General features: G+C 61.5%; 47 protein-coding genes (1 of these 47 running past the window's edge). 17 read left to right on the forward strand and 30 right to left on the reverse strand.

What is annotated here, in order from left to right:
* Nucleotides 1–149, reverse strand: partial view of a hypothetical protein gene (locus AB6802_RS04785; protein WP_371008879.1) — the 5' portion only. Its footprint begins 91 nt before the window's first position; 149 of the gene's 240 nt are visible here — the first part of the coding sequence; its start codon is at nucleotides 147–149; the stop codon falls past the left edge of the window.
* Here AB6802_RS04785 and AB6802_RS04790 point away from each other — a divergent pair.
* Together AB6802_RS04790 and ehuB are read left to right on the forward strand one after the other, a co-directional pair.
* Nucleotides 148–1,683, forward strand: coding sequence for a Fic family protein (locus tag AB6802_RS04790; protein WP_371008880.1), 1,536 nt, complete (start codon nucleotides 148–150; stop codon nucleotides 1,681–1,683). The genes AB6802_RS04785 and AB6802_RS04790 overlap by 2 nt on opposite strands.
* 605 nt (nucleotides 1,684–2,288) lie before the next feature.
* Nucleotides 2,289–3,161: an ectoine/hydroxyectoine ABC transporter substrate-binding protein EhuB gene (ehuB, locus tag AB6802_RS04795; protein ID WP_371008881.1), complete on the forward strand. Its 873-nt coding sequence runs from the start codon at nucleotides 2,289–2,291 to the stop codon at nucleotides 3,159–3,161.
* 88 nt (nucleotides 3,162–3,249) lie between these two features.
* Here the strand turns inward: ehuB and AB6802_RS04800 are convergent, their stop codons facing one another.
* The 3 genes from AB6802_RS04800 to AB6802_RS04810 form a co-directional block, all read right to left on the reverse strand.
* Entirely contained in the window at nucleotides 3,250–3,690 is a 441-nt protein-coding gene (locus tag AB6802_RS04800) for a CopG family transcriptional regulator (protein ID WP_371009313.1), read from the reverse strand.
* 5 nt (nucleotides 3,691–3,695) lie between these two features.
* Nucleotides 3,696–5,675, reverse strand: a complete 1,980-nt coding sequence (locus tag AB6802_RS04805; RefSeq protein WP_371008882.1) for a conjugal transfer protein TraG — start codon at nucleotides 5,673–5,675, stop codon at nucleotides 3,696–3,698.
* A 142-nt stretch (nucleotides 5,676–5,817) separates the two neighbouring features.
* The gene (locus AB6802_RS04810) at nucleotides 5,818–7,557 is read right to left on the reverse strand and encodes a relaxase/mobilization nuclease domain-containing protein (RefSeq protein ID WP_371008883.1); all 1,740 of its coding nucleotides are present in this window, start codon (nucleotides 7,555–7,557) and stop codon (nucleotides 5,818–5,820) included.
* A 256-nt stretch (nucleotides 7,558–7,813) separates the two neighbouring features.
* Here AB6802_RS04810 and AB6802_RS04815 point away from each other — a divergent pair, with 256 nt between their 5' ends.
* The 3 genes from AB6802_RS04815 to AB6802_RS04825 all read left to right on the forward strand — a co-directional run bounded on the left by AB6802_RS04815 (nucleotide 7,814) and on the right by AB6802_RS04825 (nucleotide 10,671).
* Nucleotides 7,814–8,719, forward strand: a complete 906-nt coding sequence (locus tag AB6802_RS04815; RefSeq protein ID WP_371008884.1) for a transposase — start codon at nucleotides 7,814–7,816, stop codon at nucleotides 8,717–8,719.
* Nucleotides 8,716–9,069, forward strand: coding sequence for an IS66 family insertion sequence element accessory protein TnpB (gene tnpB / locus AB6802_RS04820; RefSeq protein ID WP_023767057.1), 354 nt, complete (start codon nucleotides 8,716–8,718; stop codon nucleotides 9,067–9,069). Before AB6802_RS04815 ends, tnpB begins: the two co-directional genes overlap by 4 nt.
* A 72-nt stretch (nucleotides 9,070–9,141) precedes the next feature.
* A complete protein-coding gene (locus AB6802_RS04825) occupies nucleotides 9,142–10,671 on the forward strand; it encodes an IS66 family transposase (protein WP_371008885.1) in 1,530 nt (509 codons plus the stop codon).
* A gap of 103 nt (nucleotides 10,672–10,774) precedes the next feature.
* Here AB6802_RS04825 and AB6802_RS04830 read toward each other — a convergent pair whose 3' ends face one another.
* From AB6802_RS04830 to AB6802_RS04860, 7 genes are all read right to left on the reverse strand, one after another.
* Nucleotides 10,775–11,551 (reverse strand): lytic transglycosylase domain-containing protein, encoded by a 777-nt coding sequence (locus AB6802_RS04830; RefSeq protein WP_371008886.1) that lies wholly within the window; start codon nucleotides 11,549–11,551, stop codon nucleotides 10,775–10,777.
* The gene (locus tag AB6802_RS04835; protein WP_371008887.1) at nucleotides 11,548–11,877 is read right to left on the reverse strand and encodes a DUF736 domain-containing protein; all 330 of its coding nucleotides are present in this window, start codon (nucleotides 11,875–11,877) and stop codon (nucleotides 11,548–11,550) included. Before AB6802_RS04835 ends, AB6802_RS04830 begins: the two co-directional genes overlap by 4 nt.
* Before the next feature lie 35 nt (nucleotides 11,878–11,912).
* On the reverse strand, nucleotides 11,913–12,458 hold the full coding sequence (locus AB6802_RS04840; protein ID WP_371008888.1) for a S26 family signal peptidase: 546 nt from the start codon (nucleotides 12,456–12,458) through the stop codon (nucleotides 11,913–11,915).
* A complete protein-coding gene (locus tag AB6802_RS04845) occupies nucleotides 12,455–12,946 on the reverse strand; it encodes a DUF2840 domain-containing protein (RefSeq protein WP_371008889.1) in 492 nt (163 codons plus the stop codon). Before AB6802_RS04845 ends, AB6802_RS04840 begins: the two co-directional genes overlap by 4 nt.
* Nucleotides 12,943–13,995 (reverse strand): replication initiator protein A, encoded by a 1,053-nt coding sequence (locus AB6802_RS04850; protein ID WP_371008890.1) that lies wholly within the window; start codon nucleotides 13,993–13,995, stop codon nucleotides 12,943–12,945. Before AB6802_RS04850 ends, AB6802_RS04845 begins: the two co-directional genes overlap by 4 nt.
* 17 nt (nucleotides 13,996–14,012) lie before the next feature.
* Nucleotides 14,013–14,294 carry an AlpA family transcriptional regulator gene (locus AB6802_RS04855; protein WP_027042654.1) on the reverse strand — a complete coding sequence of 94 codons (282 nt, stop codon included), beginning with the start codon at nucleotides 14,292–14,294 and terminating at the stop codon, nucleotides 14,013–14,015.
* Between the two features lie 302 nt (nucleotides 14,295–14,596).
* Nucleotides 14,597–14,923, reverse strand: coding sequence for a DUF736 domain-containing protein (locus AB6802_RS04860; RefSeq protein WP_371008891.1), 327 nt, complete (start codon nucleotides 14,921–14,923; stop codon nucleotides 14,597–14,599).
* A gap of 924 nt (nucleotides 14,924–15,847) precedes the next feature.
* Between AB6802_RS04860 and AB6802_RS04865 the strand changes: the two genes are divergently transcribed.
* Entirely contained in the window at nucleotides 15,848–17,176 is a 1,329-nt protein-coding gene (locus AB6802_RS04865; protein ID WP_371008892.1) for a hypothetical protein, read from the forward strand.
* Between the two features lie 117 nt (nucleotides 17,177–17,293).
* Here the strand turns inward: AB6802_RS04865 and AB6802_RS04870 are convergent, their stop codons facing one another.
* The 4 genes from AB6802_RS04870 to AB6802_RS04885 all read right to left on the reverse strand — a co-directional run bounded on the left by AB6802_RS04870 (nucleotide 17,294) and on the right by AB6802_RS04885 (nucleotide 19,555).
* Nucleotides 17,294–17,875 (reverse strand): hypothetical protein, encoded by a 582-nt coding sequence (locus AB6802_RS04870; protein WP_371008893.1) that lies wholly within the window; start codon nucleotides 17,873–17,875, stop codon nucleotides 17,294–17,296.
* A gap of 191 nt (nucleotides 17,876–18,066) precedes the next feature.
* Nucleotides 18,067–18,567, reverse strand: a complete 501-nt coding sequence (locus AB6802_RS04875; protein WP_371008894.1) for a DUF2285 domain-containing protein — start codon at nucleotides 18,565–18,567, stop codon at nucleotides 18,067–18,069.
* Nucleotides 18,568–18,622: 55 nt separating this feature from the next.
* Nucleotides 18,623–18,817: a transcriptional regulator domain-containing protein gene (locus tag AB6802_RS04880; RefSeq protein ID WP_371008895.1), complete on the reverse strand. Its 195-nt coding sequence runs from the start codon at nucleotides 18,815–18,817 to the stop codon at nucleotides 18,623–18,625.
* Nucleotides 18,818–18,937: 120 nt separating this feature from the next.
* Nucleotides 18,938–19,555 (reverse strand): hypothetical protein, encoded by a 618-nt coding sequence (locus AB6802_RS04885; RefSeq protein ID WP_371008896.1) that lies wholly within the window; start codon nucleotides 19,553–19,555, stop codon nucleotides 18,938–18,940.
* A gap of 172 nt (nucleotides 19,556–19,727) precedes the next feature.
* Between AB6802_RS04885 and AB6802_RS04890 the strand changes: the two genes are divergently transcribed.
* Nucleotides 19,728–20,003, forward strand: coding sequence for a helix-turn-helix transcriptional regulator (locus AB6802_RS04890; RefSeq protein WP_280739588.1), 276 nt, complete (start codon nucleotides 19,728–19,730; stop codon nucleotides 20,001–20,003).
* Nucleotides 20,004–20,046: 43 nt separating this feature from the next.
* Here the strand turns inward: AB6802_RS04890 and AB6802_RS04895 are convergent, their stop codons facing one another.
* The 8 genes from AB6802_RS04895 to AB6802_RS04930 all read right to left on the reverse strand — a co-directional run bounded on the left by AB6802_RS04895 (nucleotide 20,047) and on the right by AB6802_RS04930 (nucleotide 34,272).
* Entirely contained in the window at nucleotides 20,047–20,373 is a 327-nt protein-coding gene (locus AB6802_RS04895) for a DUF736 domain-containing protein (protein ID WP_027042653.1), read from the reverse strand.
* Nucleotides 20,374–20,904: 531 nt separating this feature from the next.
* The gene (locus AB6802_RS04900) at nucleotides 20,905–23,328 is read right to left on the reverse strand and encodes a hypothetical protein (protein WP_371008897.1); all 2,424 of its coding nucleotides are present in this window, start codon (nucleotides 23,326–23,328) and stop codon (nucleotides 20,905–20,907) included.
* Between the two features lie 99 nt (nucleotides 23,329–23,427).
* The gene (locus tag AB6802_RS04905; RefSeq protein WP_371008898.1) at nucleotides 23,428–25,335 is read right to left on the reverse strand and encodes a hypothetical protein; all 1,908 of its coding nucleotides are present in this window, start codon (nucleotides 25,333–25,335) and stop codon (nucleotides 23,428–23,430) included.
* Nucleotides 25,332–27,698, reverse strand: a complete 2,367-nt coding sequence (locus AB6802_RS04910; protein WP_371008899.1) for an ATP-binding protein — start codon at nucleotides 27,696–27,698, stop codon at nucleotides 25,332–25,334. The genes AB6802_RS04905 and AB6802_RS04910 overlap by 4 nt, the downstream gene beginning before the upstream one ends.
* Nucleotides 27,699–27,878: 180 nt before the next feature.
* Nucleotides 27,879–28,730 (reverse strand): phosphoadenosine phosphosulfate reductase family protein, encoded by an 852-nt coding sequence (locus tag AB6802_RS04915; RefSeq protein WP_371008900.1) that lies wholly within the window; start codon nucleotides 28,728–28,730, stop codon nucleotides 27,879–27,881.
* Nucleotides 28,727–32,170 (reverse strand): hypothetical protein, encoded by a 3,444-nt coding sequence (locus AB6802_RS04920; RefSeq protein ID WP_371008901.1) that lies wholly within the window; start codon nucleotides 32,168–32,170, stop codon nucleotides 28,727–28,729. Before AB6802_RS04920 ends, AB6802_RS04915 begins: the two co-directional genes overlap by 4 nt.
* Before the next feature lie 4 nt (nucleotides 32,171–32,174).
* Nucleotides 32,175–33,101: a DUF4007 family protein gene (locus AB6802_RS04925; RefSeq protein ID WP_371008902.1), complete on the reverse strand. Its 927-nt coding sequence runs from the start codon at nucleotides 33,099–33,101 to the stop codon at nucleotides 32,175–32,177.
* Complete coding sequence (locus AB6802_RS04930; protein WP_371008903.1) at nucleotides 33,094–34,272, reverse strand: cysteine desulfurase family protein; 1,179 nt, start codon at nucleotides 34,270–34,272, stop codon at nucleotides 33,094–33,096. The genes AB6802_RS04925 and AB6802_RS04930 overlap by 8 nt, the downstream gene beginning before the upstream one ends.
* Before the next feature lie 298 nt (nucleotides 34,273–34,570).
* On the opposite strand from AB6802_RS04930, the gene AB6802_RS04935 reads away from it, so the two are divergent.
* The 6 genes from AB6802_RS04935 to xth all read left to right on the forward strand — a co-directional run bounded on the left by AB6802_RS04935 (nucleotide 34,571) and on the right by xth (nucleotide 43,100).
* On the forward strand, nucleotides 34,571–35,323 hold the full coding sequence (locus AB6802_RS04935; RefSeq protein ID WP_371008904.1) for an ImuA family protein: 753 nt from the start codon (nucleotides 34,571–34,573) through the stop codon (nucleotides 35,321–35,323).
* Entirely contained in the window at nucleotides 35,238–36,758 is a 1,521-nt protein-coding gene (locus AB6802_RS04940; protein WP_371008905.1) for a DUF6504 family protein, read from the forward strand. The genes AB6802_RS04935 and AB6802_RS04940 overlap by 86 nt, the downstream gene beginning before the upstream one ends.
* Nucleotides 36,755–40,027, forward strand: coding sequence for an error-prone DNA polymerase (locus AB6802_RS04945; RefSeq protein WP_371008906.1), 3,273 nt, complete (start codon nucleotides 36,755–36,757; stop codon nucleotides 40,025–40,027). Before AB6802_RS04940 ends, AB6802_RS04945 begins: the two co-directional genes overlap by 4 nt.
* Nucleotides 40,028–40,124: 97 nt before the next feature.
* Nucleotides 40,125–40,310: a DUF3606 domain-containing protein gene (locus AB6802_RS04950; protein ID WP_371008907.1), complete on the forward strand. Its 186-nt coding sequence runs from the start codon at nucleotides 40,125–40,127 to the stop codon at nucleotides 40,308–40,310.
* Between the two features lie 53 nt (nucleotides 40,311–40,363).
* Nucleotides 40,364–42,265, forward strand: coding sequence for a DNA ligase D (gene ligD / locus AB6802_RS04955; RefSeq protein ID WP_371008908.1), 1,902 nt, complete (start codon nucleotides 40,364–40,366; stop codon nucleotides 42,263–42,265).
* A gap of 4 nt (nucleotides 42,266–42,269) precedes the next feature.
* Nucleotides 42,270–43,100, forward strand: a complete 831-nt coding sequence (gene xth, locus AB6802_RS04960) for an exodeoxyribonuclease III (RefSeq protein ID WP_371008909.1) — start codon at nucleotides 42,270–42,272, stop codon at nucleotides 43,098–43,100.
* Between the two features lie 76 nt (nucleotides 43,101–43,176).
* On the opposite strand, the gene AB6802_RS04965 is transcribed toward xth, so the two are convergent.
* Nucleotides 43,177–43,767 carry an SOS response-associated peptidase gene (locus AB6802_RS04965; protein ID WP_371008910.1) on the reverse strand — a complete coding sequence of 197 codons (591 nt, stop codon included), beginning with the start codon at nucleotides 43,765–43,767 and terminating at the stop codon, nucleotides 43,177–43,179.
* A 59-nt stretch (nucleotides 43,768–43,826) separates the two neighbouring features.
* Between AB6802_RS04965 and AB6802_RS04970 the strand changes: the two genes are divergently transcribed.
* Together AB6802_RS04970 and dinB are read left to right on the forward strand one after the other, a co-directional pair.
* Nucleotides 43,827–44,333, forward strand: coding sequence for an SOS response-associated peptidase family protein (locus AB6802_RS04970; protein ID WP_371008911.1), 507 nt, complete (start codon nucleotides 43,827–43,829; stop codon nucleotides 44,331–44,333).
* Between the two features lie 59 nt (nucleotides 44,334–44,392).
* A complete protein-coding gene (gene dinB, locus AB6802_RS04975; RefSeq protein ID WP_371008912.1) occupies nucleotides 44,393–45,478 on the forward strand; it encodes a DNA polymerase IV in 1,086 nt (361 codons plus the stop codon).
* 52 nt (nucleotides 45,479–45,530) lie between these two features.
* Here the strand turns inward: dinB and AB6802_RS04980 are convergent, their stop codons facing one another.
* The 6 genes from AB6802_RS04980 to AB6802_RS05005 all read right to left on the reverse strand — a co-directional run bounded on the left by AB6802_RS04980 (nucleotide 45,531) and on the right by AB6802_RS05005 (nucleotide 56,273).
* A complete protein-coding gene (locus AB6802_RS04980) occupies nucleotides 45,531–45,698 on the reverse strand; it encodes a hypothetical protein (RefSeq protein WP_371008913.1) in 168 nt (55 codons plus the stop codon).
* A gap of 357 nt (nucleotides 45,699–46,055) precedes the next feature.
* Nucleotides 46,056–46,985: a DUF2493 domain-containing protein gene (locus AB6802_RS04985; RefSeq protein WP_371008914.1), complete on the reverse strand. Its 930-nt coding sequence runs from the start codon at nucleotides 46,983–46,985 to the stop codon at nucleotides 46,056–46,058.
* A gap of 356 nt (nucleotides 46,986–47,341) precedes the next feature.
* Nucleotides 47,342–48,400, reverse strand: a complete 1,059-nt coding sequence (locus AB6802_RS04990) for a toprim domain-containing protein (RefSeq protein ID WP_371008915.1) — start codon at nucleotides 48,398–48,400, stop codon at nucleotides 47,342–47,344.
* Nucleotides 48,400–52,716, reverse strand: a complete 4,317-nt coding sequence (locus AB6802_RS04995) for a strawberry notch-like NTP hydrolase domain-containing protein (protein ID WP_371008916.1) — start codon at nucleotides 52,714–52,716, stop codon at nucleotides 48,400–48,402. The genes AB6802_RS04990 and AB6802_RS04995 overlap by 1 nt, the downstream gene beginning before the upstream one ends.
* Before the next feature lie 161 nt (nucleotides 52,717–52,877).
* The gene (locus AB6802_RS05000; protein ID WP_371008917.1) at nucleotides 52,878–54,971 is read right to left on the reverse strand and encodes a ParB N-terminal domain-containing protein; all 2,094 of its coding nucleotides are present in this window, start codon (nucleotides 54,969–54,971) and stop codon (nucleotides 52,878–52,880) included.
* 339 nt (nucleotides 54,972–55,310) lie between these two features.
* Nucleotides 55,311–56,273 carry an ArdC family protein gene (locus AB6802_RS05005; protein ID WP_371008918.1) on the reverse strand — a complete coding sequence of 321 codons (963 nt, stop codon included), beginning with the start codon at nucleotides 56,271–56,273 and terminating at the stop codon, nucleotides 55,311–55,313.
* Nucleotides 56,274–56,697: 424 nt separating this feature from the next.
* On the opposite strand from AB6802_RS05005, the gene AB6802_RS05010 reads away from it, so the two are divergent.
* Both AB6802_RS05010 and AB6802_RS05015 read left to right on the forward strand, forming a co-directional pair.
* Entirely contained in the window at nucleotides 56,698–57,288 is a 591-nt protein-coding gene (locus tag AB6802_RS05010; RefSeq protein WP_371008919.1) for a hypothetical protein, read from the forward strand.
* A gap of 13 nt (nucleotides 57,289–57,301) precedes the next feature.
* A complete protein-coding gene (locus tag AB6802_RS05015) occupies nucleotides 57,302–57,565 on the forward strand; it encodes a hypothetical protein (RefSeq protein ID WP_371008920.1) in 264 nt (87 codons plus the stop codon).
* The last annotated feature ends 106 nt before the right edge of the window (nucleotides 57,566–57,671 follow it).

Raw genomic sequence — 57,671 nt, forward strand, 5'->3', positions numbered from 1 at the left:
ATTCCTGTTGCCATCGGATATTTTGCGTCAAAAACTTGCAATGGTACATCATCAAAAACTTGCCTCCTAGCAGCGTAATTGACTTGCAATCGCTCAGCTCTATATACTTGTGTTTGAACGGCAGAAAAAACTTGCAAGGGCACAGCCATGGCTAAGCCTCACGAAAAACTCGCGCAATCCCTCGCCATCCTTCAGGACCTGCAGGCAGGAGGGCGCCGCATTTTCAAATCTCAAGAGATCACCCGGGTCCATCGTGAACGCCTACTCCAAAACGGATTCCTCCGTGAGGTGATCAAAGGGTGGTTGATGTCCACCGGACCGCAAGCGCAGGAGCAAGACACGACGCCTTGGTATGCCAGCTTCTGGGAGTTTTGCGCCATGTATTGCAACGAGCGTTTCGGGAAGGCGTGGTACCTTTCTCCCGAGCAATCATTGCTCCTGCACGCAGAGGCTACTGCGATCCCACCGCAGGTGGTGATCAGCAGCCCTTACGGAGGCAACAATAAAATCGGCCTGCTGTTTGGCACATCGCTATACGACCTCAAAATCAAGGATATGCCTGAAAACCTAACGGAGAAGAACGGCTTGCGCCTGTTTCCCGTCAATGCCGCCCTCGTCCGTGTACCCGAGGCATTTTTCCAGCGTTACCCAATCGAAGCCCAGGTTGCCATGGCTTCATTACGCAGTGTCTCAGGCGTGCTAGGGCTTTTGCTCGATGGCGGCCATTCGGCTATCGCCGGGCGGCTTGCCGGCGCGTTTCGACGCATAGGGCACGATGCCTTCTCTGACGAGATCGTCGCCGCGTTCAAGGCTGCAAGCTATGACATTCGAGAGTCCGATCCTTTCGCCGGGCAGGTCGGCGTTACTGCCATCACGTCAGGCGCGCCGCCGATCGTGACAAGGCTCCACGCCATCTGGGAATCACAGCGCGATGCGGTGGCCGAAATTTTCCCGAAGGCACCCGGGCTGCCATCCGACAAGGATAGCTATATGAAATTCGTGGAAGATATTTATGAGAGCGATGCCTATCATTCATTGTCGATCGAAGGCTACAGCGTTACGCCAGAACTGATCGACCGCGTGCGCGATGGCGGCTGGAATCCAGAGATCGATGAAGCAGATCGTAAGAACCGCGATGCGCTGGCCGCCCGCGGCTACTATCAGGCGTTCCAAAAGGTCAAGGATGCGGTTGCCGCGATTATCGACGGCGCACCTGCGGGTAAACTGACGAGGGATGCGCATCGGGAATGGTATCGGGAGCTCTTCGCGCCCTCAGTGAGTGCAGGCATATTGAAAGCGAGCGCGCTCGCCGGTTATCGAAACCACCCTGTGTATCTCAAGGGGTCATCGCACGTACCGCCGCGTGTGGAGGCGGTACTCGACGGCATGGATGCGCTATTCGATCTGCTACAAGCCGAAGCAGAACCGGCGGTTCGCGCTGTTCTGGGGCATTGGCTTCTCGGCTATGTTCACCCTTATCCTGACGGAAACGGACGCGTGGCCCGCTTTCTGATGAATGCCATGCTGGCATCAGGCGGCTATCCCTGGACAGTGGTGAGAGTGGAGGACCGGAAGGCATACCTCGCCGGGCTTGAACAGGCTAGCGTTGGGATGAATGTAAAGCCTTTCGCCGAATTCCTGGCGAAACGGGTCAAATGGTCCTCAGAGCAAGCTGGCAGATGACAAACTAGAAGATGATAAACCCTACGTTCCCGTCAGTCTGATACTCGCGGGTCGAATAGAGGCCATTCTTTGAAGCCACACATGCGCTTCCGCGCCAAGGATGGTGCGGCGCGTATTTCGGCCGCATACATTTGCGGCCCATCAAGAGAGCGACGCTTTCCTCAGGCGCCTCAACTGCCGTCAGTCGATCCTCCAACGTGTGCCGCAGGCTGTAGAGTTTATGCTCCGATGTCGGCAGCGGTTTCTTGTTGGTGAGCACCCTGTTTGACAAGCGCCGAAGAGCGAGCCTGCCTCGTCACAATTGCGCGGGAACCCGCTGGGTGGCGTTTCGTCGCCTCCAGGGTTGGCAACGGAGACCGTGGAGGAAATTCGCACCAGGCCGCGTAGACCCAGGCCGCGAATTCCACCATCAACCCAATCGCTACTCACGAACAAACCTATTCCCCTCGTCGCCACGAGCGAGAGGCTCTCACTGCTGCAATCGCAATGTTTTGTACATATTTTGTACATCTATATTGACGACAAGCAGCCTTCGAACGTAGCGTCGCGCGGCTGAGGCGGAACGCCTGCGCGCAACAACTCAATCTTACGGGAGGACTGCACCGATGAAATTTCGAGCCCGATCGGCCGCCATTGGCCTGGCCTGCATCGCCTATGCCGCGCTAGTTGGATCTCTGCTGCCGGCCGCGGCGGAAACCACAAAGGAACGCGTCTTGAAGGAAGGACGGATCGTCATTGGCATCCACAACCGGTCGCCATGGGGCTACAAGAAGGAAGGAACCGGCGAGTTGCTCGGCTGGCACCCTGATCTCCTCAGAGCCGCTTTCGCCGATCTCGGCGTCAAGCAGATCGACTTCGAGGTCACCGAGTTCGGCGCCTTGATCCCGGGCCTGATGGCCGGGCGTTTCGATGCCGTCGCATCTGGCCTGTCGATAACGCCGGAGCGATGCCAGCAGGTCGCCTTCGGCGCTCCCGACCTGAGGTCGGACGACGCGGCGATCGTGCTCGCCGGCAACCCCAAGGCGATCCATAGCTATGCGGATCTTGCCAAGAAGTCCGACGCGATCATGGGCGGCGGCCGCGGCAGCAATGTCATCAAGAACGCCATCACCGAGGGGGTTCCGGAAGACCGCATCCTGCAGTTCCCGGACATCGAGACCAACATCGCGGCACTGCGCGCCGGCCGCATCGACGCCGCGGTGTTCTCTTCACCGACGGTGATCGGACTGTTGGCCGGCAACAGGAGCCCCGATCTGGAGCGCGCCAGCCCATTCACGACGGACGAGAAGTCGATCAGCTACATCGCGATCGCGTTCAGGAAGGACGATGGCGATCTGCGCGACCTCTACAATCAGGGGCTGGCGAAGGTCATGTCGAACGGCACGATCGCCACCATCATGGCGAAATACGGATTTGGTCCCACGGAAAACGTGCCGCCAGGATTGACGACGTCGCAATTGTGCGGAGCCGCCAACTGACCGACGTCAGAAGCCGCCTGGCATCAACAGAGCGGGCGGCGCCGCGCGAGCTCGGGCGGCGCCTCTGTCCGGCTACATGACCTGCAGATCATTGTCCTTCCGCATCGCTGGACGGCGCGACGTCTTCGGGGATTTCCTGCCGCAAGGTCGTTCCCTTGGCCAGGCGTCTGCCAAGGGCAGAGACGAAAGCATCATAGCGCTCGCTTGCCTTGGCGCGCGCCGCCTGGGCCATCGGTTCCGGCAAGGCAGGCGTGGTCGCGAGCCAGAAGCGGATGAACACCGCCAGCGTTTCAATCGAGATGCCGGCATCCCGCTCCAGACGCGCGATCCGGCGGTCGATCCGGTCGAGACGCCTGGAGATCGCCGCCTCGCGTTGCGCGTCGGCATCCGGAGAGAGAAAAGAGGCGATCGCCGCTTCAGCGATGAGCGACTGCGAGCGATCGCGCCGGGCAGCATATTCGAGCAGCGCCGCCATCACCGAAGGATCGAGATACACAGAAATCTGCACCTTTTTCTTCGTCGCCGGCACAGTCGTCACAGCTCCATGCCATCGTCCGGATCGAGCGCGATCTGACGCGCCACACCCCGCACAAGGCCAGCCATCTGGCTGCTGCTCGCAGCGAGATCATCCGCCTCGTCTGGCGCGTCGATCTCGAATTCGTTGACAAGCGGCGGCTCCGGCGCAGCCGGGGGATCGAGTTCGGGTTGCCGCCGCAACTCGGAGTCCGTAGATTCGTGCTGGTTTTTCACCACGACGGGCGCGGCAGCCATCCCCGCTGGCGGCAGCGGCAACGGAAGCACGGTCCAATCGTCGGGCTCCGGCTCGGCTCGCGCCTCAGGAGCGGGTGGCGGCAGAATGCGCGCTCGCAACCGCGGGTCTTCGAAATAGCGCGCCTTCTTCGCCCGGATCGGCGGCGTGCCCGCCAGCATGACGATCTCGTCGCTAGGCGGCAATTGCATGATCTCGCCGGGCGTCAGCAATGGCCGCGCCGTCTCCGAGCGCGAAACCATGAGATGACCGAGCCATGGCGAGAGCCGGTGACCGGCATAGTTCTTCATCGCCTTCAGCTCGGTTGCCGTACCAAGGGCGTCGGAGACACGTCTGGCGGTGCGCTCGTCATTGGTCGCGAAGCTGACACGCACATGGCAATTGTCCAGTATGGAATTGTTCGGCCCGTAGGCCTTCTCGATCTGATTGAGAGACTGCGCGATCAGGAAGCTCTTCAGTCCATAGCCGGCCATGAACGCGAGCGCGGATTCGAAGAAGTCGAGCCGTCCGAGCGCTGGAAACTCGTCCAGCATCAGAAGCAATCGATGGCGATCCGCCCTCGCCTGCAAATCCTCGGTCAGGCGGCGGCCGATCTGGTTGAGGATGAGACGGATCAGCGGCTTGGTGCGACTGATGTCGGAGGGCGGAACAACGAGATAGAGCGTCGCCGGACGAGGTTCGGCGACTAGGTCGGCGATGCGCCAGCCGCAGGCGCGGGTCACCTGCGCCACCACCGGATCGCGATAGAGCCCAAGGAAGGACATCGCGGTCGAGAGCACGCCGGAGCGTTCGTTGTCGGACTTGTTCAACAACTCGCGGGCCGCGCTGGCGATGACGGGATGCGGACCGCCCTCTCCCAGATGCGCCGTTGTCATCATCGCTGCCAAGGTCGATTCGATCGGGCGTTTCGGATCGGACAGGAATGCAGCGACGCCGGCCAGGGTCTTGTCCGGTCCGGCATAAAGCACATGCAGGATCGCACCGACCAGAAGGGCGTGGCTCGTCTTTTCCCAATGGTTGCGCCGTTCAAGCGAGCCTTCCGGGTCGACAAGAATGTCGGCGATGTTTTGCACGTCGCGCACTTCCCATTCACCACGGCGAACCTCGAGCAAAGGGTTGTAAGCGTCAGATCTTGAATTGGTCGGATCAAACAGCAGCACCCGGCCGTAGCGGGCGCGGAAGCCGGCCGTGAGGCTCCAGTTCTCGCCCTTGATGTCATGGACGATGGCTGAGCCAGGCCATGTGAGCAGCGAGGGGACGACAAGGCCGACACCCTTCCCCGAACGCGTCGGGGCAAAGCAAAGCACATGCTCGGGTCCATCGTGGCGCAGGTAGTGAGACCCATACCGCCCCAGCACAACACCGTCCGGGGCGAGCAGGCCTGCCGCCTGCACCTCGCTCCTATCGGCCCAGCGGGCGGAACCGTAGGTCACGACCTTGGTCGCCTCGCGGGCACGCCAGAGCGACATGCCGATCGCCACGGCGATCGCTATGAAGCCGCCCGAGGCGGCAATCAGGCCGCCGCGCGCAAAGATGCCAGGCGCGTAGGCATCATAGAAATACCACCACCAGAAGGTGGCAGGCGGATAATAGACCGGCATGCCGCCGATGACGAACCACGGCGCCCCCAGCTGCTCCTGATAACCCAGCTGCCACGCCGACCATTGCGTCGATCCCCAGATCGTGAAGAGCACGATCAAGAAGACAATGACGATCTGCCCCCAAAGGACTTTCGTTCCCGACATTCATTCCTCCTTGTGCCGCGAGGTGAGCAAGCTTGATGCGAGATTCAACAGCCGGCTCGCACCGATCGCGTCGCGTCGCACTGCCGGCAAGGAAGACAGGGGATCGGCAGCGCAAGATCCCGGGCGCCAAGTGAGAGCGCCGTCACAGGCCGAGACCGGGCTTGCGGCCGAAACTCCAATCGGCGCCGCCATCAGCGCGAACAACACCGGAGACGTGATTGCCGAGATGGCGCTCCAACGACCGCGTCCAGGGCACGAGCTGGAAGCCCAGACCGTCATCGATCATCGCGAAACGGCCGGATGCAAGCGCAAAGCGTTGGCTGTAGGTGCCAGATACGAAGTCGCCGCTGCCGGCGCGGTTGAACGACCGGCCACTTTGAGCCGCGAGCCGGCTGCCCAGCGCGTCGAGTTCCCGTTGTCGCAGCGTGGCGATCAAGTTGCGCGCAAAGACCGTTCCGCCCGACTGCCGCTCAGCCAGCCCCAGTCCGACCAGATGCTCGGCGCGCCGATCGAGCGCCAGGCGGACCTCGGCGCCGAAGCCGCCATCGGAAAGAGCCGCCGCAGGACGGGCGATCGCCAGCCGGTCGAGCCAGGTTGCCCCCTCCGCATCGACCTGTCTGCCGATGTCGAGATCGGAGCGCACGGCAAGCGCCACCCGCCGGCGTCCCTGAGCGTCCTCAAATGTGCGCCGCTCGACGATCGAGCCTGGCACGCCATCGCCCGCCGCCTCGATATCGGCGAGCCGGACGTGATGGCAACGGCCGTCGACTCCATCGATGACCGCATAGGCGGTGCCCTTGAGTTCGTCATCCAGTCCCCGCTCGATCAGACGGCCGATGACCGGCTCAGCCACGTTCTCCGCCGCCAGCACATAGCTGGCGCTTGCGCGTTCGATATCGCGGACCGAGAATGCGCGATGCATGCGTTTGATTATATCGCCGCGCTCACCCATCTCGCGCAGCGTTGCCTCGGCCCTGTCGCTGACAACCCATTGGCCAGGACCGAGCTGCTCGGCGAGGCCGAGTGTTTCCAGTCTGCGCAGCCGCCCGACCTTGAGCACGATGAATTCATCAGGCTGGCGATCGGCATGCGGCGCGAGATCGATGACACCGTCGTCGCGGGCGTCCCGGAGCAACTGGCGGTCAAGCCCGGTCCATCGCTCGGCGTCGACCTGACGCTCGACATGCCGGCGGATTTCGAGATCGGACCGGGGGCCGAGCTCCTGCGTGACGAGATCGCTGGCACGATCGCGCATGCCACGGCTGATGTAGTCGCGCGAGATCACCAGGTCCTGTCCGTCGTCGGCCCGGCCGCGCAAGATGACGTGGACATGCGGATTGTCGGTGTTCCAATGATCGACCGCGATCCAGTCGAGCGCCGTGCCGAGATCCTTCTGCATGCGACCCATGAGATCACGGGTGAAGGATTTCAGGTCGGCCATTTCGACGGCATCCTCTGGTGAGACGATGAAGCGGAAATGATGCCGGTCCTCCTTGCAGCGCGCGACGAAATCCGTGGTCGACGCTTCGTCGACTTCCGGTCCGAACATGTGGGCTTTCGCGTCGTCGCGCGTGACGCCCTCGCGCCGCAGATAGTTGAGGTGGATCGCCAGCGGTGCGCCACGTTTCGAATGGCGAACCACGCGGGCCTTGATCACGGCGACGCGGGAGCGGCCGGTGAGGACGCGGTTGGCCTGAACGCTCGCCGCCCTGCCGCGTCCGAATTGCGAGCGCGTGCCTGACCTAACTGCGCCGGCCCGCGGCACGCCGCCGCCAGCCTTCTGAGCGGCCGCGAGCACCTGGGCGATGAAGGGCCGCGACGATTGGGCTCGCGTCGAGCGAATGCGACCTGGACGGACACGGAACTCGCGCTCATCGGGCATGGCACGCGCCCTCACACTGCCATAAGCATAACGAATACAATGATTTGCATGCGTTCAGCACATTGCGCCTGCTCGCTGCAATGTGCGAAAAGTGGCGAAAAACCCAGCAAATACAACCAACCGACCGCCGCGCAATGTGCGCCCTTTTATCTTGCCATCCCCCGGTTGTTGCCGTAACCGTCCGGTCCCTGCACATATTTGAAGTAGTGCAATCTCGCATCATGTCGGGTTCCTTCGGTTTGTGGAGGATATCCGGATGGCACCTCGCCGCTCCTGGGCCAACGCCAACAGCCCCTACTGGTCGTCGCAGGTCGCGAGCTGGCTCAGCAGCGATCTCAGTGCGCAGGAATTCTGCCGCCAGCGTGATCTTTCGATCAGGACATTCGAGCTGTGGACGCGCCATCTGGTGAGCGCCGAAGACCTGCGCAAGCGCGCGGAAAAGCTGCAGAATTTGCGCCGCAAGAAGACCGGACGTAAGCACAACAAGCAACAGCCGAAGCGTCCCCAAAGGCGGCCGCGCTATCGCTACGGCAAGCGCACGGACAGCGGTCCGGTCGCGCTTCGGGCGTTCTGGAGCATGCATGTCGAGGCGATGAACTGGAGCGGCATGGGCCATGCCGAGTACGCTGCGGCGCTTGGACTGTCGCGACATGCGCTGCGGATCTGGCGCGATCGCCTGGAGGAATCCGGCGACGAAATGGACTGGCGATCGCTTCTTCATCCGAGTGCCCGAGCCCAATTAAGCAGCGCTGCTAATTGCGCGAGGCGCCAATACCGCTTGACACCGGAAGCGATAGACGGGCGCTCGAACCGGCGCCGGTTCAGCGACGAGCAGAAGCGGGCGATCGTTGCGGAGACCGAGAGGCCCGGCGTTGTCGTGGCGCAGGTCTGTCGCCGCCATGGCATTGCCACCAGCATGGCCTTCCGCTGGCGCGAGGAGTTCGGCCTGACCGCTCGCAAGGCGCCGGAACTGGCGCTGGTCGAGATCGCCGATGGAGCAGAAAGCGAGCCGCCGGCGCTCGCCGCCTTGCGCAATCTGGTGCGGCCGCCGGACGGCATGGTGGCGATCGAACTGGATGATGGGCGGCGGGTGTTCGCCCCGGCGGGCACCACCTCGGCTGCGGTCAAGCGGCATCTGGCCGGCAAGGAGAAGGCATCATGATCGTCGTTCCGGCGGGCGTGAAAGTGCATCTGGCGTTGGGTCACACCGACATGCGCAAAGGTCTCGATGGGCTCGCCACGTTGATCCAGGAGCATCTGAAGAAGGATCCCTTCTCGGGCCATCTGTTCGTCTTCCGCGGCAAGAATGCCTCGCTCCTGAAGATCCTTTTTTGGGACGGAACGGGACTGTGCCTGTTCACCAAGCGCATGGATCACGGACAGTTCATGTGGCCGCGCCTGGCCGAGCCTGGCGGCTCGGTGGCACTGTCGCCGGCACAACTCGCGATGCTCATCGAGGGCATCGACTGGCGCGCGCCGGAACGCTTCTGGCGACCGATGCTGGCCGGCTGAAAGCGGCACTTCTATTGTCGTAAAGAATCCCGGAATCCTTGGGTTCCGGTGCTGTTTGTGATAGAATCGATCATGTTGGTCGATCTCGAAAACCTGCCATCCGATCCAGCTCTTCTTCAACGTCTCGTGCGCGACATGGCGGCTGCGGTCGAGAGCCGCGACGGCGAGATCGAGCGGCTTCAGTCGATCATCAAAAAGCTCCAGCGGGCGCAGTTCGGCCGCAGCTCGGAGCGGCTCGATCCCGATCAGCTTGCACTTGCGTTGGAAGAACTCGACGCTGACATCGCACGCATCCAGGAGAGCCGTCAGTTCGTCAGCAAGCCGTCGACTGAGCGGCCGTCGCGTCGCAAGCCGTTGCCCGATCATCTGCCGCGTGAGGATGTTCTGGTCGATGTCGACAGCATGATCTGCGCGTGCTGCGGCGGCGCGCTGCATGCCATCGGCGAAAGCGTCAGCGAGATGCTGGATTGGGTTCCAGCGCAGCTTCGCGTGATCCGGACGACGCGGCCAAAATATGCCTGCCGGGTCTGCGAGACGGTGATGCAGGCGCCGGCGCCGGAGCGGCCGATCGCTGGCGGTCTGGCGACGCCGGCGTTGCTGGCGCAGGTGCTGGTCAGCAAATATTGCGATCACACGCCGCTCTATCGGCAGTCGCAGATCTTCGCCCGCAATGGCGTCGAGCTCCCGCGTTCGACACTCGCGGGCTGGGTCGGCGGCGCCTGCTGGTGGCTGGAAGCCCTGCACGAGCGGCTCGCCAAAAGCGTCTTCGCCTCGCACCATCTTTTTGCCGATGACACACCGGTGCCGGTGCTCGATCCTGGCCGCGGCCGCACCAAGACGGGAAGGCTGTGGGTATACGCCCGCGAGCAGAGGCCATGGGGCGGACCGGAGCCACCGGCCGCGGTCTATCTGTTTGCGCCGGATCGCAAAGCCGAGCGTCCCGTCTCGCATCTCGAGCGCTTCAAGGGTGTTCTGCATGTCGATGGCTATGCCGGGTTCGAGCGCCTTACCGGCAAGGGAGATATCGTTCTGGCCGCTTGCTGGAGCCATACACGGCGCAAGTTCTACGACGTTGCGCAGGCCACCAGCGCGCCGATCGCAGTGGAAGCCTTGCGACGGATCGGCGAACTCTATGCCGTCGAAGCCGATGTTCGAGGCCAATCGCCGGGGCATCGGCTTGCAGCCAGGCGCAGCCGCTCCAAACCAATCGTCGACGCCATGCGGGTCTGGCTCGAAGCACAGCTCCCGCTGTTGCCAGGTCGCAGTACGCTCGCCGAAGCCGCCCGCTATGCGCTCTCGCGCTGGGCCGGCCTGACCCGCTTCCTGCACGACGGCCGTATCGAGCTCGACACCAACCCGGTCGAACGCGCAATCAGACCAGTTGCGCTCGGCCGTAAGAACCATCTCTTCGCGGGCAGCGACGGCGGTGGTCATCGCTGGGCAGTGCTGTGCTCGTTGATCGAAACCTGCAAGCTCAACGACGTCGAGCCGTATGCCTGGCTGCGCGATGTTTTCATTCGCATGGTCGACGGTCACCCGGTAAACCGGCTCGATGAACTCCTGCCCTGGGCTTGGAAAGTCGGAAATCCTGTCAAGAGTTGAGCGACGTGCAACGACCGGACGCTTACTTGTTGCCTTGTGCCTACGCGCCTCACAGGCTGGGACGTCCAAAGAGACGCCAAGGCGCCATTTGACGGAGACTTCGTCATCGCTGCGATGTCCGGACGTCGGACCCAGTGAACAGCTGGCGCGGCTGCGAAACGGCCGCGAAAAGTCTGCGCACCAACGGTGACGACGAGACCTCGACGGGAGTGGCTTCGCCGGACGGAAGACCGGAAGCGGCCATGGACGCGAACGGCACTATGAACAGCGGCGCGACCTTCCAGCTGACGGCCTTGGCATGACCGGCGGTGAGCGCGCCGGGTGCATCACCGCCGCCCCAGAAAGGGCGGAGCATCGCAACATAGGCCCGGGTCTCAGCCGGCAGCGGACGGCCTTTCAAGGAGGCTTCGTAACGCCCTGGCCCTGCATTGTAGGCGGCGAGAAAGCCCGGTGAACCGTATCGATCATACAGCTCGCGAAGATAGGCGGTGCCGGCAAGGATGTTGTCGTGTGGATCATAGGGATCGCGGCCGAGTTGGTGGCGAAGGCGGAGCTCAGCCCAGGTTCCGGGCATGATCTGCATCAAGCCCAGGGCCCCCTTTCGCGACACGGCGCGTGGGTCGCCGGCGCTTTCGAGGTGCATGACTGACCGTATCCAGCGTTCGGGAACATGGAAGCGATGCGACGCCTCGGCGATAGGCGCGGCATAAGGATCGTCGGCGGATTTGCGCGGGGCCGGCGCGGATTGCGCGACGGCCCCCGTCATTGCGTGACAGACGATCAGCATGCCACCGATAAGGAGAAGTGCTTCACGCCGACCACGCAACCAACCGACGGGGCGGCGTTCGTGCGCACAGTTCGGCGCCGATGGCCCACTCATCGCGCACGATCCGGCCGCGGCTTCGGCCGTATCCAGCGCAGCGACCAGGAGCCGTCATCGGATTGCAACAGACCGGCGCGAAAGCGCCGGCCAAACAGTGGATCCTCCAATCGGCACGACAAATAGTCGCCAGCCGTCTGTCCGGTTTCCTTCCAGGCCGCGCCGACCTCGGGACCGCTGCCGTCGCCGATATGGATACGAAAATCAGGCGCTTTGCCGTCCGATATTTTGGTCGGCACGAGCACCAGCTCGGCATCCACGAGCAGCGTTCGAATGCGTCCGGAATAACCAGATTCAGTTTTGTTGAAGACGCCGATCTCGGCCATGGATTATCTCCTTCTCTTGTTGGCTGGACTGAATTTCAGTTCGCCGGAGCGAGCCAGGTGTGGTGGCCATCGCCCCTCTCGTCGGTCCAAAGCGGCAGCGCGGCTCCGACGATCGAGCTCGCCGGGAACGGGCCGAAATAGCGGCCGTCGAGACTGTCCCCGACCTTCCTGTTCATGACGAAGATTTCGGCTGCGGCGATGATGCGGCAGCCCTGCCAGTCAGGCAGCGCGCGTCCCTTGCGGTCGCGCTCCTGTGCAGCACCCACCGCAAGCCCGTTCACCGTGATGACGCGACCGAGGCGGCAGACTTGGCTCCCAGGAAGGCCCTCGATGTGTTTCAGCATCGGCACGCCGAGCGGAAGGTAGCCACGCCTGGCGGCGAACCGGGCGACTGTGTCTGGCGGTGCAATGACAGCGAGCGCGCCAGCCGTCGGGGCGGCCATTTTCCTGATCGCATAGAGCCCAAGCGGCGCGCTGGCCGATGCATTCCACAGCAGCAGCGGCGGCATCTCCACGACAGCCGGAGCGACCGTGGCGACGACGGCCGCAAGTGCTGCGGCCATGCATGCGGCGCGGCTCATGAGGTCACCCGCTTGCGCAGCAGAAAGGCGCGGTGCTGCTCGAGCGAATAGCCACGCGGCGTCGCGCCGGCAATCAGACGGTTGTGGGTCTGACGCCAATAGTCCGGTGCGGCCTCGGCCGGATCGAGACCGATCGCCTCGATCGCATCGATCCGTTGGAGAACCAGCTCAACCTTGTCCCAGCCTGCGATCTTGAGCAGGATCTCGCCGCCTGGCCGGATGTAAGGCAGCGTCTGATAAGGTTCAGCGGGCAAGACCGCGCGCACGATGTCGATGCGCGAAACGACCGTGCCAAAGTCATTCGCCGCCCAGCGCACGAACGCAAAGACACTGCCTGGCGCAAATGCGACGACGCGGCGCTGCTTGTCGATGATCGTCTCATGGGCAGCACGTCCGAAGCGGATGCGATGCTCAATCCGCTTCTCGATCCAGATCAGCTCGACCGTCGTGAGGTCGCCGCGCGGCGTCGATCGGGGACACGACGTCATGTGTCGTCTCCCTCGCGCCGGCCAACGCACCGCCGTTCCTGCTCCCCACCGCCAGACCGCTCGCGCGCAAGACTGTTAGATTGAGAGTTAGACTCTAAGTTAAGAGCGCGGTTTTCCGTGGCGGGCCCGTCCCTTAGGGCCGATCGCGGTTCCCGAAAGCACGAGGATGCGGTTCCCGATGGCACGATAGTTCGGGTTCCCGATGGCACGATCCTGTCAACCGGCGCGGGCGCTGGCTCGAAAGCCAGCAGCACACGGCCGCTGGCTTCGACCTCCGTGAAGAGCAGATATCCCGGCAAAGGTTGGCGGCGCACGATGTCACGCAGCTCGAAGGCGAAACGCTTGAGCGGCGAGAGGCTGCCGGACTTCTGATGCAGGTGCCGGATGTCGAAACGCCAGCCAGCGCGCTGGCGTCCGCCATGCTTGCGCACCAGCCGATAGAGCCAGCGATCCAGCCCGCCGGTCAGTCCAAAATAGGCCCGGTCTATTGTCAGGATCAGAGCGTCATCCATGACGGCGCGATAGAACCAATCGGGCAGGATCAATTCGACGCCGAGCGGGCGGCCGTTTCGATCGAAGCGCTCCTGCCATTCATTGATCCATGAGAAGCGATGGCGCCGGCCTTCGATGGGTTGGCGAATGGAGGTGACGATGCTTGTCGACTGCAGGCGGTCGAGCGCCGCCTTGAGGCGCAAATAGTCTCGCTTCGAGACACCGCGGCCGACGAAGGTAAGCATTTCGTATGGCGTCGCGGCCATCAGGCGCGACGTGCGCAATCCGGCATCCCGCGCGTTGACGATCTGGCTCGCGGCCCAGATCAGGATATCGGCATCCCAGATCGTCGCCATGCCGTGGTCGGGCATCGCTTCGACACGGATAGCCACATCGCCGGCGCGAAAGTCGATCGGCGTGATGCGCCTGGATTTGGCGAGGGAGAAGAAGGGATAGGCCATGAGGTCCTGCGCATCGCGTGGCGCGACGACACCGGGCAGCGCGTGGAACAGATCAAGCTGTCCGCGTTCCGACGGTTGGCGTGTGCGTCCAGACATAGGGGAGATCAGCCGGGTCAGCGCCTCTCGCGCCCGGCATAGGCGATCAGGCGGGCAGCTTGGGGCTTGGCGGGCAGCACCGAGCCATGCGGATCGGATGTCGACGTCATCGCGCCGCGCTGCACCCAGGCCTGGAGGTCGTCGACGGCGTAGACGACGCGGCCGCCGAGTTTTCGATAGGCAGGCCCGGTGCCGTAGGTGCGGTGTTTTTCCAGCGTACGCGCCGAAAGACTGAGGAAATGCGCTGCCTCCGAAGTGCGCAGGTAGCGCGGCGGCAATGGCGCGGCGTCGGCGTTCATGGGATGTCTCCTTGTGGCCGTCGCGATTGAACGGCGATCCATGGCCAGGATGGAGGAGCGTGGGGACGGTGATCAGGTGCGCAATTGCGGGGCGCTATTTCGCACCGCCAAGAGGCCTTCAGGCAGTGGCGCCGGCGCGCGCAGCAATTGTGATAGCCGCGCTCAACCATCTTCACGCCATCGCGCATCAAGCAACGCTTCTGACGACAGGAAGCCCGGTGATGGCAGCCCGCGGCGCGGAAAGCTTCCGCGATCACCCGCAGAAGACGCCTCGCCCGATACCGGGCGAGGCGTTGGCCAGTTCACTCGCCGTTGCGGCGGTTGGGGCGGGACCAGATGAGGCTGTAGCCCTCGCCTTCCTCGTCGGCGAAGAGGTTGGCGTAGATCGGAGCGGTGAAGCTCGGATCGTCGAGCTTCAGCCCGAGATAGTCGCGGCCCTCGTTGGAGCGCTTGGACCAGGCGGCGCCGATCTCGGCCTTGCCGACCACCACGCGGTGACTTGGAGCGTTCTCGCCGCTGGCCCGGTTGTCGGGGACGATGCGCACGCCTTTGGCCTGGACGCTGAGGGTGACGATCTCGCCGGTGAACTCGTTCGCATTGGTCTTCTTGAAAGTGCCGATGGTAGCCATTTTCAGTCTCCGTTTCTTCGTTTCCGAGCCCGCACCATGCGGCCTCGATGGCGATCGCGGGGCCGAAGGCGACCGCCGCCGCATCGCTTGCGAACGCAGCAAAGCGGAGGATGGCGCAGGCGCGCGTTTCTTGGTTCCGCGAGGAATGGGCTTTGCCCAGGGGAAGAAACGCGCGACGCGCCATTGCGGCAGAGGCGGTCGAGGCTTCAGCCGTCCTTCGGCCAGATCAGCCCGTTCGAGAGGTCGTTGGTGGGCTACCTGAACAGAGACACGGGGGGCAATGGCGGCATGCGGGTCGAGAAAGATTAAGCAGACCGTTACATCGGCGGATCTCCTAATGCAGGCCGGGATGTACCGCATGGAAGGATCCTTCCGACCAGTGCCGAGCGCACTTACTTGGAGCGGCTTGCTTGGATCGACAGATCTTCGCCCACGCGGCAGCGTCGACCTGTCGTGATATAAGCCAATTGGGTCGGCCTTCTCGCAGATCTAAATGGACGTTGTCGGGCTTCTGGGAGTCGGCTGCAAAAGTAGCTTTTAGGATGCTGCCTTTTCATCCTGCGGCGCCGCTATCGCTGTGATCGTCAAGCGTGTCCGAAATTGGCGAACGTCGCGATCACAATAACGCTGAGCGCCAATTCATACCTGCGTTCGTAAATCCTCTCACAGATTTCGCCAATCGATCGACGGCCGTCCCGTAGGTCGTTGGTACAACCAGCGAAAGTGCAGACAACGACTATGCATGCGACAATCAGGTGAGCTGTGTTCAGATCCATGTTACATATCCTTTGGAGATGCATGATGCTCATTGATTAATAGCCAGACGGCAGCGCCCTCCACCAAGGTGCAGTGGCCGAAATTTGAGGGGGGTGCCGTCGCCGACGGGAGTAAACTCTCGGCGATCTTGTCCCAAGGATTCACATCATGGACCTAAGCCCAATCACCGACTATCTCAGTAGAACGCTTCAACTTGCGACTGATATCGCACAGAAATTCTACGGAAGCAGTGATTGGCGCAGATCGCTCTATGGTGTTCATCGAAATGGAGGGTCGTGGGCGCCTTACTTTTGTGATGACTCGGACGATCTTCCCAAACGACCAATCGACCGTGGCCTTCACGAGCGAATGAAAGATCGCCTTGAGCGGGGACACGGTGACTCACGCGCTCAAAGCCGATCCTTTCGCAAACAAATTGATGAATGGGACGCCGCCTTTTGGCCGTATTGGAAAGCCCTCTCACCAGCTAGAGTGGGTGCAAAGAGAAATGGCCTCGCACCGGTTCACAGTCGCAGCGATGTACTTGATCATCTCGACAATGGGCTGAAAACTTTAGGCTTTAGCCGAGAACAAGCGCGAACGGATCCAGGGATTTGGCTTAAACTCATCGACAAAAGCATCGATGAGACTGGGCAGAAGGGTCAGAAAAGGAAATTTTTGAGGTTTGGCAAGGTCCTTATCCATGCGTTCGAAAAGTATACTGACGAGGTCACGGAAAAAGCCTCTCAGCGGTTTCCAGTATTGACTAAGGCAGCGTCCATATTAATGAGCCGCGCGGAGCATTTCGAGGTTCCAAGTGCCGTGAACACCTGTAGGGAGCTACTGATACGCATCCAGCGCGACTACGACGACATCGCGGTCCCAATACGCCTACTCACTCAACAAGGAAACCGGGGTCCATCCCTCGCCTCTTTGCAAGTTCTGGCAACTGAAAGGCGAGGGATCAAGTCATCCATTCCGGGAATGAATCCTCTCTGTGGCGGTGCACAATTGAACGCCGCTCACGCGCTGCTCAGAAATGGGTGCGAGTGGGGAACCAGGGTGGGGATATCTGAGACGGAAAGTGCGTGTGTTAAAGACCTTCTACAGGAAGCCACGGATGTTGCGGAGCAAAGCGGTGACTTTGAATCGGCGGCGCTCAATGCCCGAAGCCTCGCGCTTGGGATAGCGCGTAATGGGGGTGACACAACCTCAGCCTTTCGAGTGCTAGACGATGCTAGGCGGAATTTGGTTCTCGAAGGAGTCGACGCACCTTTGATGACAGTGAAACTATTGGAAGCAGAAGCGGGCGTGTTCCTGAGCGGGCCTAACCATAGTGACAAGAATGTGGAAGCGGCCGCGGATTGCCTCAGACGTGCAGCGAAGATTGCTCGTTCGAAACCACTTTTCATGGATAATCTCGCCGATTGTTACGAGAGCGAAATTGGACTGCTGAATGAACGCCGTACGGCGGCGGCCCTTCTCGCTCAGCATTAAACCTAACTCAACCTCGGGGCAGAGGTGGCGACCGGTTGGCGCCGCGGGCAGCCGACACTGCGCTAATGCGGCCTAGGCAGGCCGCTCCAGCCCGCCGCTCGCCCCAATATTTTCTCGTTAAGTGACGAGCGCAAACGCAAGCCAAATGCAACGGAGTCCTCCATTTAGACGAAACGCCACATCCGCGTTTGTGCAAAGGCTATCAAAATGAGCGATGAGATCGTCGGACTCATAGGCATATTCGCCTGGCACCATAATAAGGCAGCCTACCCGTCTATCAGCTTCCTCGTGATCGACCTGACTTGCGTCTCTACGTGCCCGTTCTAATTTTGCATCAAACGTCGCCTGCCGGATCTTGGGTGCCGCGAAATGCTGCTTGACCTCAAATGCCCACGAAATCTCATCTTGGACGTGCGCGACCCACAGGTCGCACCGCCCCTGCCGAAATGGCCTGCCGCGCGTTGCGTCCCGCTTCAGTGCGACATACTCGGTATGTGCCAAATATCCAGCCTTCGCCGCAGCGTTTGCTAGAACGGCAACGCTGGCCGCCTCGTTCCAGTAGAAAGGATCGAAATCACTCGCCCAACGGGAAAACTTTCCCCTAATCGAGGGCACACGTTTCAGCCACTCGGTCCAGTGTTTCACCTCACGAGTCCTACCGTCCCCGGTAATTGTTTTGATGACGCGGTGGTCGGTCACGCCTCCTCCGAAAAAATCGACTCATCACTACTTCATAATTATTAGGAAGGGGCCTGCGTCAATGGCCGCTTTCGTTTGGCGATTAGCAACGCCATTCCACAGTATAAAGGGCAAAGCCCCGTTCACTGTCGAATGGAAAATACGCTTGGACTTGCAGACTGCTCAGAAGATGGTGCTAGCTGGTCAACACCTTAAGAGTGGCGCCGCCGCGCGCGCAGCAATTGGCGGTAGCCGCGCTCGACCATCTTCAAGCCGTCGCGCAGGAGGCGTTGCGTCTGATAGCGAAAGGCAGAGTCGTGCCAGTCTGCGGCGCTGACCAGCCGACGGCCGAACAAGGCGGTCGCGACTTCAAAATGGGATGCCTGCTCCTCCCGGCCATCGAGGCATCGCAGCATATGACCAAGGCGCCGGCGCTGGGCTGCGGTCAATCGCGGGTCGGGAAGGTGTTGCCTGTGGATCGAGCGGATGAACCGCTCGATCGCTTGGAGCCGGTCGTGCGCCATGTCGTCGAGCGGGATGATGGCGGCAAGGGGTTCGCCTGGCTTCGCGTAGCCGAGAAGTGCCAGTTGCGTAGCTCTCGGCGAAGAGCGCATGTGAAGGCCCACCTCGTCATGGCGGCCCGCGGCCAGCGAGACGTCTGAGGCGATGCCCTCTCGCGCTCGCAGATCCGTCGGAACCTCGACTAGGGTCACGACCCCAGGATCGATCTGAGGCGCCCAATAGACGGGCTGCTGGACTGCGGACTGATCAGGCCGGGCGGCGAAACTGTAAACCCCAGCGCTTGCGCAACTCGTGCATCGGCTTGGCTGAACGGGAGGCCGCGAAGTCCCGCTGATACTGGGGATTGCGTCTCAGGAACTCCCAGGCGATCACATCGGCGGCGGCGCCTTTGACGAAAGCATATGCCTGTGGGTCACGCCACTGCGAGGTATCCGGCTTCATCGCTTCCTTCCCTTCTCAAGGATTTAATAGGGGGAGGCGGCGTTGAGCGAAATCCTTGGATTCCGTCATTGACTAATGGCCGAGGAGAGATCCCGGCGCCGAGCGATATGACAGGGATGCCTACTGGTTTGAGCCTTGCAATATCTTGAATGTGTTCGTCCAGGCGCGATAGGCCTCATCATTGCCCTGGCTCCATGCGCTGAAGGCGCGCCAGGCGGCGAACGATGATGCGGAGTGCTCGAACAGCGCGCCGATCGACTGATCGCCGGCGGGCCAGCCGGAGCGCTGGTCGCTTATCCCTTCATGCGTGAGACGCCGCAGATCGGCCAAGGCCGAGCGGATGTGCGGCAGCGGAAATTCGCAAAGGTCGGTGTTGTCAGTCGCCTCCCGAAGGATGACCGCGAGCTTGGCGACCACGCCCGCCAAGGATTGCGCTGGCGTCGCCACAATCTCAGCCAGCAAGGCGTCGGCCTTTTCAGCGCCATCCTGCTCTTCCTTCAGGAAATCAGGACAGTCGCGGTCGGCGCCAGCCCCCTCCCCGCGCTCAATCACTTCGCCGACAGGCATGAGCGCGCCGCACTCCAGGACCCCCTCCTCAGCTTGCTGCTGCCGGACGCACGAGGCCAGCATCGCAACGTGAGCTTCAATCCAGGCAAGGGACAGGAGAAGTGCTGGATCGGCCGACGGCTGGTTGTCGCCAATTGATGGGGATTGTGAAGCTGCTTTATCTCCACTCACCGACGCCTCCCGTTCTCACCCGTGACGAAAGGACAATTGGTGGCTATCGTCAGAATCAATGAAGATTCTGAGCTATCAACGTCGTCGCGTAGTGGGGCCGAGCGAGGCTATTTCGCCAGACCTCATCAATGACTTCCGTAGGGTGGCATACTAAAAGCGGCTTTTTTGACCTATGTCAACCAAAAAGAACGATATTGAGAGTGATGCGATCTCTGTTCAGCAGTGTCGTGCTGCACGAGCCATGCTCGGATGGAGTCAGGGCGACCTAGCCGAGGCAGCCGCTGTTTCCAGAACTACGATAGTAGACTTCGAGAGGAGTATTCGTATTCCGCACCGAAACAATCTTGCTGCGATCCGCCGTGCGTTTGAGACAGCGGGAATCGAATTCCTTGCGGAAAATGGCGGCGGCGCGGGCTTACGATTTGCGCGACGGTCTGATCAGACCTAGAGAACTCTCGCCCGGCACGATTGCCAGGCGAGAGGATCTTCATTCACTCGCCGTTGCGGCGGTTGGGCCGAGACCAGATGAGGCTGTGGCCCTCGCCTTCCTCGTCGGCAAAGAGGTTGGCGTAGATCGGAGCGGTGAAGCTCGGATCGTCGAGCTTGAGCCCGAGATAGTCGCGGCCCTCGTTGGAGCGCTTGGACCAGGCGGCGCCGATCTCGGCCTTGCCGACCACCACGCGGTGGCTTGGAGCGTTCTCGCCGCTGGCCCGGGTGTCGGGGACGATGCGCACGCCCTTGGCATGGACGCTCAGGGTGACGATCTCGCCGGTGAACTCGTTCGCATTGGTCTTCTTGAAAGTGCCGATGGTAGCCATTTTCAGTCTCCGTTCTTCGTTTCCGAGCCCGCACCATGCGATCTCGATGGCGATCGAGGGGCCGAAAGCGACCGCCGCCGCATCGCTTGCGACCGCAGCAAAGCGGAGGATGGCGCAGGCGCGCGTTTCTTGGTTCCGCGAGGAATGGGCTTTGCCCAGGGGAAGAAACGCGCGACGCGCCATTGCGGCATAGGCGGTCGAGGCTTCAGCCGTCCTTAGGCCAGATCAGCCCGTTCGAGAGGTCGTTGGTGCGCTCTGTGAAATGGAGGAGGGAGGCGAGGCAGCATCTGCGACTAGAAGACCAAGTGGCCGCTTCTGCCGAGATGTCTTTCGATATGGCTTGGCAGCTGAATCAAGCCCTCACATCTTCGGCATTGGGCGATCCACAGCTTGATGAGGCTTCATGTCGATCCGCCCCTCTGAGACGGCTAGCAAGGGTTAGCCTGACATCTGTGAACCGCGTATGGAGTTTGGCGTTCTTCTAATGCCCGCCGTAGATTAGGCGTTTTTGGCAAGCGTCGACCCCCGATTCTATCCCAAAGCTTCGACTAGATCGTTGGTCTCGAAATTGAGCAGAAACTGGGCGTAGGATGCGCTGAACAGGTCCGAGAGATAGTCCGCGATGTCAACCGGATTTGCCTTGTCGTCTCCGTGGGATATTTCGTATCCGCGCGACTTAGTCGTACTGAATAGAAACAGGGTATGGAAATAGATAGCGCCGATATATCGGTTCCTGGCGAATTCGATCGCCTCCTCAGACTTGGCCTTCGCGTTGAAATCGCGAAGGACGGCACTGTCTAGGTTGATGAAGATGTGGGACAGCTTATCGCCATCCACGGCTAACGGGATCACGACAGTGTCATTGCCCATGACCTGACCGCTCTCCGACATGGCCTCCCAGGAGGTTGTGCCGTCGCGACCGTCCCTGGTACAGATAACGGGTTCGGGCAGACCGGGTAAAGGGTCGGGTTCGGGCTCCTCCTTAACCGTCTTCCGCTCCGGATCGGCGATGCGAACCATCACGGTTTCGACGAGGTCGCCTTCGGGCGATGACAGGCTCGCCGTCATCCGGATGGCCTCGCCTACCCTCATCGTCCCACTTGCCTTGACCCCCACCCTGATGGTTCCGTCTGCGGGACTGGCCCGGCTAACCTCCAGTCGATCTGCCTCACCTACGAGTTCAGTCGTTCGTCCCTCCCCGCTGGCCGTCCGGGTATCAGGCCCCAGCACGATCATGGTCATGCGACCCGGGTCGTCGCTTCGATCGAAATACTCGTTCTCCACATCAGTAGCGAAGGAGATGGTACGGCTGCCGCCCAAAGGCAGCTTGAAAAGCTTGAGACCGTCCTCCATCCCGTCCCCTCCCTTGACCTGGAAGGCGGAAGGGTAGCGTTTAGGATGGAAGGGAAGAGCCTCACGTTTCTCCCGCTTCGGCCGGTCTTTTTCGTCCCGCTTCGGCTTTTCTGAATCGCCCGGCCGATCGACGGGGATTGCAAAGCTTTGGCGCAGGATGCGCGTCAAGGCGTCGCTCATTGGCAGGCTGCGCGTCATCTGCTTCAGCATCTTGCCAGTATCGGCCTGATCGATGTTCAGGCTGGCGCGGCGCCTCTTGGCTATCTCCTTGAGTTCGCCATTGGCCAGGACGTCACGCAGCTTTCTGCGCAGCGCTTCGGCCGTGTCGCCGTCCTTAAGGCGATCGCGCGATGCCATAAAAAGCTCGTTGCGGACGCCGAGATACAGTTTCGTGCAGTCAACTTGGATAAGCACGTAATCTTTCATCAAAGGCATCTTGAGCGCCCGCGTGATGAACTCGGACGTATAAGAACCGTGCACCTGGCCGTTGAGCGAGAACACAACAGACATATTGTTCTTGAAAAACTCGCGCTGAATGTAGAGCTTGGTGTCCTTGACGTCGTCTTGGCGCGATCTGGCCTTGAACACGAAAACCGTCAACTTCAGCTCGCCGAATTCCGGCGACTGAACGACCTCGGAAAACTTGGCCTCAAGCAGTTCCGGGTTGTTCTCAAGGCGCTTTTTCTGCCCAACGACGACGGTTTGGAGAGCGCGATTGTCTGGATAACGCTTCGCGTTATCCACGGTGAAAAACGGAAGCGCCGGCTCGAAGAGGTATTCGTGTAGGCTCTGGTTGAGATCGCGCGAGATGACCGTGCGCGACCCCGCCGGCAGCCGATAGGAATAAAGCTTAAGCAGAGATCCGGTGCGGAACTTCCTACCCTGCAGTCCGACGTCCAGTTCGTCGACGTCGACCGAAGGAACCTCGCCGTCGAATGCGAGATATTCGTACCAAGTGTTCTTGCGGCCAGCGCGCTCGGCTAGCGCCGGAGGATGGCGCCGCAACAGGGTGAAGCCAAGCGGATGACTAGCGTCATAGCGCTTGCTGGCGATGAGCTGGAAACGCAGGTCGCCGCAGAACGCCAGCGCGCCTGCTCCGCCCATATTGTACTTCCCCTGCACGAAGTGCACATCGTTCTTGTTCCCTCGCAATAGCGATAGGAAGGTTTTCGGAAAGTCCTTGGGCGTCTGTCCGACTCCGTCGTCATAGACCAGAAGCGAGGTATCGTTCTTCGGTCCGCTTGCCACGATCTGCAGATGCTGTGCCTGTCGTCGCCGGGCGTCTCCCAGATCCCAGTTGTGGTGTTCCGGGAAATACCTGTCGAGAGCTGCTTCGATGCTGCGGGGCGCGTTGCCCGACCGTATGTCGAAGCCCTCTTCGAGGACTTTTTTCTCAAGAATTGCGTCGATGCCATTCGTGATCTTTTCCACCAAGGCTGGCACCGGGTGGGCCTGCTGGTTCTCGACGACACCGTAGAAAGCTTCGTTTTCACCGTAAGGACGCCATTTCGTTTCATCGGATGCCAAGCCCTCAGAATCTAGAATCCTCTGAACCTCGTCCTCTGTGCCTGCGGCAAGCAGCTTCTCAAACAGTCGTCGCATAAATCTCCCCCCAGATTATGGACTATTATTGTGAAATCACCGCTCGTCAAACAACTCTGCGCGCCACAGCTCATAATCTCGGGGATGCTTATCGCAAGATCAATTCTCAGCACCCATCTCGATCTGTAGTCCACACCAGTTCTTGACGTCCGACAGTTTGTCAGAGACCACGAACTTCGCTCCGAGATCCATCTCGAACTCGGCACCTCGACAGAGTACCGTTCTTACCGCCTCCTGGGCCCCTCTCTTGAGCAGTACTTTGAGCAGCTTGTTATCTTCGGGCGAAAGCTCATTCAGGTCGACCGCTGCAAGTTTGGAGAGCAGGTTCTCAGCAACGGAACGATGCAGGGAGATTCGACTCGCGTCGGAGCCTCCCCTGCTGGGATACACCTCACACGCTCGCATCTCGGCACCGCCTAATTCAATCGTATGAAGCTTGCCGTCGTTCTTGCGGACGAGAAGCCGAAAGTGGCCATTCATCCTGATCACCGGCGCCACAGCGAGGCCAACACGTCCCAAGCTTTCGAGCACCTGATTCTGAAGGTCCTGCGCGTAGAGGGGGCGCAACGTTCCACAGTAGCGCAGATCATCGAAGTTCTCTCGGGTCGCTAGGTTCTTGAGCTTCCACTCGATGCTGTAGTTGGATTTGCCGACAATAATGAAATCGGCCAGCGAAGATTTCGGCGCGTCGTAGGGCCTCAGCAGGCCTTCGATGAGGAGAAACCGATCCACTGCCCGCTTGCCATCGCGCACAATGAGGTCACAGTCGGGGGTCAGAACTGCCCATATCCGCGTCGGAGTTCCATCCGCCGTTGGTAGATAGAGGTCCCCCATGCGCATGTGAGCCGGGTTAAGATTCGTGTCGATCCTCGCCCTATGATATAGCTCGGCGATCTTCTCGGTCCGGCCTTCATATGCCCCTTCAATCAAGTCAGCATGCTTATCCAGTTTCTCTCGCGTTGGCCGCCTAGTCTTATCGGCCGTCAGCACACCGATCGCCCCGAGTAGGCACTCTCCAAAAAACCATTCGAGGTAATCAAATAGGCTCAATCCTTCTTGGGCGAGGCGATAGTTCACCAAGTAAGCGAAGTCCTTTAGCTCAAGCTCTTCGATCTCCTTGCGCATCTTGCCGACCGCCTCGGTCGAGCTGGTCAGCCACATGAGCAAGGCACTATGGAGCTGCAAGCCAAACGGATGCGATTGGACGATGTCCAGTAGGACATCCGCCCCCGGTCTTACTACAGCAATAGGCTCGGGTTTCCCCTTGGGGGCATCTGCCGGTAAAGGCTCCACATGTACATCGGATTTGCGCATAAATCCGAAGCGGCTTGCGAACACTTGACCCTTATCGCCGGACGCCCTTCTCCGATAGGCAGCGGCTTGCGCCTCGACATCCTTAGAGGACATCAGGATGATCGAAGGATGTTTCTCCTTGACCAAGGCAGGCTTGATGATCTCATCCAGCCGGGCGAGCGAGGCGCCGGTTGCCTCTTCAGACTCCTCCGCCGTCGGCGCCATGTCGGCGGCAATGTTCTCAGCTAGGTAATAGTCCGCAAATACTAAATCTGGGATTGGATCGTTAGCCTCGACAGCGCCGGAAGCCCGCCCGTACAGCGTCACATCGACCTTGCAGCGGCCCAGCAACTTAAGAAGGGGATCGACGTCGGCGAGATTGTTACTCTGCTTAGAGTGAAATATTGTCGTCGGGTCGAACCGTGCATCGCGCGTGAGCAGATACTTGCGATGAAGCTTTTGTAGCAAAAGCAACAGCTCATCTCCAGTCCACGTCTGCGACTGGATATGCTCTTTTGCAACGGTAATCGTCTCCGCCGCGATACCAACCTCGATCAGGATTGCAGCAGCGCCATCGGTCTCGAGGAAATCGTATAGCACCGAATAGTCGTGCTCGTTAAACCTTGGCACGTCGAATGCATCATCGAGAAGCGCGATATTCTTTATGCCGCTCGCTTTGATCGCCTCCCGGAAACGCCCATCAGTGATCATCATTTCTTCCCCATATCGACCACAAACATGCTCAATCTATCTTCGCGAGACCGCCCCGGTGTGCTGTCCATGTAGAGTTGCCAGTCGTTGTACTCGGCCAGCTCTCTGGAGATGTACAATCCCAGGCCGCGGCCCTGCCCCGCCGGCTTGGAAGTGATGAATGGCTGGAATATCGTTTCGCTTCTTGCCGGATCCACACCTGGCCCATTGTCTTCGACGGTGACGGCGCTGGTTTCTGTGTCGATGGCGACTTCAATGCGCGGCTTGAATCCGTTCTCGTATCGGGACTGCAACTTGAGCCAGTAAGTCGAGTTGGCAATCAGGTTCTCAAGAATCTGAATGAACATCCCTCTGACCGCCTTGACCGTTAGGTGCACGCCCTCTGGTTTGATCACTTCGATGTTGTGTCGGCGAAACTCATTCTCATGTTGCTCCAGAACATAGTCGATTACTTCGGCGACATCGAAGTTGGTTTTTGTCTGCCGGCGTTCGCCTGTCAGCTCGTCAAAAGCCGCAACGCGCTTTTGTAATGTGATGAGCTGTTCTTCGAGCGCCCGCAGAGCCGATTGCTGCTGGCTTGCGCGCGCGTTCACCAACGCTGTCATTGTATGGCGAACAGCACGATCAAGCTCGTGGAAGATAAATTCGGTGATCAGCCCGATACCGGCAAGATGAAGCAATTTTTCCCGCTCATCGACCGACTGCGCCACCGATTTATCAAGCTTGCGTACGGCTGCCGCGCATTGCGTCACCAGCGTGTCGACGGCTTCTCCCAGACGATTGCCCAGCGGAATCTGATCTGGACTCAAATGCAACCGCAGCTCATCGAGTGCGGTTTCCACATCCTCCTGCGACTGACGAAAATCCATCGCGGCTTCTTCGGCTTCGCGTTTTTTAATGGTTTCGAGCTGATCTGCCTCGTTTATCAGTCCGCGCAATTCCACATGCAGGATGACCATCAGCATCTTCCGGAGAGCGCTTTCGGCGTCTGACTCGATGAGCCCCTGACGATTGGTCTGTTCACTCAAGGCCAGATGGGAAGAGTGAATCAGCACTCTTCCTAGAACCTGTTGTCGATTGAGCTTGAATCCTGATTCTCCGAATGCGTTGCGATCAAGCGCCAACCAATCGTCGCCCGGGTCCCCGTAAGGGAGAATTCGAAAGCCGTGCCGGTAAAGCATAGGACCACCAGACCACTGCGCAATCTGATCCCGGGTCTCCTGCTGCTTGTCCGTCAGCCCTTCAATGGCCTTCACAACGGCGCGATTGAACCAATAAACCTCAGCTTCGTAAGGTCCGAGATCCTCAAGCGCCTTGGGCCTGATTAGGATGTTCTCAAAGGCGGCATGCCCACGCTTCCCACGGCGTTTTGAGTCGCGCTGCGCCATGGAATAGATTTCGACGCCGCGGAAGCGAACTGAGCGAGCTTTGCTGCGGAGCTGATAGTTGAGGTCCGCTTCTAGCACCGGCTCCATCGTCTTAGGGTCAAAATAGAAGCGGATCTTGCAAGTGGCGTGCGCTGCGTCCAAAAGCTTCTTTGGGACACGAGGGATGACCACGCGCGCACTATTGTGACGCACAATCAACAACTCATTCGCTTTCGATGTGAAGGGATCTATCGTTCTCGCAATCTTTCCGCGAATAACGTCGTCAAACCGACCTGGCGTCCAGTCAGCATTCAAAGCTGATACCCGTACGATCGTGCCAGTTTCGCCAGGATCGGCCTTGGTGCGGCCGCGGACCGGTTTGATCTTAATGTCCTCAAGCCTCGTCTCGCTGTCGTGCGAAAACAAATTCCAGTTGATGCGAAGGCGCCCCCAGAATGCCTGATCAGCTGTGGTGGAAAACACCAGCAACCTATCCCCCAAGCGCATGGTCGACAGACGACCTACCCCCTTGTCCCCGAGAAATTGGGCCCCACTGATGTTCTCGCTTCTTCTCGACCGGGTGCCAATTGTCAGAAAGACGTCGTCGAGATCGGCCAATGACATTCCCTGCCCACGATCGCGAACCTCGATCCAGTTGTAGGTCGAATACAATGTAACCAAGGCAGTCTTGAAGCGCGTCCTCACCGACGAATAGCGCTCGAGGCTTGTCAGAAATCGCTCACTAAGTCCCCTCTGCGCAGTAGATATGATACCAGCCCGGATATCTCTTAGGACGCCGCCGAGATCGGCTCCGCCGTCCAAATTTTCCAAGGCGCGCGAATAGACGCTGTGCGGCAGGATTACCTGCGCCTCTATTTCGATCTTGGGGGATTGGGCGTCGACTGAGTTCTTGATGAGCTCATAGAGGGCTACCTCGTCAGAACTAATCAGTTCCTTTCCAAGCTCCAACAACGTGCGCGCTGCAAATCTAAAGGCCATTTCAAACGAACCCCGCCCTTGCCGAACCAGAGCCAAAGGCTGGAGTAACGACTATCTCAAGTCACACCCCAGCAGCTCCCACCGGCGCTATATAATAACAATGCCGTAAGTATTTCATCTAAGCTGTTGATGTAAGACCACGGCCGGTTCGCTGAGGAAACTTGCCATATGCCCGCAGCTCTAGATCGAACAGACGAGGCATCCATCCCGCAGGTGCCCTTCGTCCTCGGGTTCCAAACCTCCCAGCGTTTCGACGAGTGAACGGTTTCTGCGACTGGCCTTTTTACGCTCTTGCGCCTTCTCCCAGTCCGCCTTGATTCTCGCCACGCGCTCCGGCTCTTTCAACGTCCTGAGTGGCTCATTCCGGCACCAGTAGAACTGGGCCCCAAATTGAACGGACCGCTCTTCGTACTCCATGGCGAGGCCAAACAGCTTTGGATGCGTTTCCAATAGGCGTACCCACTCGATCTTCTGCTGGTAGAAACAGAAATAGCAACCAGACCTGGAGCGACCCCACTCCATATAGGGTGGTAGCCCCAACCCCGAGTCTTCCAGGATCCGGATGATGTCGGCCCGTACCAAGCCGTCGTCCTGGAACGGATACACCGCCAGAATGTTCGGCTTAGTGCTAATATAGCCGGTGCGATTTTCGTCGGCGCGAAGGCCCACGTAATTCACAACCGGCCCATCTCCGACATAGTCTTCGAAAGGCTTGAGCTTGAGCATCTTGGTGCACCAGCGTCGGTGGTTCGACGGGAGCATTCCGCGATAAACCGTCAGCCAATGGTCGAAGCTATCGGTCGGAGTGGTCCGGACGATCGGTTTGCCCAAAATTGCTTCCAGCCTAGCGATATAGTCGTAGGTTTCGGGAAGTTCCTTGTCAGTGTCATGAAAAATGTACTCGAGGTCAGGTGTCCGGTCGCGAAGATAGATCGCGAGCGCGGCGCTGTCTTTGCCGCCGCTTAGGCTGAGGATGTGTCTAGGCGTTTCGCCACCAAACAGCTTTTCCAAATCAGCATCGTATTGGTTCATCGTGCAACTCCGAGCGGCTTGGTCGCCTCTTCCTCTGTATCGGCACGTTTCGCTAGTTCCCGGAACAGAAGGTTCGCCAGAAACTGGATTCGCTTTGCGTCACCGTGAGGAAGCATTTCCGCCATCAGGGCGAGTTGTGTCTCTTCACGCCCCGAAAGCCGAGCATCGTTCACGATATGGACATAATCCTGCCCGTCGGGAAGCGTCAGGTTGACGCGAACCGCATCCTTGGACACCGTCGAGGTGCCTGAGCCGAACGCAGTGGCTTCGACCTTGCCGAACAGTTCGGCCAGGGCTCCGACCTCCTCAATGAAGCGCGGCTCGTCACCCGGCGCCCACTTCGCAGGCGGCTTGGCCACGACCAGACTAGCGAGAGCCTCAGCCCAAGCGTCTTTCGAGAGACCTGCGTCGCGTAGTCGGAGAGCGAAGGCGCGCAGCCTGGGCTCGCGGGCAGCGACGGACACCCCTGCGGCTCGCCGGGCCAAGACATCCCGATCAAACTTGGACGTCTCGTCGCCGAGCGCGGTGGCGACGGCACCGACGATCCTCTCGAGCAAAGTGGTGTAGTCAGTCTGGAGCGTGGAGACAGCCTCGCTGAGTTGCTCCACAAACTGTTCCGCGCGCTCGGCCGATGCCGGCGTGGCCAGATCGAATTCGGGCAAACCGCAGGCCTTCGGGAGAGAGACGAACATCAGGGTCGCCGGTTCGGTCGCCGTCAAGAGTGCGTCTCGCACCGCGGCAGCCGTTGGCTCCAGTTTTCGCGATTTACGCGTGTACTCAGGTAATTTGGCAGCGAACTGGCTTAATTCGGTGACGATGTCGAGCAGCACTGGTCGCCGATCGGTGACATTGCGGACAAACGCGTCGGCCAAGCGGCTGAAAACCTCGGCTCGGACGCCTTCCACACTGCAGTACTGCACCTCGAACGTCGCCGGGGCCTTGATCAGTCGCATGAATTCCAGCGGCCCGAAGCTGGCGATGAACGTGCCGGATTCGTATGTTGCCAATTCGTGACCGTGGATCTTGAGCACGGTTGCTAGGAGGAGCGGCGAGAGACCATCTCGCACCCCGTAGGGTGGGAGACGCAAATCGTCTAGAATATCCTTGATTGACACCCGACCGCCGAGACCCTGACGAATCAGGAAGACGATCCGGTCGATAGCCGGACCTAATCGCAGCGTATCATCGTCGGGATGCTCGCGCAGTTCGAAGCCCGATCCCGTATCGACATGTATGCCACCTTTCCCAAAGATCGACAGATACATCGATTTCTCCGGCGGTGCCTTGGTCGGGTTGATGCCGAAGAGCGGCATGCGATCATGACGGAACATCCCTTCGATCAGGCGCATTCGCGCAGACGCAGCCGCGCTACTGATGGCGTTCTTGTTAATCAGTTCGTTGGTGACCAGAGGCGCCTTCGAGAAACGGTCGTCGCAAATTCGGGACAATTCGTTGATCAGCCCGGCATCAACATTGATTGGCACGCCCTTGCGGAACCAGTCGACATCCTTTGCCGTCGAGCCACGAAACGCTGAAATTGCTGCGAACTGTTGGGCAAGATTGCGCTTGGCTTCATGAAGTTGGCGCGAGACCTCCTCGACGGCAATCCCATCTTCCGCGAGTTCCGGCGTATTGTTCCGGACCCATTCCCAGCATCTGACCGCTGATACTTCGGGCGCTAGAAACGCAACCGGCCGTGTCACGCCGCAGACCAAACCGTCGTCCGACAGGGTCAATCGCTCGGCGGTGTCAAGCGCGACCTGTTGCTCTCGAGGGGTATTCGGCAAAAGCAGCAGAACGGTTCCGTCCGCGGTGCCAGCCTTTCCGGCTTCCGATAGATCACAGGCGCCGTAGCGCATATCAAAGTACCGCATCGTTCCGCGCTCCAGATAGTGGCGACGGGCCAGCAAGGTCTCGGTAGGCAGAAGCCTCGACAAATGGGCGGACACGTCCTCGATCGGACCGACCGAGCGCGTGGCGTTCTGATAGGCTGCCGCTAGATTGACGCTCGTGTTCGGCCAGAGCCTGAAGCCGGTGCGCGCGCCCCGATCGAATATTACACCGCCAGTAAGCAACGAGCCCAGCGCGCTTTCCACGGCTTTGCTGGGGAGCCAAGAAAAGCACGCGACGAGCGCTTTTGTGGTCGGCAGAAGATCGTCCGAATCCAGAAGATTGAGTAGGCCCACTGCCTTTAAAAGCCTGACTTGCAGTTCCGGCAGTTCCCTGTTTCCGTCTATGGTGTTGACGATCCGAAGCCACTGGTTCTGGTAGCTGTGGCCGGTCAATCGGTGGCCGAAATTTGCCCGCACATAGTCGTAGAAGTTCGATAGGGCATACCATGCGTCGCCGACGGGCGTGATATCACTGAAGTCTTGGAGGCCGTACGGTTCGTTTGAGAGAAGGAAGCCGAAGAGCGAGCGCTCGTTTTGACCGAAGCGGGCGAAGAACCGCACTAGAGGCGGGAGTAACGTAGGATGTAACGGATAAATGGTCGACGCATCCATGTTGGATGCACCAACGGTTTCACCCCCCAACCATCCCATGGCGCCGGTCGCCCGCGCGGCTTCCTTCGCCTGCTCCGCAACGCGAACCGGGATGGACCCGACACCTAAGGCACCCCCGATCAGAGCGGCAGTGTGCGCCAACGGCTGGTCAAAGACTATTTCCTCGAAGCGTCCGGCGACCTTGTCCCACTCGTGACGTACCGCGACCGGCAGACGTTCCGCGTAAGCGTGGAAACCTTGATGGAGCAGACCGACCACGAGGAATGGACGATCCCCACTTCTAGCTGCAGTTTCCGCCAACCGCTGCAGCAGAAAAATGTCCTCGGCGTCGGGATTCTGCGCCGCATGCTCGAGCAGCTTGCCCAGTTCGTCAATTATCAGAAGAACACCGGAGCCGATCGACGCCGCCGCACTGCGCACTGCGCCGAAAAGATCGTCCACGGCGAAAGCGGAACGATCGCTGTTATCCTTGTCCAATGCGGCGAGAACAGCGGCCAGCTGCTTCTTGGAAAGACTGCAGCTGTCGGTCGCCAAAGTAGTACGTACACCGCGTTCGATCGCGGATGCGAGCCCCTCCCGCACTCCAGTTAACAGGATCGGGAGCAAACGCTTTTCTGCCGCCTTACCGCCAAAGCCGACAGCCTGCGCTATCCTCTCCGCGTCGGGGCCGGTCTGCCCGCTGAGAATGTGCGCGATCATCAGGGCGAAGGAGGATTTGCCTACGCCATAGTCGCCTGTGATTCGCCAAGCCCGTTGCGCCGAATTATCCTTAAGGCCTTTCAGGATGCGTGCGGAGGCCAACGCCATTGCCGGCGTGATAACATAATGCTCCAACGCGTTCGGATCGTTGAAGTCGCGTTCGAGTTGCACAGAGCGGAAGAACCTGGAGGGAACGTTGTATAGCTCGGAGAGCTTTTCGCGGCCACGGTCGGCCATTGGCTCAATCTCCATAGACTTTAGCGAGCGAGAGCCTATCGCCCCCGCGGAAAACCATGCCCTGCACGGCGGACGGCTGATAGCGCAGCGTGGAGCCAGGACGTCGAGATATCGCTTCCAGACGCTGTCTGACGTCGTCCTCCGCGAGCTTGAATACCTGCCCCGGCGATCCGGCCGCCGTAGTCACGGCCCTCAAAGACAATGTGGCCTCTCCGGGCGCGGAGCTGTCCCAGAAGTCATTCACGCAAAACTCGAACACGGCGTCGGTGATGTCAGGCTTGGGCTCTCGGCGAAAGGCATAGACGGTTTCCCAACGACCAGAAGCATTGCGGCGCTCGCCTGCTGGCACGATGAGCTTCAGGCCGACCAGCGGGCCGTCAAGAGAGTCCTCGATGGCGACCTTGGCACTCTGCGTTCCGACATATGTGTGCAGGAAGACGTCGAGATGCTGGCCAAGGGTCACGTCCGAGTGACTGTTGCCAAGAGACACCGACCGCCGGCGAAACGAGTCCAGCGCCTCGGACCGAGTGAATTCGGGATAGGACCACTCGGAAAGCATGTGGGCCCAGGCGAACAGGGCTGGATTCGCCCGCGAGGAAACGTTCCAGTGAAGAAGCCACAAGGTGCGCTCGTCCTCCAAGTAGGGATCCAACCCATTTGGGGCGAAGACGGCATCACCAAACTCCGTGGGCCTGTGGCCTCGGTCGTCGGCGGGCGAGGCGACTCCCATGGCGTCAACCCAGAAGCGCAGGGAGCGGACCATGTTCTTGCCGATCCCTAACTCCACCATGCTTCGTTCGTCGTCGGAAAACATCGCCGGATCGTAGGTAATCGCGCGATAGGCCTTCGGGAGCCAAGCGTATCGGCAGGCAAAGGATTCATGTCCTGAGAAACGAAAAGGCCCCACACCATGGCGGGTGACTTCAAGCATGCTGCAGTCCCAAGGTCATTTTCACCGCCGTGATAGCCGAACCGATGTGTTGAGCCGCCTCTATCACATCCTCACGCGAGGTCGATCGCCCTAGACCTATGCGGAGTGCGCTTTCCTGAACATCTTGCGGCAGTTTCATGGCCTGGAGCACGTGCGAGGCGCCTTGCGCGCCAGACATGCAGGCCGCTCCGGTCGAGATGGCCACCTGCCCGCGCAATCTTGATACAACGAGGTCGTTAGGCGCGCCTGGAGCCGAGACGTGAAGATTGCCGGACAATCTGGTCGCACCGCCGTTCAACAACAGGTTGGGCACGATCGACCTCAACTCATCCAACATGAGATCCCTCAATTCCTTAATCCGCCGCTCATCCGCTCCACCTTGCTCGACCATGAGCCGGCAGGCGACCCCCAGGCCCACGATCGCGGGGACGTTGGGCGTGGGTGGGTGACTACCGGCGATCCCATGATTGTCGTCCGCCTTGTAGATCGGCGAAATAAGCGCGCCGACGCCTTTCGGCGCGTAAATCTTGTGACCGCTGAGGACCAGGTAGTCGAAGGGCGTTTCCGATAGATCGATTTCGATCCGCCCAGCAGCCTGAGTAGCGTCCACCAATATCGAGACTCCGGCGTCCGCAGCTATTTCGTAGGCATCGGCGATCGGGTAGACCGTCCCGACTTCGTTGTTGGCCGCCATAAGGCAAAGAAGGTCGATTTCCGATACCAACTGCTCAACTTGGCCCAGATCAATCGACGCGTCCGACGAAACGTCCAGCCATCGGAGACTTGCAAGGCCGCGATGTTCCGCGCGTTTCGCGATGTCGATAATCGCAGGGTGCTCTACGCGTGATAGAGCCAACCTTAGGGGAGAACCTCGGCGCGTTCCCAGTGCGTGGGCGAATGCAAGCTCCAAGGCTTGAGTAGAGCCAGAAGTGAAGAGAACGTTGTCGGCTTCGGCTGAGAACAGCTCTGCGACCGAATAGGTCGCCGATTCTATCGCTGCGGCCGCGCGCTCACCGTAGACGTGGTCGACGCTGTTCGCGTTCCCGAACTCTTCAACCATACAGCGCATGACAACATCTGCGACGCGCCGATCCACCGGCGTTGTCGCATGGTGATCCAGATAGATCCCACCAGGGAACGAGGTCATCCGCGCTTTATCGTGAGCATCCATGGTGTTTCGTTTTTAGCGATTTATTTCTCGGGTACTCTGGGCCTATTCGTCATGATGCACAATCACCGCGGCCAGATACCTTGCAGATGTACACATCTGACGCGAAATAGCCGGGCCCAAATCAACGGCCTTCTAGACTCGGCCGAGAGCATCCGATTGGCCCCCAGATCGAATGCACTTGAGGCGACAAATGTGCCTGCGTGTGTCCTTACGGCGTGACCCCACTTGACTCCCATTCCCTAACGTAGAACAAATAGGGAACATTCTCAAATACACTTTTTGGAGGTCAACGACCATCTTGCGGCCGGAGCCCGCCATCGACGCCTTGCGCGCGCACATCGAGAAGATCGAGGGCCGAAGTCGTCGCGCCAGATCGGTGCTTCCTTTCGGAATCGCGGAGATGGATGCACGACTCCCAGGCGGCGGACTGGCGCTCGGCGCGCTGCATGAGATCGCCGGCGGGGGCAACGGCGCCATCGATGGTGCGGCAGCCGCCTTATTCGCGGGTGGTGTGGCGGCGCGCACAAGAGGCAAAGTCTTGTGGTGCATCACCCGTCCCGACCTGTTCGCCCCGGCGCTCGCGCAAGCCGGCCTGAAACCGGACCGCGTCATCTATGTCGAGGCCGGCGACGACAAGACAATCCTCGCCTGCATGGAGGAAGGCATCCGGCATGGCGGGCTGGGCGCGGTCGTCGGTGAAGTCGCGCGCCTGACGATGACGGCCTCGCGGCGACTGCAGCTCGCCGCCGAGGAGGCCCATACGGTCGGGATCGCGCTGCGAAGATGGCGGCGGCAGACGGAGGCGGTCGATTTCGGCCAGCCGACGGCCGCGATGACGCGCTGGCGCATCTCGGTCCTGCCCTCGGCGCCGCTGCCTGTACCAGGCGTCGGCCGGCACCGATGGCTCGTCGAATTGATGCGCGCCCGCGCGGGCGAAAGTTCCGATTTCGAATTGGAGGCGTGCGATGGCACGGGTCGTCTCGCTGTTCCTGCCGACCTGGCCCACCGATCGGGTGCGGCGCAAGGCCGGCGACGCCACGCCGCCGGCTGACGCCCCGCTGGTTCTGATCGGCCGCGATAAAAACAGGCGCGTTGTGCTCGCGGCCGACGCCGCGGCATTCGCCGCCGGCCTGCGCCCCGGCATGCCCGTGACGAAGGCGCAGGTGCTAGTGCCGGGCCTTGCGATCCAGGACGCCGACCCGCAAGCGGATGCCGAAGGCCTTGAGCGGCTCGCCGTCTGGATGCTTCGTTTTGCACCGATCGTGGCGCCCGATCGTCCCGACGGGATCATCATCGACACGACAGGCGCCGACCATCTCCATGGCGGCGAGATCGCCATGCTGGAGGGCATGGTCGGGCGACTGGCCATGTCCGGCATCGTCGCGCGCGCGGCGATCGCCGACAGCTGGGGCGCGGCGCATGCGCTGGCCCGATATGGCGCGCAGTCGATCCTCATTGCGCCGGCCGGCCACGGCCAATCCATCCTCGAACCGCTTGCGCTCGAGGCGCTGCGGGTGGGGCCTTCGACGGCGACCGAGCTGCGAAGGCTCGGCTTCCAATGGATCGGCGATCTCCTCAAACAGCCTCGCGCGCCGCTCGCCCTGCGCTTCGGTCCGGAGATCGGCCGCCGTACCGATCAAGCCCTTGGCAACGTCGCTGAGCCGATAGACCAGGTTCGCCCACCCGACATCGTCGAAGTCCGCCGTGCTTTCGCCGAGCCGATCGGCTCGGCCGAGACAATTGCGCGCTACATCGGCAAACTTGTGATCCAGCTCTGCGACCTGATGGAACGGCGCGGCGTCGGCGCGCGCCGTCTCGATCTCATCTGCCAGCGCGTCGATAGCCAGGCCCAGGCAATCCGTGTCGGCATGGCGAAGCCCGTCCGGGACGCCAAGCGGTTGACCCGGCTGCTTTGCGACAGGATCGAGACCATCGCGCCGGGCTTCGGCATCGAGATGATGATCTTGGCGGCGACATCAGCCGAACCCCTAGAGCGCAGTCAGGTCGTGAGCACCCTCGTCGAGGAAAGCGTGCCCGATGTATCCGACCTCATCGATACGCTGATGAACCGCGTCGGCGAGCGCGCCGTCTACCGGCTTGCGCCTGTCGCCAGCGACGTGCCGGAGCGTTCGGTTGGCAAGATCCCGGCGATGGCTGCCGATACCGGCGCGAGCTGGCCAGGCCATTGGCCACGGCCATCGCGCCTGCTGGCGCAGCCGGATCCGGTCGAGACAGTGGCGCTGCTGCCCGATCATCCGCCGGTGTCCTTCACCTGGCGCGGAGTGCGCCGACGGGTGAAGCGCGCGGACGGTCCGGAGCGGATCTTCGGCGAATGGTGGAAGCGCGACGCCGAGCTGGCGGCGGTGCGCGATTATTTCAGGGTCGAGGACGACGCCGGCGAGCGCTACTGGCTCTATCGCGCCGGCGACGGCGAGGACGCAACGACCGGCTCGCACCGGTGGTTCCTGCATGGGGTGTTCGGATGAGCGACGTCCGTTATGCCGAATTGCAGGTCACCTCGCATTTCAGCTTTCTGCGCGGCGCATCCTCCGCAGAAGAACTGTTTTCGCAGGCAGCCCTTCTCGGCATCGAGACACTGGCCGTCGCCGATCGCAACAGCCTCGCCGGCATCGTTCGCGCCCATGAGGCGGCCAGGACGACGGGCGTGCGCCTCATCGTCGGCTGCCGGCTTGACCTCACCGACGGCATGTCGCTGCTCGTCTACCCGACGGACCGCGACGCCTATTCCCGGCTGTGCAGGCTGCTCTCGCTCGGCAAGGGTCGCGCCGGCAAGGGGAAATGCCGGCTGGAGTGGAGCGATGTCGTTGCCTACGGCGTCGGCCTCATCGCCGTGCTCTTGCCCGATCTGGCCGATGAGACGCTCGCGCTACGCCTGCGACATCTGCGCGAGGCATTCGGCGATCGGGCCTATATGGCGCTGACGCTCCGGCGCCGGCCCAACGACCAGCTTCGCATTCACGACCTGGCAGCACTTGCCCTCAAGATGTGGGTGCCGAGCGTCGTCACCAACGACGTGCTTTTCCACGAGCCAGGGCGCCGCATCCTCCAGGACGTCGTCACCGCAATCCGCCATAACGTCACCATCGACGCGCTCGGCGAGCGCCGCGAGCGGCATGCCGACCGCCATCTAAAGCCGCCGCCGGAGATGCACCGGCTTTTCGCGCGCTATCCCGAAGCGCTGGCACGCACGATCGAGATCGCCGGCCGCTGCCGGTTCTCGCTCGACGAGCTCGCCTACCAATACCCCGAGGAGCGGGACGACCCGTCGCTGACACCGCAGCAGGCGCTCGAAAAGCTGACCTGGCAGGGTGCCGCCGCGCGCTACCCCGAGGGCGTGCCGGACGGCGTCGTCGCGTCGCTGCGTCACGAGCTGCGGCTGATCGAGAAGCTCGACTATGCGCCCTACTTCCTGACCGTGAACGCGATCGTGCGCTTCGCGCGATCGAAGGACATCCTGTGCCAAGGTCGCGGCTCGGCCGCCAACTCGGCGGTCTGCTATGTGCTCGGCATCACCTCGATCGATCCCGGCCGCAACGACCTTTTGTTCGAACGTTTCGTCTCCGAGGAGCGCCGGGAGCCTCCCGACATCGACGTCGATTTCGAGCATGAGCGGCGCGAGATCGTCATGCAGTGGGTGTTCGACACCTATGGCCGCGACCACGCAGCCTTGTGCTCGACGGTGGTCCGCTACCGCACCAAGGGGGCGCTGCGCGATGTCGGCAAGGCGCTCGGCCTGCCGGAGGATCTCATACGCACTCTGACCGGCCAGGTCTGGGGCTGGTCCGAGGAGGGCGTCGAGGAACGCCATGTCGAAGAGCTCAATCTCAACCTCGCCGACCGCCGCCTCCGGCTGACGCTCGACCTCGCCCGTCAGTTGATGGGGGCCCCACGCCATCTCAGCCAGCACCCGGGCGGCTTCGTGCTCACCCATGACCGTCTCGACGACCTGGTACCGATCGAACCGGCGAGCATGAAGGACCGCCAAGTGATCGAATGGGACAAGGACGATATCGACGCACTCAAATTCATGAAGGTCGACGTGCTGGCGCTCGGCATGCTGACCTGCATGAAGAAAGGCCTTGATCTTCTCGCCGACTCCAAAGGCATCCGGCTCGACCTTGCGACCATCCCGGCCGAGGATCCGCGCACCTACGCCATGATTCGGAAGGCCGATACGCTCGGCACTTTCCAGATCGAGAGCCGGGCGCAGATGTCGATGCTGCCGCGGCTGAAGCCGAGGACCTTTTACGATCTGGTGGTGCAGGTCGCGATCGTGCGCCCCGGTCCGATCCAGGGCGACATGGTCCATCCCTATCTGCGCCGGCGGGAGGGGCTGGAGCCGGTGCATTACCCGAAGCCCGAGCTCGAAAAGGTGCTCGGCAAGACGCTTGGCGTGCCGCTGTTCCAGGAGCAGGCGATGCGCGTCGCCATCGAATGCGCGGGCTTCACACCGGGCGGAGCCGACATGCTTCGCAAGTCGATGGCCACTTTCAAATTCACCGGCGGGGTTTCGTCATTCAAGACGAAGCTGATCGAGGGCATGGTGGACAATGGATACGAGCGCGCCTTCGCCGAGCAGACCTTCAAGCAGCTCGAAGGGTTCGGCTCCTACGGCTTCCCCGAAAGCCACGCCGCGTCCTTCGCGCTGATCGCCTATGCCTCCGCCTGGCTCAAATGCTGGCACCCCGATGTGTTCTGCGCGGCGCTGCTGAACAGCCAACCGATGGGTTTCTACGCACCGGCGCAGATCGTGCGCGACGCGGCCGCGCACGGGATCGATATCCGGCCGGCCTGCGTCAACGCCTCGCGTTGGGACTGCACGCTTGAGCCTGTCGTCGACGACGGCCGCTTCGCCGTCCGGCTCGGATTGCGCATGGTGCGTGGTCTGGCCAACGCCTATGCCAGCAGGATCATCGCCACGCGCGCCGACCAGCCTTTCGCCTGCGTCGACGATCTCTGGCGGCGCGCCGGCGTGCCGCAGGCCGCACTTGTCCAGCTCGCCGAGGCCGACGCGTTCGCGCCAGCACTCGGTCTTGCGCGGCGCGAGGCGCTGTGGGCGATCAAGGCGCTGCGCGACGAGCCGCTCCCCCTGTTCGCGGCCGCATCGGCCCGTGAGGCGGAGATGGTCCCCGAGATCAACGAACCGGCGGTGGCGCTTCGGCCGATGACCGCCGGCGGTGAGGTCGTGGAGGACTACCGCCATATCGGCCTGACGCTGCGCAGCCACCCGGTCTCCTTCCTGCGCGAAGACCTTCGACGCCGGCGTATCGTCTCCTGCGCCGAGGCGATGGAGGCGCGCGACGGCCGATGGCTGGAAGCGGCGGGGATAGTGCTCGTCCGGCAGCGCCCTGGCTCGGCCAAGGGCGTCATGTTCATCACGCTTGAAGACGAGACCGGCATCGCAAACCTGGTTGTCTGGGCGAAGGTGTTCGAGCAGCACCGGCGCACCGTTCTGTCGGCCGGCATGGTCGCGGTGCGTGGCCGCATTCAGCGCGAGGGCGAAGTGGTTCACCTCGTCGCGCGGCGCATCACCGACCTTTCCGCCGAATTGGCCAGCGTCGGCGAACGCGAGGGGAGCTTTCCCGTGCCGCATGCTCGCGGCGACCAGGTGCGCAATGGCGCCTCGGGGCCCGATCCACGCGAGCTGCCGCCCAAGGGACTGCGCAGCCGCGACATCTATATCCCGGACCTGCACATCGACAACATCAAGGTGAAGACGCGGGATTTCAGGTGATGCCGAATTTCTTGCCCGGCTCAGGATCAACAAGCCGCGCCAAGCGTTACAGGTCGAACCTCAAGACGACACGGCCATCGAAACCAGGGAGAGGACAGTGCCAGATAACAAGTCGAAGCGAGGCGCCGCCGACCGCCGGCAGGTCGCCGGCGGTGAAGGCTACGAGGTGAATTACTTCGCCCGCAAGCACGGCATCAGCAAAGACCAGGCCGAGGCGCTGATCAAACGTGTCGGCAATGACCGCGACAAGCTAAATGCCGCTGCGGAGAAGTTGAAGAAATAGGCTGCAGATTGCCAATGGCACATCGGGTAGTTGAGTTTCGTGAGAGTCAGTCAGTGAGCAAGTCGGCGTCGCCTCGTCCCGCCCTTAAAGGTTCGCTAGCTCCCGGCGCGAAGCCACGCTCGCGCGTTAAAACCACGCTTGCGCCGCCAGCGTTCCAGCCGGTCCAGCTCGCGAAGCTGGTGGACACGGTTCCTGCCGGAGATCGCTGGATTCACGAAATGAAATATGATGGCTACCGCATTCTTGTCGCGGTGGGCGGCGGCGAGGCACGCGCCTATACGCGGTCCGGCCTGGACTGGTCTGATCGCTTTCCCTCGATTTTGGCGGAGGCGCAAAAGCTCAAGGTTCGCTCCGCGCTCATCGACGGAGAGGCCGTTGTCATCGACGCCAAGGGCCGGTCGAGTTTCCAGGCGCTTCAGAACGCCTTGAAGGGAACCTCCGCGAGCATTGACTATTATGCCTTCGACCTCCTCGCGCTCGATGGCGAAGACCTGACAAGGTCGCCGCTCCTAGAGCGCAAGGAGAAACTGGAGGGAATCCTGCCGGCAAAGCACCCCATCCTTCGCTACTCCGACCATATTCAGGGCCGCGGAGAAGAATTGCTGAACCGCTTCTGCGGCGCCGGGCTCGAAGGGATAATCTCAAAGCTTGCGGATTCGGACTATGTCGGCGCGCGCGACGGGAGCTGGCTTAAGATCAAGTGCATCAAGCGTCAGGAATTCGTGCTCGCCGGCTGGACGCCGTCCGACAAGGATCGTGCGTTTCGATCGCTGATCCTAGGGGTGCATGATGGCGGCAAGCTGCGCTATGCCGGCAAGGTTGGGACCGGTTTCGATACCGCCGAGATGGCGCGGCTGATGAAGATCATGGCGCCGCTCGAACAGAAAGCCGCCACCGTCGGAGCGCCTCGGGCGGAGGTCCGTGGCGCGCACTGGCTGCGTCCCACGCTTGTCGCCGAGGTCGCCTTCACCGAGATGACCAACGAAGGAACACTTCGCCATCCAAGCTATCTCGGCCTGCGCGAGGACAAAAAGCCGGAAGCCGTCGTGCTTGAGACGGTCCACCGGACAGTGACGCTGCCGGCGCCGGCAACAAGCACGGTCGCTATCAGCAATCGCGGCCGCGTTATCTACCCCGAATCCAACATCACCAAGGGTCAGCTTGCCGATCACTACGCCGCCGTCGCCGCAATCATGCTTCCCTGGGCTGGCAGCAGGCCGATCAGTCTTGTCCGCTGTCCACAGGGCCGCGCCAAGAAATGCTTCTTTCAGAAGCATGACGCTGGCAGCTTCGGCGATAAGGTCCATCACGTCGGGATTACCGAAAAGGATGGTCACGAAGAGCCCTATCTTTATGTCGACGATGCTGAGGGACTTATGACGTGTGTCCAGATGGGCACGATTGAGTTCCATGGGTGGGGAGCGCGTATAGAAGACGTGGAGAAGGCCGACCGCCTTGTGTTCGATCTCGACCCCGACGAGGGGCTGGATTTCGAGGCAGTGCGGGCAGCGGCCTTTCAATTCCGCGACATCCTCAAATCACTAGGACTTACGACCTTCCCGATGCTGACCGGCGGAAAAGGCGTGCATGTTATCGCGCCGCTCACACCGCGGGCCGAATGGCCCGAGGTGAAGGACTTCGCCTTGCGGCTCGCGCAGGCGATCGCTCAGCACGATCCAGCCCACTTCACCGCGGTCTTGTCGAAGGCGAAACGCAAGGGACGTATCTTTGTCGACTATCTGCGCAATCAGCGTGGCGCGACCGCCATCATGCCCTATAGCGCTAGGTCGCGACCGGGCGCCCCTGTCGCCGCGCCGATCACCTGGGCAGAAATGAAGACAATCGATGCGCCCTCCCATTTCCATGTCGGCGATGCCCGCAAATTGAAGAAGCGCGCCGCATCAAAGGCTCTCTCGGACTGGGGGCGCGCCGATCAATTCCTGCCGGACCTGTGATCCGATGAGAATTGCTACCTACAACGTCAATGGCGTCAACGGCCGCCTGCCAGTGCTGCTGCGCTGGCTATCCGAGACGCAGCCCGATGTCGCTTGTCTCCAGGAACTCAAGGCGCCCCAGGAGAAGTTTCCACAAGAAGCGATCCGTGAGCTTGGCTATGACGCCATCTGGCACGGGCAGAAGAGCTGGAACGGCGTTGCGATCCTGAGCCGTGTCGGCAAGATCCACGAAACCCGACGAGGCCTTCCGGGCGACCCCGACGACACTCATAGCCGCTACATAGAAGCCGCGGTCAACGGCATCCTGGTCGGCTGCCTCTATCTTCCCAACGGCAATCCGAGGCCAGGACCGAAATTCGATTACAAGCTCCGCTGGTTCGACCGGTTCATCGACCACGCAGCAGAACTCCTCGGGTCCCAACAACCCGTGGTGCTGGCGGGCGACTTCAACGTCATGCCGACCGATCTCGATGTCTATAAGCCCGAGCGCTGGCTGGACGATGCGCTGTTTGCGCCGGAGGCGCGAGCCGCCTATGCGACACTCCTGAAACAAGGTTGGACCGATGCGCTACGGGCGCGACATCCCGGTGAGACAATCTATACGTTCTGGGACTATTTCCGCAACGCCTTCGGCCGCAACGCTGGCCTGCGGATCGACCATCTTCTGCTGAGCCCATCGCTCAAGAAGCGGTTTTTCGACGCCCAGGTCGACGTCGAGGTGCGCGGCTGGGAAAAGAGCAGCGATCACGCGCCCGTCTGGATCGAGCTCGCCGACAAGGCAGCGCCGCGCGGCCGCCCGACGCCTCCCAAACGATGCAGTTCCGGTCCCGGCTAACGTTGGCAACGATTACAGGCCTCGTGCGCGAAATCACTACGCTCAAATCTGACAGCTCAGAAGTGCGCCGCCCATATCAACCGACCTGCTCGACAGAGAGCGTTCCCGCGGGAAGCGGCTTGATCAGGGATTTGGCGGACACCGATGGATTAAGCCAGCTCGCCCAATCCTTGCGCTCCAGGATCACGATCTGCCGATCGTGATAGGGAGCAATGTCGGGACCCGGTTCCATCGTGAGCATGGTGAATGCCTCCCCGACATCATTGGTCTGCCGCCAGATGCCGGCGATGCAGAAGATCGGCTCGTCGTGCTTGGTGAAGAGCCACTTGTCCTTGCGCTTCTTGCCCTTCTCCATCGGGTCTGTGAACTCGTAAAAACCATCGGCCGGAATTAGGCAGCGGTTCGAGGCGAACTCGCGGCCGTCCGAGCGGAAGTTGTAAACCGGCCGCTTGTTTTGTCCGGGCCAGCTCCACCGGCGCTGAACCAGATCACCCTCACCGCTCGCGCCGGCGACCGGGCGGATAATCGGCCCGATATCCGTAATCTTGATATCCTCGCGCGCCTCAATGTTCGGCGCGCCTTCGCGGAAGCGGATTTTGATCTTGAGATCAGCGAAATCCTCGACGATCGAAGCGACGTCCACCATCAGCCGATAATCATTGCACATGTCTCACCTATCTGTTCGGCGTTGCGCGGCAATCTTGTTCCTGTTATGTTCTTTTGACTATGAACGCAAGAGTTTTCGATTCCGACGCACCGCTCGAGGAGCGCCGCATCATCATAAGACGCTATGGCGGCGATGTTGAGATGCTTGAGTTGCCGTGGGGACTTCAGCCGAAGGAACCGGGCGGGCGACCCTTCGCCGTCGTGCGCGCAGAAGACCGATCGTTTCCGAGCCATCGTTGCCTGGTGCCGGCGTCCGAATTCCGGCATCGCAGCCAGGGGAAGAACTACAGCTTTCGCCTTGCAAGCGGTGATTGGTTCTATTTCGCCGGCATCTGGCGGCCAGCGACGCGCGATTGGCCGGAAGCCTACGCAATCCTCACGATCCAGGCCAACGACGATATTGCGCCCTACCATGACCGCCAGATGGTGGTGCTGCGCCGGGATGAACGCTCGGCCTGGCTCGACATGACGCACCCGGAACACGAGGTCCTTCGCCCCCTTCCAGGAGCAAGTTTCGCGATTTCGCGTCTCCGCCAGGGTCGCAGACAGGCTGAATTTGCGATCTGATGATTGTAAGGATCTCTCAGTACGAAGCTTAGACCCTGGCGAAATGATATTGCAGGCAAATGGCCCCTGAACGCGGCGCCGACCCGCGCAAGATCATCCATGTCGACATGGATGCGTTCTATGCATCGGTCGAACAGCGCGACAATCCAGAACTGCGCGGCATGCCGCTTGCCGTTGGCGGAGCCGCGGCCCGCGGCGTGGTCGCGGCCGCAAGCTACGAGGCCCGGGCCTTCGGCGTTCGCTCCGCAATGCCTTCGGTCACGGCAAAGCGCAAATGCCCCGAACTGATCTTTGTGCCGCCGCGCTTCGACGTCTACCGGGGGGTCTCGGCCCAGATCCGCGCCGTCTTCGCCGAACACACCGATCTCATCGAGCCGCTCTCGCTTGACGAGGCCTATCTCGATGTGACGCACAACCGGCTCAACATTGCGTCTGCCTCAACGATCGCAGAGCTGATCCGGGCAAAGATCCTGGAGGTAACCGGGCTGACTGCTTCCGCCGGCATCTCGTACAACAAATTCCTCGCCAAGATGGCCTCCGACCAGAACAAGCCGAATGGCCAGTTCGTCATCACGCCACGCCACGGGCCGGCCTTCGTGGAGACTTTGCCAGTCAAGAAATTTCATTGCGTCGGTCCTGCGACCGCCGCGAAGATGGAAGGGCTCGGCATCGAGACCGGCGCCGATCTCAAGGAGAGGTCGCTCCCCTTCCTGCAGCAGCATTTCGGAAAGTCTGGGCTCTGGTACTATCAGATCGCGCGCGCCATCGACGAACGCGCGGTCGAGCCGGACCGGCCACGCAAATCGATCGGCGCCGAGGACACGTTCGCAGCCGACATCGTCGATCTCGATGCATCAATCGCCGAACTCAAACCGCTGGTCGCCAAGGTCTGGGGATACTGTGAAGGCAAAGGCATCCGGGGAAGGACGGTCACGCTGAAGATCAAATTCGCCGACTTCCAGCAGATCACGCGCAGCCGCACGGTGGCGGTGCCGATTGAACTCCCAGATTTCGAGGAACTCGCAGGCGATCTCCTGAGGTCGGTATTTCCGCTGCGGAAAGGCATCCGCCTGTTGGGCATCACACTCTCGTCGCTGGGCGATGTGCCGCTGCCGGATCAACGTCAATTGCGGTTCGAGCTGTAGCGTTGCCTCTTGAGCCAGGATGGAAAGGACTTCCGGTCGCAGCTTGTCCGGATCATCGCTCATGTGGATCGATCTCGCGGACGATCTGGGAGACCTCTCCTTCATATTCGTCGGCCCGCACCACCGTGAGTGTTCCGTCGCCGGCGCGGAAGATGACGATGCTGACCATCAGGCTGGTGGCGAGGCTGAAGGCGAAGGCGTTGGCTTCCATGAGGGACATTTTTCCGGCTCCTGTTTTGGAAGCGGGGAGCGATCCCCGCGTGACAGGCGCCCGATGTGTCCGGCCGAGGGCCGCGATCACCGTGAAGGCAAGGCCGAAACGGCGGCACGCTTTGCGTAGTCCGACCCTTTGTGGGTTGATGGCATTAGGCCCTTGGACCGGATCAAGGAATTGCGCCGACAAACGCGGCGATCGGTTCCCTTGTTCTCCATTCCAGGACGGGATGGGATGTGAATCTCGTGGTCCTCCGCCTTGCCTTCATCGACGCCACATCGGCAAGAGCGGTCGTCCGATCCACGCGCCGAGAGCGACGGAAATCAGAACGAATGACTTGAGGCGGGTCGACTGGTGGCCCCTTCACGTGGCGCCGAATTTCATCACCGGAATGCCGAGCCTGCGGGCCTTGTCGGCGAGGTTGTCCTGAATGCCAGAGCCGGGGAAATGAATGACGCCAATCGGCAAGGTGTCGAGCATGGCGTCATTGCGCTTGAAGGGCGCGGCCTTGGCATGCCTGGTCCAGTCCGGCTTGAAGGCAATCTGTGGCACCTTGCGACTGTGAGCCCATTTGGCCGCGATCAACTCGGCACCTTTTGGTGATCCGCCGTGTAGCAGGACCATGTCCGGATGCTTGCCATGGACCTGGTCGAGCTTGGCCCAGATCAGCAGATGATCGTTGAAATCGAGCCCGCCGGTGAAGGCGACTTTCGGTCCGGGTGGCAACAGCAGCTGGCTGTCTGCATGCTTCCTCGCGGCAACGAAGTCCCGGCTGTCGATCATTGCCGCGGTCAGGTTGCGATGGTTGACGACAGAGCCCGAACGTGGGCGCCAGATCGAGTGGGTGTGACGCTCATAATGCTCGGCGGCCTGATCGCGCATCAATTCGAAGGCGTTGCGGCGTTCGAGCAGCGTCTGACCTTGGGCGATGAGGCGCTCGAGTTCGACCGACTTGACCTCGGATCCATCCTGTTCGCGCTGCAACCGCTGCTGGCAAAGCTCGTTTTCATCGAGCTCGCGTTCGATCCGCAAGGTTGCGCGATGGAACAGATTGACCGTACCCCAAAGCAGCTCCTCGAGGTCGGGCTCAAGGCGTGTGTCGGCCATCGCCACCACGAGAGCGTCGAAGATGTCGGCGATGCTGGCCGCTATGACCCGGCCTTCGGGAAGCGGGCGCGGATCGGGTTCGTCGTCGAAGGGACGGTAGCCGTAGAGCTGAAGCTCCTGAAGGACGTGGTCGATGGGTGATGATGCGGGCTGCGGTTCATAATCGGTATCGTGCTCGGTGCTCATGGCGGCTTGCCTTCGTGGGACCGGCCGCGCCCATCGCGGCCTTCATGGCGACGAAGGCGATGGACGATCCGGACTTGCACCCGCAGCGCCAGCGCAGGGCCGGAACGGGAGTGAAGGATGGCGAAGCCCGGCTATTTTGCCTCGCGATGGAAAGGCCCGAAGACGGGGTCCCGCGCGGCTCGCCGCACGGGGTGGCAAGGGCCGCCGGAAAATAGCCGGGCGCAGCCATTGCCTGTCCGGGCCGGCCGTCGCCCGATCGCCCTCTGGAAGGCCGTGGCCCGGCCCTCACCCCAGCGAAGGTTCACCTGCGACCCGAGCCACGCATCGCTGGCGCGCCCCCATCTTCCCCTTTCCGGTCAGGCCGCCAGCTTCATGAAGCGTTCGACATCCTGCGGCGCGATCTGAGCCCGCAGGATTCCCCTCAGCGCATCGGCGCCGAGCAGACGCAGATCCTCGTTGAAATCGCCAAGTTTCGGCGTCAAAACCATCGCCTCGATACCGGCCGCGCTGGTGCGTTCAATGAGGGTTGCCACTGCTGCGTCGCCTGCCGGATCATTGTCGCGGGCGATGTAGAGCCGACGCAATGTGTCAGGGAACAGGATTGCGGACAGATGCGCCGCCGACAGCGCCGCGAGTGCCGGCATAGCGGGCAGGACAGTGCGTTGCGACAGCATGGTCTCGATGCCTTCGCCGGCGGCCATGACATCACGGCAGCAGCCGAAGCGGACAGCGTGACCGAGCAGTTCGCCCATGGCTCGTCTCGGTGTGTCGACCGGAGCGCGGCCGAGATGGGCCTCGCTGAATCCGCCCGGATCGAGCCAGGTGCGGTGGGCGCCGGTGAGCTTGCCTTTGAGGTCGGTGACCGTCGCGATCATTGCCGGCCATGTTTCGGTCGGGCCGCTCTCTGGACGGTAATAGCAGCGCGGATGAAACCGAAGGCTCCCGGTCTCATGCAAGGCTGTAATCGCGCGTCCGCGCAGATACGTCTCCACAAGCGTTCCTGATATCGGCTGCGACATGGAGACCAGCCGCCGCGCCGCTTCGGGGGAGCCGCCGGCAGCGGGAACGGCTTGCTCCCGCCGGTCCTTTGGTTCGTTCGTCGTCAGGGGCATCGACAGAAAGCGACGCGCCTCGTCGCAGACGTCCTTGAAATCGACAAGGCCAAGCGATTCCCGAATGACGTCCAGGAGGTCGCCATGCTCCCCGGTGGCGGCGTCGGTCCATTTCCCGGCGGCGCCCTTGCCGCAATCCGGTCCCTTGAGACGGACAAACATCGAGCGCCCCGGCGCATTGCGGGCGTCGCCAACCAGCCAGTAGTGGCCCTCACGGCGTCCATTGGAAAGATAGCGGCGGCAGACCGCTTCCGCCCGTTGGGCGAGACGGCTTGCCATTTCGGATGCATCGCGAGGCGGCATCAGGTGGCCTCCCTCTCGCTGATGCGCTGTATCGGATGACGCTCGATGACCTTGGCGAGCACCGCAGGTCCGCTGGCGTCCGCGGGCACGAACATGCGCAGCTTCCAGGAGATGATCTCGTGGAAAAGTCCGTAGGCCGTTAGCCGCTCGCGCATGGCATCTCTGAAGCCCGACAGCTCGATGCGATTGGCGCCCATGACGCGGACGCGGCGCAGATGAAGTCCCTCGTCGAGGTCGAGCATCGTCCGTCCATCCGCAAGGGCGTTGAAGGCATCCGATGCTGTGATCGTGCTGACACAGGTTGCGAGCGCGCCGGCGGCCCATGCGGCCGAAACCCTGCGTCCGATGATGCGCTCCCCCTGGTCGGTTTGGAGCCGATAGACCCGGCTCGATTCGTTTGGAAGTCGCTTCCAGATCGGCAGCAGCAGCCCCGCGACAATGTGGAGGGTCGAGTCCGAGAATGCCGGGACGCCCGCGACCTCGGCACACCAGGCTGCGATGAAGGCCTCGCGATCAGCCTGCTGCCAATGGCTCTCCTCCATCATGCGCAGGGAGGCATGGTGTTGTTCCATCGGCCGGATCAGCCTGACCCGCCGCTCGATTTCGCCATCATCTAGCATGGACGATGGCGCGGGGACCTGGACGGCAGCACGCCCCGAGCGTTCGTTGACCAGCAGTATGGCGCACTGGTCGTCGAGATGGGCGACAGCTTCCTCGACCGGCACGGGTCGGTTGCGCTGGCGCTGATCGATGGTGAGGAGCTGCGTTTCGGCGCCGGTGCCCGGATGGGTGTAGATCGCCCGCCGATCGGTGATGACAAAGCTCTCCGCTCGCAGCGTTTCGAGCCCAAGGTCATACACCCCAGCCGCGATGGCGCCTTCCATCTTGGCGGTGAGCAACTGCTCGAAAGCCGCGAACAGGATGTCCTGCAGGTCGATGGTGAGCGCCAGCAGTCGATTGAGGAAAGTGGTGATCGGCGGCAACTCGTCCTTGATGCCGTTCTCGTCTGTCAGCGTCAGCCCCGTGGTCTGCTCCAACCGCTTGAGTGAGCAGCCCTCGACCTTGCCGCGGACGATCAGCAGATAGAGTTGCCGCAGCGCATCGCGCGCATAGTGGGATTCCAGATTGTCCTCTGGCCGGAACAGGCCCTGGCCGCCGGTCTGGCGCTGGCCTCGCGTAATGGCGCCCAGCGTATCGAGACGCCGGGCAATCGTGGAAAGGAAGCGTTTCTCGGCTTTCACATTGGTGGCGATCGGCCGGAACAGCGGCGGCTGCGCCTGATTTGTCCGATGCGTGCGGCCAAGGCCCTGGATGGCGGTATCTGCCTTCCAGCCAGGCTCGAGAAGATAGTGGACGCGCAGGCGTGTGTTCCGCGCCGAAAGTTCCGCATGGTAGCTGCGGCCTGTCCCGCCGGCATCGCTGAACACCAGGATGCGCTTGACGTCATCCATGAAGGCCTGCGTCTCGGCGAGATTGGCCGAGGCTGCGCGGCCCTCGACTATCAGGCGTTCGCCCTTCCTGACGATGCGTCGCGACCGGCCCGTCACCTCCGCGACCATCTCGGTGCCGAAGCGCTGGACGATCTGATCGAGCGCGCCAGGGACCGGTGGCAAGCTCGCCAGCTTCTCGATCAGGGCCGTGCGGCGCGCGACCGCCTCGCGGCTCTCAACGGGTTGGCCGTCGCGAAACACTGGTCTCGACGACAGGTTCCCTTCCGAATCCGTAAAGGGTTCGTAGAGTTGAACTGGAAAGGAATGCTCGAGGTAATCGAGCACATATTCGCGCGGCGTGATGTCGACGCGCACATCGTTCCATTCCTGCGTCGGCACCTCCGCCAGCCTGCGTTCCATCAGCGCCTCGCCGGTGGAGACGATCTGAATCACGGTCGAATGCCCCGACTGGAGATCCTGGTCGATCGACCGGATCAGCGTCGGCGTCTTCATCGACGTCAGCAGGTGACCGAAGAAGCGCTGCTTGGCGCTTTCGAAGGCCGAGCGCGCGGCGGACTTGGCCTGGCGGTTCAACGTGCCGCCGTCGCCGGTGATGTTGGCGGCCCGCATGGCCGCGTCGAGATGGTTGTGAATGACGGCGAAAGCGCCGGCATAGGCATCGTAGATCCGCCGCTGCTCAGGCGTCAGTTCATGCTCGACCAGTTCATATTCGACGCCGTCGAAGGAGAGCGAGCGTGCCGTATAAAGGCCAAGTGCACGAAGGTCCCGGGCGAGCACCTCCATCGCCGCCACGCCACCCGCCTCGATCGCCTCGACGAACTCCGCGCGGGTCGAGAACGGGAAGTCCTCGCCGCCCCAGAGGCCAAGCCTCTGGGCGTAGGCAAGATTGGCGACGGTGGTCGCGCCGGTGGCAGAGACATAGACGACACGGGCGCCGGGCAGAGCATGTTGCAGGCGCAAGCCGGCGCGCCCTTGCTGCGAGGGCGCGACATCGCCACGCTCTCCCTTGCCGCCGCCGGCATTCTGCATGGCGTGCGCCTCGTCGAATATGAGCACTCCGTCGAAATCCGGGCCCAACCATTCGACGAGCTGCCTGACGCGCGAAACCTTCTCGCCACGGTCGTCGGAGCGCAGCGTGGCATAGGTCGTAAACAGGATGCCTTCTGGAAGCGTGATGGTGCGCCCCTGCGGGAAGCGTGACAGCGGCGTGATCAGCAGACGCTCCATGCCGAGCGCGGCCCAGTCGCGTTGCGCGTCCTCAAGCAGCTTGTCAGATTTCGAAATCCATACGGCCTTGCGCCGGTCTTGCAGCCAGTTGTCGAGCACGATGCTCGCCGACTGCCGGCCCTTGCCGACGCCGGTTCCGTCGCCGATGAAGAAGCCACGCCGGAAGCGCACGGCTGCCGGCGCGTCATCTGGTGCGGCGGTGACAAGATCGAGCGTGTCGTCGACTGACCACGAGCCGGCGAGAAACCCGCAATGGGCCTCGCCGGCCAAGATCACCGTTTCGAGCTGAGCGTCGGAGAGCGACGTCAGGATATCTTCGGGCAGGGTCGGTCGATAGGTGGGCTTTGGCGGCGCGACCGACGCCATCGCTGCGGACTGAACCAGCCTGGTCGGGTGCGCCTGTGAGCCGGGAATACGGATCGTCTGCAATCCATAGTCCTCGTAGATCGCGTCGGTCAGCCGTGTTCCTTCTTCGGGAGTCCAATCGACCGTCTCGTACGACAGTTCAACGCCGACCGGCTGGGACAGCTGCCGGTCAACTGAGCCTGCGACAGTGCGGGAGAGATAACTGCGGGCCGTCTGGGCCGCGGCAATGGCGGGAACCACCCTGCCCGCTTCGGCGACCGGAAGCCGCGCCGGAATGTGTTCCTCGACCCAACCGAGCAAGGTGGAGACATCCGGCGCAATGCCGAGCGCATTCGGGATGAGGGACGTGTCGCCAGCAGGCCCCTTGTCGAAGACCGTTAGTCGGGTCGAGATCGTCGTTCCATGCTTGGCGTAGACGGCGCCACTGATCGTGGCGGTGAAAACGACATGACCATGCTCCTGGAGGCGCACGAATGCATCGCGCCAAGCCGGCACCTCCGGCCCGAAACTCGCACCGGTGATGGTGACCAGGCGACCGCCGTCGGCAAGTCGGGCAAGGGCTGAGGCGACATGGCGATAGGCCGCATCCGCGACGCGACCACCCACATTGGCGAGGACCGAGAATGGGGGATTCATCAGCACGACGGTCGGCAAGCTGGCGGGATCGAGATGATCATCGATCTGAGCCGCGTCGAACCGCGTGACTGCAAGGGCCGGGAAGAGATTGGACAGGAGACCCGCACGGGTCTCTGCAAGCTCGTTCAGGACAAGCGAGCCGCCCGCGATCTCGGCGAGGATGGCAAGCAGCCCGGTACCGGCGGAAGGTTCAAGGACTCGGTCGAACGCCGTTATGGCCGCTGCGGAGACGGCTGCGAGGCCCAGCGGGACAGGTGTCGAGAATTGCTGCAGCGCCTGAGTTTCCTCGGAGCGGCGGGTATGCGTCGGCAGAAGGTCCGCAATCCGGCTCAAGAGCGGCAAGGCGCACGCCATGGAGCCGGCCTTGCGCAGAAGCGACCTGCCGTATTTGCGCAGGAACAGGACGGTGGCGGCCTCGCAGGCGTCATAGGCCATTGCCCAGTTCCAGGCGCCACTCGTGTCGGAGGCTCCGAACGAGGCCTCCATCGCGCTTCGAAGGACGATGGCATCGACGCGCCGGCCGCATTCGAGGTGGGGGAGCAGACGCAGGGCTGCCGCGTAGACGGCTGCGGCTTGATCGACAGGCGTGGCGGAAGGGACCGAACCGCCGGTTATTGCGGGAGACAAGAAGTTCATTGGAGATCCTCTGGGGAGCGAGACCGGGAAAAGCCCGTCGGCGCTCTCTCTGACCGGACGGGCTCAACCCGTCCCGGCCTGGACACTCACTCTCATCACAGGACGCAAAAACGCCCGGCACTCTTGCGAGAGCCGGGCGATAGGCGCGGGAGGAAGACGGCCTATTCGGCGGCGTCTAGCTGCTTTTCGTCCTGGCCAACCAATGCGACGTCGTCGCCACCTGCCAGGAATTCGGGCAGAGCTTCATCTTCGTCGCCAGCGGCAAGCCGCAGAGGCTCGGGCAGCCAGCCACTATCGGCCAGCAGGCGTTCGGCCTCCTTGGCCATGTCGCCCTTTTTGAGGTGGTCAATGAGCTGGGAGGCGCGCTCGCCAGCACCCTCGCGAACGGCTTCGAGGATACGCGCCTTGGTGACGCGGCCGAGATAGTTGCCGACAGTGGGGCGCCATCCGGCGGCGATCATGTCGAGCCCGACCGCCCGAGCAAGGCGATCGGCATCCGCAAGGCGCTGCTGGACGCCGTGCGTTGAGATGGCGCCGTTACCGTAGCGATCGGCCCTTTCGTAAAGGGCGTTGACGCCGAGGGATGCGCAATGGGCGAACAGCTCAGTTTGCTCGGTACCCGTCAGTGCAGAGAGCGCGCCCCATAGGTCGGCGACGTCCGTTGGAAGACGCTTTTCCCAGGCCTCGTGGCGGGCCTGGATCGAGCGCGCATAAATCGTATCTCGAAGCCCTTCGAACTGGACCGGAAAGACCGTGCCACGGACAAAGACTTCCATCGCCACGCCTTGCGCGCTGTAGCGAGAGAAAGCGTCACGGACGAATTTGTGAAGCACGGCCAGAAAAGCGGTTGCCGGATCGTTTGCGATCTTGTCACGCAGAGCCAGCGTGCGATCCGCGGTCAGTTCCATGATCAGCCGATCCGGCAACGGCTTGATGCCATCCTCCTCATCATCGTCCGGGCCGACCGGCTGGCCACCGATCGTGATGACGGCCCGCTGATTAGAGCCTGTGGCCGAAACGCCGGATCCGTCGATGCCGGAATCGTTGTCGCCCTCGGGCGCCAAGGGCGCCTCATCCTCCGGCTTCACATAGCCGCGCTCCACGAGAAGCGCTCCGTCCGTATCGATGCTGACGAAGACACCCGCACGCACGATTTCCGCAGGATCGAAGCGAACGGGGCGCGCCTCGAGCGATTTGATCGCGGTTTCGATCTCGCCAAACCGCTGGTCGACCTCATCCGGCAGCTCGTCGGCCTCCTCGTACTGCGCCTGAAGCTTGTCGAACTCGTCACGCAGCGCATCGAGCGTGGCCTGCTCGTCGCTGGCGAGGTCGATCGGTGTGCTCCCGAGCTCGCGCAAACCGTTTGTCGCACCATAGGGAAAGCTCACCGCGACCTCGATCCACTTCCAGCCCTCATTGGCGATTTCGTCGGCCATCATCTGCAGCTTCTCGGTGACCAGCCGTTCAAGCAGCGGGACGTCCTGCAGCCACCCGCCATCGTCCGACTGGAACAGATCGCGCAGCACTTCGCCGCCTGCCGCCTCATAGTGCTCCAGACCGATGAACACGGCCCGCTTGTCGGAGGCGCGCACTGTGTTCTCGGTCAGCACGCGCCGGATCTGGTATGGCTCTTTAGACCAACTGTTCTTGATCGCCTCCCAGACCTGCTCCTGTCGGGCGTGGTCGTTGCTGACGGAGAATGCTTCGAGTTGGGCGATCGTCATGCCGTCATCGGCGTAAATGTCAAGAAGCGCCGGCGACACTACGGTGAGCTTGAGACGCTGCTTCACCAAGCTGGTCGAGATGAAGAACGCGGCTGCGATCTCCTCCTCCGACATGCCTTTGTCGAGCATATCCTTGAACGCACGAAATTGGTCCAAGGGATGGAGCGGTGCGTGTTCGACGTTTTCGGCCAGCGAGATCTCTTCGGCGAGGATTGGCGCAGACGGATTGCCCACGACACAGGGAACAGATGCGGTCTTGGCAAACCGTTTCTGTTTCACAAGCATCTCGAGTGCGCGGTAGCGGCGCCCTCCAGCGGGGATCTCGAACATTCCGGTCTCCGCGCCGTCGGCATCGAGCACGGGACGAACATGAATGCCTTGGATCAGACCGCGCCGGGCGATCGAGGCCGCGAGTTCCTCTATTGAGACGCCGGCCTTGATACGTCTGACATTGGTCTGGGCGAGCACGAGCTTGTTGAAAGGAATGTCGCGCGAAGGCGACAGGGTGATCTTCTGAACGGCGTTGGCCATCGAGGTTTCTCCACGACGGGCCGCCGAGAGCCTCTCTCTCGGCCTTGAACCCGTCACGAAATCCCTCCAACCCTCTCCCTCTCCTGCCAGCACGATCCGGCACGCCGTTGTTCGACAGCCGAGCCGGCACGGCGCGCACGCTTGGGAAGGTTTGTGGCCGTGAACTCGGGGGTTCCGCATGAACCGATGGTGAGAGGCGATCGATGAAACGCGGCAGCGCTTGATACCTATGCCGATCGGCAGGGCCGCCGCGTGCAATCCCGAGGCGAACCCTGTGAATTCAAGGCAGCCGGTCCGTGGTCGACGGGACCGCGCTTGCGCTGGTTCGGTAAACGAAGGTTATGCTGCCCTTCTATCGTTGGCTGCGCCCAAGTCGATCGATGCTCCGACCGCGTCCGGCAGGTGGCCAAGAAGCCACTCCGCCGCCTTGCTGGCGTGGCTGGCGGCACGAACGATGGCCCGATTGTCCTCCCGCAGAACCTCTAGCCATGAGCCGATATAGTCCGCATGCCGAACCGTGGGCACGATGCCCAAGGCTGCGCAGCAGAAGGCCGCGTTGATCTCTGCCACGAGTTCCTCGAACGCATATTTTCTGCGGGCGGTAGAGCCGGAGAATTTGCGATCCAGGCGTGAACTGTGACCAGTGGCATGTCCGAGCTCATGCAACGCTGTCCTGTGCCAATTGATCGGCTCGAAGTAAGCTTGGGGCGGAGGTACCTGTATATAATCGTGGGCAGGCACATAGAACGCTCTGTCGCCGCCAATACGGAAGTCGATACCGGTGGCCTTGATCAGCGCCTCGACCCGCGGTTCGATCGGGCTTGCGATCGGCGCCGGAGCCGAAGCTGCGACTTCGTCAGGTAGCCCTTCACATTGCTCGATGTTGAAAACGGCGAAGCGCTTGAGGAACGGGATGGCCTGAGCATCCTCGCCCGTCTCGCGAGCGCGCTTCTTCTCGTGATCCGGGACAAAACGATCGGCATAGACGACCGTTGTCCCGTGCTCGCCTCTGCGGACGTTCCCGCCGAGCGCGAAAGCCTGTCGATAGGTTATCCAACTCTGCGTTGGAAAACCGTGTTGGACGACGGCGCCCCAGAGGATAAGCACGTTGATCCCGCTGTACGTGCGCTGCGTGCTGGCGTTCTTCGGCAAGGAAAGCGACGCTTTTGTCGCGGAGGTCCCCCATGGCTGAACCCAAGGAAAACGACCCGCTTCCAGCTCGGCAATAATCTTGCCGGTGATCTCGTCGTAGAGGTTCGACCGGTTGGCCGTGGCATGGGTTTGATTGGTCCGGACAGACATCGCGGTTCTCCGCGACGGGCGCCGAAGGCCTCTCCTTCCGCTTTCAACCCGTCGCGAAAAACCCGCCCCGCCTCTGACTCTCCGTCGGGAGAGCCCCTGCTCTCCCGACCAATGTGACAAAAGGGCGTACAAGGCGGAGGCACTGAAATGTCCGTCATTGCGACCAAGTCAGTTCGGTGCTGGAGCAGGTTCGTGGCCCTGAGACCGGTTCAACAGGGCGGCCGAAGGAGCATCAGCATAGCGCCGCCGCCAGGCGGGATGCGGGACCGACCGCCCCCGGCGAAGGGCGCCATATGAAGTTGGCTCCGCATGCATCACCCCGGGGTGGATAGCGATCGACCGAAACGCATTAGGGCCAGGGGTGGCTTGACTTTTTGTTCTCTTTTTGTTCACTGTTGGTGTGGCAGCCACAGGGAAGCCGGTAATGGATATTTTGATGGATGCCAGGGGCGCCACTCCTGAAGAAAAGCAGCGTGGATTGGCAGCCGCGCGGGCTGTGCTCGGGCGCATCGGCATCACTGCCGAAAGAGCCGCCGAAGGCTCTTTTACAGTCGAAGGTTGGGATGATGCCGGATTCCCGCCTGATCAGGAGCCGACTGAAGAAGTTTATGTCGCCGCCGAGGCATGGTGGGCCGCCGACAACGCGGCAATCGAGGCTTGCTGTGAAGGTTGGCCGGACGAAAAGAGATACGGCGTCAATGGTCTAGGGTTGATCCATGATCCAGAAACGCAGCTTGCCGATCGCGCCACGGCGCTAGCGCGAATGCGCTTCATCGTTGCGGAAGAAGACGGTCAACAGGAATTCCATGACAATCGTCCCTTCCTATTGGCGCTGGCCGCTACTGCCGAGATGGCGGACGGTTCGAAGGCAAGAGAGCTCGTCGATGCAGTGACGATCGCCTATTCGTCGCTGGCGCTCGCCGGCTTCGAGCCGAATGAACCAATTGAGCCGAAGCGCCTTGCAGTGCTCGATGCGATCGATGCGCTTGAAGTCGGATCTGCGCCCCTCAATTGAGAAAGGCCGTTCAATGTCGACCCCCGTCCTACCGAAACAGAAAAACCCTAAGCTCATTGTTGTCGTTGCGTTTGATCGGGGCGACGATGGGGAGCTGTTTCCAATGTACGGCCCGACTGACCAGCAAAGCGAAGAGCGGGCTATTCGGACTGCAAAAGCACTTGCTGGAAAGCACGTAGGCGTCATTGCTTGGAGCCGGGATGCCGATCCGGCGCTTGGAGACTATGGCCCGCCAAAAACCTTATTTGTGAATGGCGACGTGCCGGACATGGAGTGAGCAGCACTTGTGCGGACACTTGCAGCACTCCTTTTCGACCCACACATTCCGATCAGCCAACCATCCTATTTATACGCCCTGACCGCAATTCAACGCACAGTTTGAT

This window comes from Mesorhizobium sp. RCC_202, assembly GCF_041355295.1.
Classification (GTDB): Bacteria; Pseudomonadota; Alphaproteobacteria; order Rhizobiales; family Rhizobiaceae; genus Mesorhizobium.

Excerpts from the sequence above, each read along its gene's own strand:
- AB6802_RS04790 (WP_371008880.1), top strand. The coding sequence starts at position 148 with ATGGCTAAGCCTCACGAAAAACTCGCGCAATCCCTCGCCATCCTTCAG.
- ehuB (WP_371008881.1), top strand. The coding sequence starts at position 2,289 with ATGAAATTTCGAGCCCGATCGGCCGCCATTGGCCTGGCCTGCATCGCC.
- AB6802_RS04805 (WP_371008882.1), bottom strand. The coding sequence starts at position 5,675 with ATGTCGGGAACGAAAGTCCTTTGGGGGCAGATCGTCATTGTCTTCTTG.
- AB6802_RS04810 (WP_371008883.1), bottom strand. The coding sequence starts at position 7,557 with ATGCCCGATGAGCGCGAGTTCCGTGTCCGTCCAGGTCGCATTCGCTCG.
- AB6802_RS04815 (WP_371008884.1), top strand. The coding sequence starts at position 7,814 with ATGGCACCTCGCCGCTCCTGGGCCAACGCCAACAGCCCCTACTGGTCG.
- tnpB (WP_023767057.1), top strand. The coding sequence starts at position 8,716 with ATGATCGTCGTTCCGGCGGGCGTGAAAGTGCATCTGGCGTTGGGTCAC.
- AB6802_RS04825 (WP_371008885.1), top strand. The coding sequence starts at position 9,142 with ATGTTGGTCGATCTCGAAAACCTGCCATCCGATCCAGCTCTTCTTCAA.
- AB6802_RS04830 (WP_371008886.1), bottom strand. The coding sequence starts at position 11,551 with ATGAGTGGGCCATCGGCGCCGAACTGTGCGCACGAACGCCGCCCCGTC.
- AB6802_RS04835 (WP_371008887.1), bottom strand. The coding sequence starts at position 11,877 with ATGGCCGAGATCGGCGTCTTCAACAAAACTGAATCTGGTTATTCCGGA.
- AB6802_RS04840 (WP_371008888.1), bottom strand. The coding sequence starts at position 12,458 with ATGAGCCGCGCCGCATGCATGGCCGCAGCACTTGCGGCCGTCGTCGCC.
- AB6802_RS04845 (WP_371008889.1), bottom strand. The coding sequence starts at position 12,946 with ATGACGTCGTGTCCCCGATCGACGCCGCGCGGCGACCTCACGACGGTC.
- AB6802_RS04850 (WP_371008890.1), bottom strand. The coding sequence starts at position 13,995 with ATGTCTGGACGCACACGCCAACCGTCGGAACGCGGACAGCTTGATCTG.
- AB6802_RS04855 (WP_027042654.1), bottom strand. The coding sequence starts at position 14,294 with ATGAACGCCGACGCCGCGCCATTGCCGCCGCGCTACCTGCGCACTTCG.
- AB6802_RS04860 (WP_371008891.1), bottom strand. The coding sequence starts at position 14,923 with ATGGCTACCATCGGCACTTTCAAGAAGACCAATGCGAACGAGTTCACC.
- AB6802_RS04865 (WP_371008892.1), top strand. The coding sequence starts at position 15,848 with ATGGACCTAAGCCCAATCACCGACTATCTCAGTAGAACGCTTCAACTT.
- AB6802_RS04880 (WP_371008895.1), bottom strand. The coding sequence starts at position 18,817 with ATGAAGCCGGATACCTCGCAGTGGCGTGACCCACAGGCATATGCTTTC.
- AB6802_RS04890 (WP_280739588.1), top strand. The coding sequence starts at position 19,728 with ATGTCAACCAAAAAGAACGATATTGAGAGTGATGCGATCTCTGTTCAG.
- AB6802_RS04895 (WP_027042653.1), bottom strand. The coding sequence starts at position 20,373 with ATGGCTACCATCGGCACTTTCAAGAAGACCAATGCGAACGAGTTCACC.
- AB6802_RS04900 (WP_371008897.1), bottom strand. The coding sequence starts at position 23,328 with ATGCGACGACTGTTTGAGAAGCTGCTTGCCGCAGGCACAGAGGACGAG.
- AB6802_RS04905 (WP_371008898.1), bottom strand. The coding sequence starts at position 25,335 with ATGATGATCACTGATGGGCGTTTCCGGGAGGCGATCAAAGCGAGCGGC.
- AB6802_RS04910 (WP_371008899.1), bottom strand. The coding sequence starts at position 27,698 with ATGGCCTTTAGATTTGCAGCGCGCACGTTGTTGGAGCTTGGAAAGGAA.
- AB6802_RS04915 (WP_371008900.1), bottom strand. The coding sequence starts at position 28,730 with ATGAACCAATACGATGCTGATTTGGAAAAGCTGTTTGGTGGCGAAACG.
- AB6802_RS04920 (WP_371008901.1), bottom strand. The coding sequence starts at position 32,170 with ATGGCCGACCGTGGCCGCGAAAAGCTCTCCGAGCTATACAACGTTCCC.
- AB6802_RS04925 (WP_371008902.1), bottom strand. The coding sequence starts at position 33,101 with ATGCTTGAAGTCACCCGCCATGGTGTGGGGCCTTTTCGTTTCTCAGGA.
- AB6802_RS04930 (WP_371008903.1), bottom strand. The coding sequence starts at position 34,272 with ATGGATGCTCACGATAAAGCGCGGATGACCTCGTTCCCTGGTGGGATC.
- AB6802_RS04940 (WP_371008905.1), top strand. The coding sequence starts at position 35,238 with ATGGCACGGGTCGTCTCGCTGTTCCTGCCGACCTGGCCCACCGATCGG.
- AB6802_RS04945 (WP_371008906.1), top strand. The coding sequence starts at position 36,755 with ATGAGCGACGTCCGTTATGCCGAATTGCAGGTCACCTCGCATTTCAGC.
- xth (WP_371008909.1), top strand. The coding sequence starts at position 42,270 with ATGAGAATTGCTACCTACAACGTCAATGGCGTCAACGGCCGCCTGCCA.
- AB6802_RS04965 (WP_371008910.1), bottom strand. The coding sequence starts at position 43,767 with ATGTGCAATGATTATCGGCTGATGGTGGACGTCGCTTCGATCGTCGAG.
- AB6802_RS04970 (WP_371008911.1), top strand. The coding sequence starts at position 43,827 with ATGAACGCAAGAGTTTTCGATTCCGACGCACCGCTCGAGGAGCGCCGC.
- dinB (WP_371008912.1), top strand. The coding sequence starts at position 44,393 with ATGGCCCCTGAACGCGGCGCCGACCCGCGCAAGATCATCCATGTCGAC.
- AB6802_RS04980 (WP_371008913.1), bottom strand. The coding sequence starts at position 45,698 with ATGTCCCTCATGGAAGCCAACGCCTTCGCCTTCAGCCTCGCCACCAGC.
- AB6802_RS04985 (WP_371008914.1), bottom strand. The coding sequence starts at position 46,985 with ATGAGCACCGAGCACGATACCGATTATGAACCGCAGCCCGCATCATCA.
- AB6802_RS04990 (WP_371008915.1), bottom strand. The coding sequence starts at position 48,400 with ATGCCGCCTCGCGATGCATCCGAAATGGCAAGCCGTCTCGCCCAACGG.
- AB6802_RS04995 (WP_371008916.1), bottom strand. The coding sequence starts at position 52,716 with ATGAACTTCTTGTCTCCCGCAATAACCGGCGGTTCGGTCCCTTCCGCC.
- AB6802_RS05000 (WP_371008917.1), bottom strand. The coding sequence starts at position 54,971 with ATGGCCAACGCCGTTCAGAAGATCACCCTGTCGCCTTCGCGCGACATT.
- AB6802_RS05005 (WP_371008918.1), bottom strand. The coding sequence starts at position 56,273 with ATGTCTGTCCGGACCAATCAAACCCATGCCACGGCCAACCGGTCGAAC.
- AB6802_RS05010 (WP_371008919.1), top strand. The coding sequence starts at position 56,698 with ATGGATATTTTGATGGATGCCAGGGGCGCCACTCCTGAAGAAAAGCAG.
- AB6802_RS05015 (WP_371008920.1), top strand. The coding sequence starts at position 57,302 with ATGTCGACCCCCGTCCTACCGAAACAGAAAAACCCTAAGCTCATTGTT.